Raw genomic sequence first — 57,671 nt, 5'->3', positions numbered from 1 at the left:
TAATACTGCAAATGCTCCTGCCATAATTAATGGTGTTATTGTTGCAAACCCATCACGTATTGCTACTAAATGCCTTTGAGCACCTATTTTAGCTGCGATAGGTACAAAATGCTCTTCCATCCAATCAAAAAATTTTTTCATAGACCTTTTCCTCCTTACTTAGGTATATTTTTTTATTCTTATAACTTTTAACCTTTTACTTCTCTAAAACAAAAACTTGTCCAAGGTTCTATATAATTTAATAAAAATACTTCTTCATCAACTACCTTTCCAACCACATTTGTTTTTCCACTATTTTTCATATCCTTTAATGCAACTTGAAGTTCACCTGCATATCTAGTGTATAAATCCGAATCTATTAATAAATCTCCTCTTTTTATATTTGGAGTATTAACTGCTGGAAAGCGCTTATCTTTATATTTAACTCTACTTTGCGTAGACCTTATCATGTATTCTGATACATCACCTCTATTGTAATGAAATTCTTCAAGAACTATCTTTTTATCAAGTTCTGTTGCAGTTTCATCAAATTCAATATTAAGCATTAATTTTTCTTTATTTATTTCACTTAATATCTTTAATTCCTGTTCTGATGCAAAAGAATTTGCTATTATTACATCATCTATAAGTCCTGTTGCTAAAAAATGTTTAGCTTGTACATCTATTGGTAAGTTTCTATGCATTTCTAAAGTACATAACCCTTCTGATACAGGCCAAGGTCCATACTTGGCTTCTTTAGAATTTACAAAGGCGGCTGTTCTTAATCCAAGTTCCTTAAATTGTTTTGAACACTTAATAAAATGTTCAAGTGAAAGACCTGTATATTTATGAGGATAGAAATTATGACATCCATATAGATTATCAATATTGGATTTGTAAGATAAAATATTATCTATATACTTAGTCCCATTGCTCATATTAAGTTCTATTTTTAATCCATACTCATTAAAACTCATGATAGATTCCTCTAATCCACTAAAGCCTAAATCTAGCCTTATTCCATCTAATCCAATATCTTTAAACACTTTTAGGTCATATATAGATGCCCCTAAACTTTTAAATACACTTGGATCTAAATCTGCAATCACCTCCATTTTTTCTTCTTTAGCTGCACATAACATAGTTTTGAAATCACTAATTACATCTTCAGTGTTTTTATCAGCTACAGAAATTAAGCATGTAAAGATTCTTTTAAATCCATATTTGCCAGCTAAATGTATATACTTCACAATTTCATTTATATCTGCATGATTAGGATAAACTGAAATCCCGAGTCCTATCATTCTTTCATCCCCCATTCCATATAATAAGCTCCTATTGTTGGAGATACTTCTTCATCTAATTAACTTTATTACTTATTTAGCTTATCATCAAATTTCTCATACATATCTATGAATTCAATAGCAAGAGATTTTACTGTCATGCTTGTCATCAAATGATCTTGAGCATGTACCATAAGCAATGACACCTCTATTTTTTCTCCACCAGCTTCTTTTTGTATTAAAGATGATTGAACATTATGAGCTTTTGACATTTCTTCATCAGCTTTTTCTATCAATTCCCTAGCTTTATTTAAATCTCCCTTTTTAGCACATTGAATTGCTTCCATTGAATAACTTCTAACTTCCCCACTATGAACTATAAGATTCATTATTATTTCTTCCATATAGTTTCTCCCCTTTTTTTGATTATTTATTATCTATAAGTTCTAAAGCCCTTGCTAGTACTTTCTTTCCATTCATTGTTCCATAATCAATAGTGTTTATAACTTCTACTGGCACATTCTTATCAGCTAGGCTTTTTTGAAATTGTTTTAATAAAAATCTAACTTGTGGCCCTAATAATAAAATATCAATATTATCTATATGATCTTTAACTTGTGCTTCTCCTGTTGCTTCTATACTACATTCAATTCCCTTCTCTTTTGCTGCTGCTTGCATTTTTGAAACTAATAAACTAGTAGACATTCCTGCACAACAAACTAACAATATCTTTTTCACTTAAAATCCTCCTTTAAATTTACAGTTTTATGTTACAGTTTTATATTACAGTTTTAAAACATATTCATTCTTGTTTATTATTTTTACCTTACACCTATATACTAAGCAATAACCATGCCAAAATTTATATTAAAGAAATTTTTCTTTAAAATCATGTTTTTCCTATGTTTATAGTCTATTCTCATATTGTAAAAATCTCAAAAAAAGTGTGTAAAATCAATTACACACTTTCTTATTTTTACACTCTATATAAAGTTAACTCCTTATATCACAATCTACAGTTAAGTTATAACTAATATTTACACTATATTTTCTACAACCATTCTAACTATATAAGCTAATTCATCATCACCAATTTCAATATTATAATTATTTTCTAAAATGCCTAAACTTTTTCTAATAATCAAAAACTCCTTTAAATACTTGTATCTATATTCTTCTAATTCATTAAACTTAGTCTGATTCATTCCATGTTTTAGTTTGTCTATAAGAAAGCTTATATGAATTAGAATTCCAATTTGTATATCATGTTGAATTTTAACATTCAAACTTTCTTCTATATCTCTTATAATATTTCTAATGTCACTAATTAAAGCCATACAATTAATTTCTGTTATTTCATTTTCTAATGCTTTTCTTACTTTTAAGAAATTACTCTCTATTTCAATTAAATCATCTAATTGCTTTACTCCATATTCCATAAAAACATCCTGTGCAGATACAAATGGTACTCCTTCAATAAATATATTTACAGTTCCAACCACAGCTAATATTATATATTTTTCTTTCAATGTACTTACCTTTTTTAAGAAATCTTCTTTATCTAATATATCAATAGAAATAATGCTAACCTTTTCTATATTTTTCAAACTACAACTTATTCTTGTTTTTATTCTTTCCGCTGCACCTTCTCCTGTAAAACAAGTTGTAATTATTATAAATTCTTTATGGCTACTATAATATTCCTTAGACATTTGTATTGAAGTTCTTCCTATTTCTTGACATGAACTATAAATAGCATCTAAGCTTCTTCCATTTATTGCTTTCCTTCCTGCCTCTATAACAGTTAATGTTGTTACCATGTCCACTGTCTTAACTTTAATACCTAATTCATCACTAATGATACTTCCAAAATTAATCAATGATCCCATATCCACCAATATTAATAATCCTTTTTTAGTATTCATTTCTTTAATTTTTTCTTTAGCCTTTTTAAACATAACCTCTGCCTTCATTGTTAACGGCATATCTAATGATTGTATATATTCTTCTCCTATAAGTGTATTAGCTACTTCAGTAATGCTGCTGGCCGTACTTCTTCCATGCATCATAACAAGGACACTAACTTTTTCTTCTACGTATTCACGAGCTTCGTCATCACATGCAGATAAAAACATAGTTACATATCCAATCTCATCTAAAGGAACATCTACATTAAATTCTTTTTCAATAATTTTAACTATCTCCATGGCTACATTGAATTCTTCTCTATATTGAACTCTAATAATATTAAGTTTAGGATGATATATCTTTTTTCCACAAGTAATTCTCTCAATACTCCCTTGTAAATGTAGTGAAAGTCCAAAATAAACTCTTTGATTAAATTCTCTGTTTAATCTTTTAGAAGCTATAGATAACATATTTTCAACAACTCTTATTATTTTTAATCCAACAATCTTAGAAATTTCTTCTTTTTTTAAATTTGTATTTATTGTATTTATATACTTTTTAAAATACTCTTCAAAATCAATATTTAAAATATTGTTAATACTTTCTTCATTAATTCCTTGATTCTTTAATAATTCTACCTTATTTTCTATAATTGAATAAAAGCTCTTATTTTTAACATTATTAGATTCACCAATTTCTAATTCAAAATTTCTTTGAAAATTATCTTTACTTGAAAATCTTAAAATATCAGTAATATTTTTAACTATAACCTCTATTTCTTCCCTATGTTCTTGAATTTTCATTATTCCTTTTTGAACTCTAGGCTGTAATTCTTTTTGATCTACTAAAATATAATTGCTCTTATTTATTTTATAATTTAAAAATGCCTTAGCACACGAAAGTTGAACATCACTTTTTAATTGTCCTATATTGTTAGGACAATCATATAGCAAAAAGGATATTATTGAATTTTTACTTACATATATGCTTTTACCAAGTCTTAATGATTCCGCTATTATAAATTCACTTAGCAGTTTATATCTTTCTTCTAGCATTCTCTCTCTAAGTGGTGGTAATACTATTGTCATTGGAATTCTTCTTGTAAATGTCTTTAATAAAAATGATTCAGGTGATTCTGTGGTTGCTGCTATAATTTGTACTTCTGCTCTTATTTTCTTTTCTGTATCACCTAAAGCTCTAAAATATCCTTTATCAATAAAAGTAAATAACATTTCTTGTCCTTGTGGAGATAATCTATGTATCTCATCCAAAAAAAATATTCCACCATCTGCTTTTTTTAATAAGCCTTCTTTATCACTATCAGCACCAGTAAATGCTCCTTTTTTTATTCCAAAGATTTGCCCAATAACTAATTGAGGGTTATCAGCATAATCTGCACAATTAAACCTGACAAATGGTGCATCATTCAATATCATATTAGACTCTTTTGCAAAGTAATACATAACTTCAGCAAATAATGATTTTCCAACACCAGTTTCACCTAATATTAAAGTGTGAAGTCCTCTAGGTGGATATAATATAGCTGCTTTTGCTTGTTGTATTGGCAATTTTAGTGAATGTTTTGAACCAACAAGCATCTCTAAACTATCTTTTTTATTAACTGTTCGCTCTTTACTATTTTCGCTTAAATTATTATTTTGTTTTATTTTTATACTACTATATACAACTGGTCTTCCATCCTTTTTATTTAATCTTTTATCTTTATACAGTTCATTTAGATATCTACTTACATTAGTACGATCTAATTTCATATATAAACTTAATTGAGTAGCTGTTACTCCTTTTTCACTTTTACTTTCAAGCTCTAGTAGTTTTTTCATAACCTCTTCTTTTCTAGTTATGTTAACCATTATAATCCCCCCTTCCTATATAAAAGTTAGTTTCTTAATATTAGACTTTATTTTAATATAATCCCTATATTAATACACAAAATTGAACAAAATACTTGACTTCATACATAAAAAACTATTCAAAATGTTTTTTATTCTGAATAGTTTTTCATTGTCAATTAAACAAAACATGTTATCTATAAGCTTTTATACAATCTAACTATGCTCTGTACTATACATAATCCTTACAGACTCATTGATAACAAATTTATAACCATTAGTTTTTATAAGCTCTATCTAAATATAATAATTATGCTTGTACTAAAATACCACTAGTTCTTAAAGTATAGCGTCTCCTTTAAATTGAGGTAAATACTTTTTATGTGCTAAAAGTAATTCATCTAATACTGTCTTTGCAACATTACCACTTGGAACTAATGGATTTATTATAAAAGCTTGTAATGCTTTATTATAATCACCACTAATTGCTGCTAAAATGGTTTCTTGTTCCATAGATTTCATTAATTGAAGCATTCCCCTTGATGATGCATCTAATTGTCCAAAACATATTGGTTCTGGACCATGTGATGTTATTATACTTGAAACTTCTGCAACAGAATCATATGGAAGATCTATAATTGCTCCTTTGTTTAAAGTGCTCACCACCATAATATTTCTTTTATCGTTAAATATTGAACTTATAACTTCACATGCTGAATCGCTATAATAAGCTCCACCTCTTTTAGTTAATTGTTCTGGTTTATAATCTAAATTAACATCTTTGTATAATTCAAACAATTCCTCTTCTGTTTTTTTAACAACCTCAGCTCTTGTTTCTCCCTTTGAAAAACCTTCCAGTTCTTCATTTAGCATATCATCTGTAGCATAATAGTAATTATGGTATGGACACGGTAATAATCCTAAATCTTTTATTTGTTCATATATAAATTTTGATTCTTTAATATTTGCTACTACCGCTTCATTATTTGAATTTTCATTAATTGGATTATATAATAATTCTATTAATTCTTTTGTTCTTTCATTTCCACAACTATCCCATACCCTATGATAGTGAAAATGATTTATTCCTCCAAACTTAAAAAATAAATCTTCTTCTTCAAGTTCTAATGCTTTACTATCTTGTTTTATACAATTGATTGGAACATTACATAATCCTATAGTTTTATTCCATTCTCCATATTTAATAGCTGCTTCAGTTATCATACCTGCTGGATTTGTAAAATTTATAAGCCATGCATTTGGACATAATTCTTTTATATCTTCAATTATTTCTAAAATAACTGGAATTGTCCTAAAGGCTTTAAACATACCACCTGCACCATTTGTTTCTTGTCCTATTAGTCCATGACTTAAAGGAATTCTTTCATCCTTTATTCTCGCATCCAAAAGGCCTACTCTAAATTGAGTTGTTACAAAGTCAGCATCCTTTAATGCCTCTCTTCTATTTAAAGTTAAATTAATTTTCCAATTTAATTTAGCTGCCTTAACCATTCTTTTAGCCATAGCACCAACAATTTCTAATTTTTCTTTTCCATCTTCAATATCTACAAGCCAAATTTCTTTAATCGGAAGTTCATTACTACGCTTTATAAAACCCTCAATTAATTCAGGAGTATAACTTGAACCCCCTCCAATAGTAACTATTTTTATTTCTTTTTTATCCATATTTTTAACCTCCATAAAAATTATTTGTTAAACAATATGAATATGTTTACACAATTGCTGAATTAGCATTTTAAAACATAAAATACTACTATTTATTTAAAATATTTTGTAAGGTATATTTTTAATCATTCATTAAATTCAGCAATCTTTTAGTAAAACTGTATGTATTATTAAAATTAATGTTTTTTTAATTTTATTTCTAACTTCATCAGGCAATTCACACTTTAATGTTCTTTCTAATAATCCCTTATTTTTTATTCCATTTGATATTAGATAGTCCTCTATGAAATTCACTTTTTTCTCTCTATTTGGAATTAACTGATATATAACATACCAATCCTCTAAAGAAGTTAATGGTATATTTACCCCATTTATATTCTTAAATTCTGAAATTGACTTATTATCAAAAGTATATTTAAATACTCCACCATTATAGTTAATGTTTAATCCAGCCATGACATCAATATCAATTCCATTCACAACATATTCATAAAAGTATTTTGTAGAATATGTCTTGGACTCTTTTTTTTCTTTCTTTTCACCAATACTTTTAAAAATTTTATCGACTCTTTCAATATCATTTGTGTCTACTAAAATATCAATATCATTAGGATGATCTGCAAGTCCATAACTATTTAATAAAATAGATGCTCCTACAGCCCACACTACTCCACTATCATTTAATTTTTCTCCTATGTAACTTAAAGTCTTAAAAATCATTGTCCACCTCATAAGTTGATTTTTTTATTGTTAATCTCTTATTATTATATTAATAATATCTTTTTATATATACAAAGCAAAGGAGTTATTGAAATAATAATACATAGCCATAATGCATATAAGTTTCTCCCCCTATGTATCTTAAATTCTTCTATATTATAATATCTTTTGTTAAATTATAACATATTTATCTGTTTGTGTTATAATTTAGCAAAAGATTAAATTTATATTTAGGAGTAATAATTATGAAATTTAATGCTACTTATATTAAACTTTCACGTGGTAATTTAATATAATAAAAAAAGAACTCCTTGCTTATAATGATTAAGCAAAGAATTTTTTTATCTGTATTAACTTAATTAAACTAATATTTATTTTTAGAATTTTAAATTAAATTTCCTATTTTATAAACTTCATATTAAAATACAAACATAATCTAAAATAGCAATCCTCTACTTATTAAAACTATAATAATTAGATGAATGGGATAAATTACATAAAACATCCATTTACTAAATTTATTACGCAAACCTAATTTTCCATTATACATAAGTATTAATATTATTGAAAATACCATCATCCATTGATAATCCCAAATAAATATTGATTCCATAAAATATTCTCCAAGACTTAATGATGATAAAATAGGTGATATACTAAATAGTATATATGCTATGGACATTAATATCTTCTTTTCTTTTAAGAAATAAAATATTAATGTCATTCCCAAACCATATACAGATGCTTCTGTAAAAATCATCAATATTCCAATTACCACACTACACAATATTCCAATCCAATAATCCTTACCTTCTTGTTTACACTTTTTAGTGTACTCTATCATATTCATAAGCGCTACTGCCAATCCTAATGATAAAAATATATTGTTATGGATATTAAATGTAATATCAACAAAAATCATTATAATTCCAAATACAAATAGTCTTTTCATATAACTAATTCTACTCTTAGTCTTAAAAAATCCTTCTACTATTAAATAAAAGAATACTGGTGCTGCAAGTTTTCCTAAATATCCAAACCATATAGGAATATTTACTCCACTTACTGGTCCCATATAAGTATAAATGTGATCTAATATCATAAATATTAAAGCTATTACTTTTAATTGAAATGAGTTAAACATAAATCATCTTCTCCTTTGTTATATTCTACATAAATTATTCTATACTAACTTAATAGAATCACATATTTAAATATCTTTCATTTACATTACATTTTTGTAAGATAAATTTCTATTAAATCTGCATATATTTCTATTAATTGCTCATATTCTAAAATATATCTTATTATCTTTGGATTTTAGTCATTGAATACCTGAAAGATGAATATATATTTAATAAATTATAATTAGAGAGGATTTATTATATTATGAGTAAACATTGTTTTAATTTTGATAATTTAACCGATAAGTTAGTTCACATTTTATATGTAGCAAAAGTAGAAAATGCTTTAGGATTAGTTATTGTTGAGTTAATAAACTATTATGGAGAAAATACTGTTAAAGACTGTATCAATATATGTAAAAGCCGATATCCTTATATATTTAATTAAATCTCTTCCTTATAATAAAATTAAATCCTCTCATATAATATATAAAAATTTGGGCTACATCTTAAAAATATGAAATATTCTTAAGATGTAGCCCGCATTCGTAATTTTAATTAATAACCTGCCATTTCATTATACACTTTTTAACTAACCACGTACAATAGTATATTTATAAAATATTTGCTTATTATAGTTATACAACAAAATTTTAAGTTGTATGGTAAATTTATGATTCAAGTTCTAATAATTTAAATGCTTTTTCTTCCTCTACTGGTTTAGAAAATAAAAATCCTTGAACATAATCTACATTCATTTTATTTAATTTTTCTAATTGTTCTTCAGTTTCTACCCCTTCAGCTACTATTGGTAAATTTAATGAATGAGCTGATGCAATAATTAATCTTAAAAGCTTTATATATTCTTTTTTTACATTCATTCCGCTAATAAAACTCTTATCTATCTTTATTAATGATAAAGGCATATTTACAATATAATTAAGAGATGAATAGCCTGTACCAAAATCATCTAAACTAATTATAATTCCCATATCCTTTAATTCTTTAATCTTCATTATATTTTCTTCTATATTTTTAACTAATATTGTTTCTGTTATTTCTATTCCAATACAATTAATAGATACACCAGTCTTATTAATTATTGATTTTACCTTTTTTATAAAATCTTTTTCCATTATTTGAATAGCAGATATATTTATTGAAACTACTATCTTCGCTTTTCTATTTACATTTATTTTTTTTGCAAATTTACAAGCTTCACGCATTATATAATAGCCCATATCTATTATTAAGTTTGTGCTTTCCATAACTTCTATTATTTTTATAACAGGAACACTAGCATATTTTTTACTTTGCCATCTAAATAACGCTTCAAATCCTTTTAGTTTTCTATCTATTGTATACTGTGGTTGATAAAATACCTTTACTTCATTTTTGGCTATTGCATACTTTAAATCTTTTTCTATATTTAAAGTTAAGTTTTTTTCTGCTTCTAATTCTTTAGTATATGTCATAAATCTATTTTTACCTAATTCTTTAGATTTGTACATTGCAAGGTCTACCTTTACAAGCAACCTATTTATATCTGATATATTATCTCCCATTGCAATACCTATACTAACAGAAAAATCATGCTCTTTATACAAACGTATTTTTTCTAATATTTTTTCAGCTTGATTACTTATAACATCTTCATTTTCTACATCTTTAAAAACAATCAAAAATTCATCTCCGCCAAATCTACATATAAAAGCATCGTTACAGATTTCCTTAAGTTCATTTGCTACATGTACAATTACTTTATCACCAAAGTTGTGACCATAATAATCATTAATATCTTTAAAGTTATCAATATCTATAAGCATCATACCTATTTTACTATAATCATTTTCATCTTTCATATAATCATATAATGCAGTTCTATTTGATATTTGAGTTAAAGCATCTGTAAAAGCTTGTTTCTTTATTTTTCTTTGTGCTTCTTTAATCTCTGTAATATCTATAAGAGCACTAGTGATACCAATAACCTTATTTCCTATATCAAAAACTGGAGTTTTATATATTTCTACATTTCTAATTTCACCTTTAATTTTAATATCAGACTCAAATTTTCTAGTCTCTTTGGATTCCATTACTTCATTATTTTCATCATGAATATTTTCTACAACATCTTCTCCAAAAAATTCATGTGGGACTTTTCCTATTAATTCATCTATGTTTACATTAAAATAATCTGAAAATTTATTGTTTCCATTAACGTATCTTGCTTTCGTATCAGTTAACCATACTGGAAATGGTAAATTATTCATGAGTATTTGTAATTTTGCATCTTTATTTTTTAAATCAGTAATATCTCTTGCAATACCTATAGTACCTATTACTTCATCAAATTCATTTAATACTGGTGCCTTATACATGTTAAATTGCTTAAATCCCTTCGCTCCAGGAATTATCTCATCAAAAACTACTTGTGTTCTTTTATTCATTACTTCTAAATCAAACTGTCTACACCTATCTCCTACCATTCCACTCCATACATAATGATCACCTTTGCCTTTTATTTGCTTCATGGTTTTTCCACTATGTTCCATGAATTCATTGTTTACCTTAATATAATTACTGTCTTTGTCCTTAAACCAAGCCATAAAAGGAGTGTTATTTAATAATGCATCAAACTGAATATCTTTTATCTTAGAATTTGTTTCTGCTTTCATTAACTTAATTTGATTACTAATTCTTAAATCTATTTCTTCAAAGCTAAATGGTTTTAATATATAATCATCTGCTCCAATTTTTATGTACTCTTTTAAACTCTCAATATTCTCTTTATCTATACATATTATAATTCCTAATTTAACTTTTAAAAATTCATTCTTTAGTTTTTTTATAGTTCTAATAACTTCTTCATTACCTACATTAGTGTCTATTATTATTAAATTTTCATCTAACTTAATAACTTCATCTATGCTTTCATGTATTGAAAATTCAAATTTATTATTTTTAGCTTTATTAGATACTTCTAAAAATTTTTTTGCATTACTAGAGATTATAACTAGTTGCCTTTTATCCATCCGTGAATTGCCTCCTAATATATCCTATAATCAGTAGTATAGCATAATGAAATAAAATATTCCTTAATATCTTGTTTTTTCTTACTCTATAATAAAAATATTGGCTATGTTTTATAGTAGAGTGTTGATATATACATAAGTAAAATGGACTGAGTAATTGAACTTCTCCTAACCAGTTATTTTTTGCTAATTACTTTGAAATTTTCTTTAATCTATTATATTGTTAATCTTTTCTGCTTCATATTCAGCATTATCATTTATTTCATTTGATATTGTAGATATTGAATTAGATATCTCACTAGTCTTATTTAATAAGATTGCATCCAATTTATCTGCTAACTCCCTACTTTCTAAAAACTTTTTATCTACTACTTCAATTAATTTTCTATTCCAGATAGTAATACAGTAAATTAAAATTGTGATTCCATTTAAAATAACAAAAAAATTTAACATATTTGAGTATGAAAAATTTTCCCCTAAAAGACTTCTAGGATTAAACAAAAATAAGATTGCAATGCATATATCTAAAACAAATGCATCTATAATTAATACTTTTTTACTAAAATATAATGCACCACATACAATACCTGCTTCAAAAACTAATGCATCCGATGCAGTAGTTTGTTCATTAAAGTTTGCAAATAAAAGATATCCAAAATTTGAGAGTATTATACTTAAGCTAAAAGATATAGCTTTTATGAAATCATTTATATTTGAAAAAAATATTATAATTGAAACTATTATTGTTATTATGAATGGTAATAAATCATTAATACGTAGTTTAAAATTAAGCATTGACATAGTAGTTAAACTCATAAGTAAACTTATAACAATTATAGTTATATAATTTACTTTATGTATAATTTTAATATCAAAACTCCAATCGTTTTCCATTTTAATACATCTCCTAATCAAATTAATTTCCAATTCCATTATATATTATCGATATTAATACATTTAACTTTAGTAATCGTTGTCATTTTTGTTTATATTTTGAATATATTAATACATTAATTTATTGAAATTAACAAAAATGCATACTAATTTACAGTATGCATTTTAACTTGTATTTAAAATATTAAATTTCTTTTTCACTAAATAAATGTTAACGTACTGCTTTCTCTCTATGTTTTTTAATTACTATCTATCTAGAAGAAAGTTTCTTTAAATTTTTACTTAATTCGCTAATTTCTTCTATAGATAAAGTCATTGAGTTAATTTTCTTGCTTTGCTCATTGATTGTTCTATCAATTTCTTCTGTAGATGCTGAATGTTCTTCAGTAATACTTCCTATCCCTTCAATCTCTATTTTTATAGGTATAAAATTATCCACTACATTTTTAATAAGAGTATGTTCTTCTCCTATATACTCATTCATTGTTTTAAAGTATTCTTCAATGTTATTGAAAGAACTACACACATCATTAACAACTTTAATTCCATCATCTGCTGAAGTGTTTCCTTCAGAAACCTTAACAACTGCATCATTAGTAATTAAATTTATTTCAGTAATTATTTCATAAATATTTTTTACTATCTTAGTACTTTGATCAGCAAGTTCTTTAACTTCTTCTGCAACTATAGCAAATCCCTTTCCATGTTCTCCAGCTCTAGCTGCTTCAATGCTTGCATTTAATGATAATAAATTAGTTTGAGATGAAATCTCATAAATACTATTAATTTCAGAATTTATTTTATCAATGCTATTTTTTAGAGTGTTAACTGTATCCAAAGATATTTCTACAGCTGATTTAATTGTCTCCATAGTACTATTCATAGAATTGATTTTTTCTGATCCATCTTTAACATTATCATTCATCTCATTTGCTATCATAGATATTGAATTAGATATGTCACTAGTTTTATTCAATGAATCAGTTGAGTTATTTATTCTTAAGTTTATATCTGACATACTCCTTACTATTTCTTGAACTCCAATATTTATTTGTTCCATAGACTCATTTATATCTTTACTAGTACCATTAACAAGTTTAATATCTTCAGAAAAATTTTCGATGTTACCATCTAAGTCATTAGTAACACTTTTAATATTTAATAACAGTTCATCTAATTTATCTATTAAATTTTTACTTTCTGAAGATTTTTTATTTGCTGCTTCAATAAGCTGTCCCCCCCAAATAGTAAGACAATAGATTAAAATTATAATTCCATTTAAAATTACAAAAAAATTTAGCATATTAGAATATGAAAAACTTTTTCCTAAAATACTTCCTGGATTAACCCAAAATAATATTGCAATACATATATCCAAAATAAGTGCATTAGTAACCAATAATTTTTTGCTAAAATATAATGCTGCACATACTATTCCTGCTACAAAAACTAATGTATCAGAAGCTATGGTTTGTTCATTAAAATTCGCAGATAAAAAATACCCAAAATTTGAAAGTATTATAGCTAAACTAAATGCTATAGCTTTTATCATATCCCTTATATTCGCAAAGTATATGATAGTTGAACCTATTAATATTATTATGAATGGTAATAAGTCTTCCATACTTACTTTAAAGTTAAGCATTGACATAGTAGTTACACTCATAAGTAAACATATAACAATTATAGTTATATAATTTACCTTATGTATCTTTTTTACATCGAACCCCCAGTTATTTCCCACCTTATACATCTCCTTCTTATATCTAGTGTACTAAAATTTTATAGTATCTTGTAAATTAGATTCTTTATTAAATTAAATTGCAATTTCATTATATATTATCGATATTAATCTATTTTGCTTTAATAAGATTTCAACATGTTGTTTAAAACTTCATATATATTAATGTATTAATTTATTCATATCAATAAAAAAAGATCTAGATTAAATCTAAATCTTAATTTTAAACACTATTTAACAATGCTTTATTCTATATTTATTGTTTATAATCTTAGTTCATATTTTCAATTTCATTCATTAATTTATCACAGTATACTTTAACAAAAACTACCTTAAGATAATCGCCTTCAGGATATTTATCTGAAACCGCAAAATCCTCTGGTAATGTATGTTCCTCAAGAATAAAATACTTCTTATTACTTTCTACAAATGCTTTATCAATAAACTTCTTAAATTTATCCATATTAAATGTAGAACAATTAGTAGAACAAACTATTACTCCCTCATCTTCAGTAACATCAATAGCACTCTTAACTAAATCTTTGTAATTACTTGCTGCACTAAATGTATTATCTTTAGAAGTAGCGTAACTTGGAGGATCTAATATAACTAAATCAAATTTCTTATTATCTTTTTTAGCTTCCTTAAAGTAATGGAATATGTCTTCTACAATAATTTCATGATTATTTAGATCAATCTTATTTAATTCAAAATTTTCAATAGTCTTTTTTAAACTTCTACCTGCCAAATCCACACTAGTAGTTATAGCACCACCCATTGCTGCTGCCATTGAGAATGCTCCTGTATATGAAAAAGTGTTTAATACTCTCTTACCATTAGAATAAGTATTCTTTATAGATTTTCTAACATCCTTTTGATCTAAGAATACCCCAACCATAGCACCATCATTTAAATAAATGGCAAAATTCACGTTGTTTTCTTTAACAACTAAAGGTTCTGGTGCTTTTTGACCACAGTAATAGCTATCTTCATCTACAACCATTCCATTGTCTTCAAATCTCTTCTTTTCATATATTCCTTCAAATGAAACTAAAGATTTTATAGATTTTATTATATACTCCTTGAATGCATAAATACCTTTGCTATACCAGGTTATAAGATAATATTCATCAAAATAATCTATAGTTAATCCACCAATTCCATCACCGCTGCCATTAAATACTCTAAAAGCATTTGTATCTTTAGAATGGTATAATTTCATTCTTTTTGAAAAAGCATTTCTTAACTTATCATAGAAAAACTTATTATCAAAATTACACTTTTTACTATTACTTAAAACCCAACCACAACCCTTGTTTTGCTTTCCATAATAGCCTTTACCTAAAAATTGTTGCTTCTTATCTACTAATGTAATAATATCTCCTTCATTTTTTAACACCTGTGGATTTTCTAATGTTTCCGCTGATATTAATGCATATTTATTGCTATATTTTTTTACATATTCATTTTTCACTATAACTTTTAATTCTTTCATTTGTTATCCCTACCTTAAATTAATACTTATATTATATATTTATCTCAATTATATAGCAAAGATTTTTAATTTATGTAATTAATAAAATGGTTAAATTAACATATCCTAATACTATTGACTCTAAGGCAACACTATGTTTTAGTATAAATAGTATGAATTTTAAAATTATATTAAGATATAAATAAGAATACTCTTATTTTGATTAATAAAAGGGGTTAATAAAATGGTAGAAACGCATAGGAATTATTTAATTGATAATAGTAAAGGTATATTAATTTTTCTAGTAGTCTTAGGACATAGCTTAGAATTCTTACGAAAGGATTATGATATTGTTAGAATTATGTATACCTTTGTTTATCTTTTTCATATGCCAGTATTCATCTTTATATCAGGTTATCTTTCTAAAAATATAGAAAAAGGACGTAAAAATGCAGTAAAAAATTTATTTATACCATTTCTATTTTTCAACATAATATGGAATATAATTGAGATGTATTCTAGATATTTTCTAGGAAATAATGCTGTTGAAATTACAAGTATAACTGTATTTTCATTTTTTACTCCTGGGTGGGCATTATGGTATATATTTTCAATGTTCCTTTGGAAAATATTTTTACCAGATCTTTTAAAAATTAGAAATATATTTATGATCAGTATCATTGTAGGAATAGCTGCTAGACTTTTTAGTGAATTAGGTACATTCATGTCGCTTTCACGTACTCTTGCATTTACTCCATTCTTTCTAGCTGGATATTATACAAGTGAAAAAAAATTACATGAATTAAGAAAATTTGGACAAGTCCCTTCTATATTAATTACTGGTATAGGTATTACACTTGCAATTCTATTTGTTAAGCTTTTTAATATTCCAGGAGAATTTTTATGGGCTGATCGTTCTTATAATCATTTTGAAATAGGTATGATAAAAAGTATTATTCTTGCTACACTAAACTACGGAATTGGTTTTCTATTTATATATGTATTTGCAAATTTGGTAACTAAAAAGGAAACTTTTTTATGCAAATTGGGTAGAAATACTTTATCAGTATATTTACTACATACTTATTTTATTGGTGTTGTGTTGGGCATATGTTCTCTTATACCAAGTGATATTGTTAAATTTATAATCATTATAATAGGTACTTTTATTATTACATTTTTACTTTCACGAGATGTTGTAGCTATTAAATTTAATTGTTTCTTAAATGGTCTTAATAAAAAAATATTTGCTAAGGAAAAGTAAATCTTAAAAAGGTTGTTACAAAATAAAATGAACTGCTCCCTGTCTGCTTAACAGGGAGCAGTTCAAAATGTAACAACCTTTTATATTTAGTTACTTAAAAAACTCTATAATCAGCTCTAACATTAAATGCTAAAGAAGTCATACATAAACTCTCCATTTTACTCCCATTATTTAAAGCTTTATTAATTGCATTAAATAATGAACTTTTAAAAACAATATTCATTATCTCACTATTTTCATAGTATCCACTTTTAATAGTTCTTTCAATAATATCATATATTAAATTATAAGACATAATTTGTTCTTTAAATAATTGAATCTTTTCATTTCCTTTTAGTAATATAATTTCATCTGAATACTTTACCTCTGGGAATATAAACTCACAAAAAATTTCTGGTATAAAGCAAAATAATTCAGTAGTTAAAGTGTTATCAGCACAGAAATTAAAAATTTGAGTATATAAATTATTGTATTTTTCTGCTGAATCACATTGTTTGTATAAATCCAATGCTTTCATAGTAATATTACTAATATGTATTGGGGTAAAATTATATGGTACATATGTATTTTTTCCTTGAATTAAAACAAAAATTTGTTTTTCGGAATACAATGCTTCTTCTATTTTCCACACTTTAATATGTTCATTAATAATCTTACTTATGCTAATATTAACTGTTCCATTTATTCTACATTCGCAGTTTGTTGAATTACCAGTTTTAGATGCATATATCTTTATATAATAAACCCTTTTATTTCCTAAGCGCTTTTTTATTTCTTCCCCCAATAGTTCCCAATAATCTATTTTTTTACCTTCCAACTTTTTTCCTTGAGCTGTTAAACAGCTTTTATAGAGCGTAAACTCATTTATTTTATCATAATATTTTATTTTTAATTTATAACCTTCTTCATTTCTTAATGCATGTGTTATTCCACATAATGATGATAAAGAAAAACTAGATACTGCATGTTCAATAGCTGAATTAATATTACTTCCAACTCCTGCTACACATTCAAGTAAATCTTCATCAAAAATCTCATGCTTAAGTACAAATATAACTTGAATAAATCCTTTATTTATTTGTGATACATGTGCTTCTATTCTTAATTCTATGTCTTTAATATATAAATTTTCATTTTTTATTTCACTTCCTTTTATTACATTGTTTAGTACTCTAATAACTTTTTGATCATTAGTTAAATTTACATTACTTTTCATATATTCCTTATTGGTTTCTATATCTTTTATATTTTTACTTTTTCTATTAAATATCTTGTTAAATATTCTCATTTGATTATTTTTCCTTTTAATTTGATTTTTAGTAATTTACTTAACCTCTTTAACATATAAAAACCTATTAGTTAAGTTACACTTTAATATCGGATTATTTTTCCATTACTTTATATTTATCCCTATTTTTATACTTAAAGTTTTTAATAGAATATATATTTATTTTATAAAAAACAAAAAAAATCCTAAAGATTAGCAATATTATCTATAAGAATTTTACATATTTATAATATTTCTTTTAATTATATATTAATATTTCTTTTATTAATTCTCTATCATAAACAATATTTAGCAGTATTTAATCAATGAATTCTCCTCAAAACTCGTATTAATTATACATATTATGGTATGAGCCTTGACATTTTATAAAAATTTATTATAAGCATACTTATACACTCATAATAAATTAATTTCTAGAAGCCAGTAAGTTAAGCCTTCAATAAATTTTGCCTACTGGTTCTTATTTTTATTAATAAATCTTTATAACAAAAAAGACTGTAGTTTAAACTACAGTCTTATTTATAACAATATAAAATTATCTTCTATTTTGTTCTTTTTTAGCTCTTCTACAAGCTGCACATCTTGTTGGTTCATTATCGAATCCTTTTTCTTTGTAGAATTCTTGTTCTCCTACTGAAAATATGAATTCGCTACCGCAATCTCTGCATACTATTGTCTTATCTGTCATAATAATTCCTCCCTAATTTAAAGATCTTAATTCATTAATAATCTCCATTTACGAGAAACTATTTATCAAATACAAGTCTTTATTTTAGTAACATTTCTGCTACTCATTTATAATAACACATAACTTTATTTATTACAAGGTAATTTTATTATTTTATATATTTAATCTATACTTTCATATATACAATACAATTAACTTATATTTTAATTTGTTAAACATTTTTATTGATAATATCTAAAAATATGTTCTCTGAAGTTATATCCTTTCTTAAAATTTTCTATGCTACCATATAATTGATATTTAACAAGCTTATCCTTCAATTATTTCTACAAATTTAGTTGAAGCTAATGAAAGTGGAACTCTTTTTAAATAACACACCCCTATATTTCTTTTAGGAATTTCTTCTACTGTTTTTACTTCATATATTAAACCTTTATTTAAATATTCCTTTGCAAATTCCTTAACTACACATGCTATTCCTAAATTTATTTTTGCAAATTCTAAGAGCAAATCATATGAACCGAGTTCAAACTCTGGTGATATTTTTATACCTTTTGAAATCATAAAATTTTCCACATATTTTCTTGAATTTGATGTTTGTTCTAAAAATATTAACGGCAAATTAGCCACATCGTCAAGTGACATATTATCATTTAATAAATACTTGTACTTCTCTCCACAAACGAAAATATCTTGTACTTCTACACATGGTCTTAATTCTAAAGATGGGTCATCTATTGGAAAATTACATATTGCTATGTCTATCTCACCACCTTTTATAAGTGTGCACAGCTCTAATGTTGTACTATTAATGATTTTAAACTTAATATTAGGATACATATTATGAAACTTCTCCAAATAAGGCATTAAATAATATTTTGAAATTGTATCACACACACCAATTTTAAGTTCTCCTACAGATAAATTGTGAAATTCTAAAATCTTTTCTTCTCCAGCTTCTATTAAACCTATAGCTGAATCTACATATTCAAAGAGATGTTTTCCTTCATTAGTTAGTGATACTCCCTTAGGTGTTCTATTAAAAAGACGAGTGTCTAATTCTCTTTCAAGCTGCATTATAGATTGACTTATAGCTGGTTGTGTCATATAAAGTTCCTCTGCCGCCTTTGAAAAGCTCTTACTTTTTCCTACTTGACGAAAAATTTTATATAGATCTAATTTACTTATCATATAAGCTCTCCTTATATTAGATATATTTACTATTTATTTTACTTATATCATTAATTGGAGTATATTACAAGTATAAACCATATTATTTTGAATTTATTTTAAGGGAGAGATTATTGTGGAAAGAGTTATCGGAACAGTTGTTAGAGGACTTCGTTGTCCAATTATAAAAGAAGGAGACAAAATTGAAGAAATCGTAGTTGATAGCGTATTAAGAGCTTCAGCATCTGAAGGAATTTCTATTAATGATAAAGATATAGTTACTGTAACTGAATCAGTTGTTGCACGTGCTCAAGGAAACTATGCTTCAATAGATAACATAGCTACAGATGTTAAATCTAAGTTTGGTGATGATACAATTGGTGTTATATTCCCTATCTTAAGCCGTAACCGTTTTGCTATTTGTTTACGTGGTATTGCTAAAGGAGCTACTAAGAAAATAGTTTTAATGTTAAGCTATCCATCAGATGAAGTTGGAAATCACTTAGTAGATTTAGATCTTTTAGATGAAAAAGGTGTTAATCCTTGGACAGATGTTTTAACTGAAGCAAAATTCCGTGAATTATTTGGATATAACAAGCATCCTTTCACAGGAGTTGATTATATCGACTACTATAAATCTTTAATAGAAGAATACGGTATAGAATGTGAAGTTATCTTCTCAAATGATTGTAAGACTATTTTAAATTACACTAAGAGCGTTCTTACTTGTGATATACATACAAGATTTAGAACTAAGAGAATATTAAAAGCTAACGGTGGAGAAAAAGTATATAGCTTAGATAATATATTATCAGAATCAATTGATGGAAGCGGATGCAATGAAGCTTATGGATTATTAGGTTCTAATAAATCAACTGAACAAACAGTGAAGTTATTCCCTCGTGATTGTCAACCAATCGTAGATAATATACAAGCTTTACTTAAAGAAAAGACAGGTAAAAATGTTGAAGTTATGATTTACGGAGATGGCGCTTTCAAAGATCCAGTAGGTAAGATTTGGGAACTTGCTGACCCAGTTGTTTCTCCAGCTTATACTCAAGGATTAGACGGAACTCCAAATGAAATTAAATTAAAATATCTTGCAGATAATGATTTTGCAGATTTAAAAGGTGAAGAATTAAAAACTGCAATTTCAAATTACATTAAGAATAAAGAGGCTGATTTAGTAGGTTCTATGGCTGCACAAGGTACAACACCAAGAAGACTTACTGACCTTATTGGATCATTATCTGACTTAACTTCAGGTAGTGGAGATAAAGGAACACCAATAATCTTCATTCAAGGATATTTCGATAACTACACAAAATAATACTTAATTAAATATAATAGCCACTTAGATAAATTAACTTCTAAGTGGCTATTTTTCATATCAATATACTCTGGTTATCCAACCCTATGTTATAAATCAAATTTCATTGACTACAATACTTTTAAGTGATATTATTTTACTAAAACAGTTATTATTTAAATATTGATTATTTGTAGAGCTTGGTTGTTTTTAACAGATACCAAGCTTTTATTTATTTAATGGATATTCTAAGAAATAATAGTCTCATCTGCTAGTCTATTTTAGGCTATTATTTTCTTACATTTGCATAATATTAAAATATACTAATTGAAAGGATAATAATTATGAACTTTAAAACTTTAGGCATAAATGAAAATATAGTTAATGTACTAAACAAAAATGGAATTAAAACTCCAACTCCAATTCAGGAAGAAAGTATACCACAAATTTTATCAGGTAAAGATGTTATCGGAGAAGCAAAAACTGGAACTGGAAAAACTCTTGCTTTTCTTCTTCCCATTTTTCAAAACATATCACCTAATACTAATGGAACACAGGTGTTAATTCTGTCTCCTACTAGAGAATTAGCAATTCAAATAACAGAGGAAACAAAAAAACTTAATGTAAATAATGATATTAATATATTAGCTGCATATGGTGGTAAGGATATTGGAAGTCAATTAAAAAAACTTAAACATAATATACATTTGGTTATTGCCACTCCTGGTAGACTGCTTGATCATATTGATAGAAAAACTATCGACTTATCAAAGCTAAAAACTATAGTTATAGATGAAGCTGACCAAATGTTATTAATGGGATTTAAAAATGATATTGAAAAAATTATGAAAGCAGCTTCAAAAAAGCACCAAACACTTTGTTTTTCCGCTACTATGGATTCACAAGTAAAAAAACTTGCCTATAGATATATGATTGATCCATTATTTATAGACATAAAATCACCAACTATAGCTGTTGATAAAATCAAACAGCAAGTTGTAGAAACCACTGATAGATGGAAACAAGATGCCCTTTGTACTACTTTGCAAGAAGATAATCCATTTATGGCAATGATATTTTGTAGAACTAAACGCAGAGCTGATGTCCTTGAGATTGCACTTCATCAAAAAGGTCTTAATTGTCAAAAAATACATAGCGATGTTCCTCAGTCTAAGCGTGAAAGAATAATGAAATCTTTTAGAAATGCTGATATTCAATATTTAATAGCAACAGATGTAGCTGCAAGAGGAATAGATATTTCTGGTGTTTCACATATTTATAATTATGATGCTCCAGAAACTCCAGAAAGCTATATTCATCGTATAGGAAGAACAGGACGTGCAGGTGAAAATGGTTATACCTGTATGTTCATTGCACCAAAAGATTCTTATCATCTAAATGCAATAGAAAAAAAATTAGGATTTACAATACCTAGACGTGAAATTTAAAAGATTTCTTTTTATTTAGGCTATGTTTTAGCAGAGTGTTGATATATGCATAAGCAAAGTGGGTGGAGTAAATGAACTTAAGAACACTAAAATGATTATAGTCCCATTTTAGCTTGTTCCCAATATAAAATTGTGACACGCAGTAAATGTGACAATACTCATTAAGGGTTCTAAAAGTCCATTTACAATGCCACTTTACCTATTGCATATATCAACACACATTTAAAACATAGCCTTTATTTAAAATATAATTTAGTATTTTTTTACTTCTTTACAGTGTTGTGCTATTGAATTAGCAACATTCATCCCACTATTTAAAGCCCCTTGCATCCACCCATGTTTATTTGAAGCATGTTCACCTGCAAAATACACTTTATCTTTATATTCTGATTTTGTCATTGAATATAAAAAGTTAGTATGTTGATTAGGTGTAAAATAACAGAACGCGCCTAAAATTCCAGGTTCATTATTCCAATTTATTGTTTTAAAATCCATTACTATTTTATCAAGATATTTACTTGGGAGACCATTCACCTTCTCAACTTGTCTTTTTATCGTTTCAAAACGCACATCATTATTTAAGTTTCCTAAACGTATAGCATCTTGTCCAAGATTATATGAAGCTAAAAGTACTCCATAATTATTATATTTACTATGTTTTTTTATATTATAATTATAATATGGATACCATATACTTTGAATTGGCAAATCGGTGTAAGATCCACCCCCTAATATTTTTTCATTATCATTACCTTTTTCCCAAAAACGTTCATTACACATAAAAAGTGTTTTTTGAGATGATGAATAATTTACTTCTTTTATTGCTTGCATTTTTTCAGTACTAAACATTGGAAATATATTCATATTTCTAAGACTGGAGAGAGGAATTGCACAAATAACATAATCAAAACTTCTACTGAAATTTTTTGAAAAATTTTTATATTTATACTCAAGTATAACTTTATTATTCTTATTATCATTAAATATACTAGTTACTGTTTTTCCATTTTCTAAAGTCACTTTTCCTAAATTCTTTTTTTCTATGTTAGTATATTCTTTAGGATTTTTAGAAATTAATGAATTATAAAAAGCAAGAGGTAAATTAACTGAACCACCAACTATTTCATATCTATAAGCATAATCTACACTATAGTCTTCTTGCAAATTTTCTAAATAGCTATTATCATAAAAAGCACCAAGAAAAGGAGCAACACATGATATGAGTTCTATAGCACCTTCACTTAAGTTCATTTTTTTTAATTCATCTCTTATACTTAAATTGTCTAAAGATTGAATTAGAACTGAATATTGCTTTTTTATATGTAATAGTTCATTTCTTATAGATGGATTTATCTTTAAAAGATTATCTGCTAGAGCATAATCTATAAGTTTTTGCCAAGAGGTATTTTTTTCTTCAGGAGTTAGATTAAATTCAGGATAAATTTTTTCCATTACATTTTTACCTTCAGAATCATTTCTTACACGTTTATTTCTTATGTACATAAATGCATTTTCATTTGTTTGGATAAATGGTCTTGTTTGTAAATTAAAAGTATTTATATAATGCCATGTACTTTCATGACTTATTGGTATACGCATAGCTCCAAGTTCACCATAAAAATTTTTATTTTTATCAAAATAATGTGTATAGACTCTACCACCAATACGGTTGCTTTGCATTTCAAAGATTGTAACATCAAAACCTAACTTTCTAAGTTCAAAAGCAGAAGATACGCCCGCAAGACCACCACCTATTATACCAACTTTAATTTCTTTACAATCTTTTGGAGAGGCAATTGTTGTAATATCATTTGGTGGAGCAAGTGCTGATATTATATCATCAAAATCTTCAATACGATTGGATTTTTCTAAAGCAGTTTTTAACATTTTATATCTTTCTTCATTGGATGGATTGAGTGATTGTATATATCTAAATTCTGCATTCATCTAAATTCAACTCCATTTTATAATGATATATTTAAGTTATATATTAAATATATTACTTTTTAAAAATAACATACCAATTATTTTTTAGATTAAAATTCATTAAATAAAGTATCTACATAAAAAATAAATAGAATTTATTACTCTAAACATAAAAATCCTTAACAGTACATTCCGGTATTGTCAAGGATTTTTCCTTTGATGAAAATTAATTCAACATATCATTTAATCGGGCATTAATATGAATCTAATTGTAAATAATATCGCAAATATGTATGAAAGTTCATGTACTTCTTTTCCTCTTCCAGTTGATACTTTCATGATAGGGTAAAATATTGTTTAGTTATAAAAGAATGTGTCCCTTATGGGAAATAACAAAAGATATTAATATAGATTTAGAATAGATATATTGTGAATTTTATAAAGGAAGATATGAAATCCTTATGCTTATAAATGCTCGAATTGCTATTTAGTTGTTTGAAAAATTTGTATAGTGATAATTCATCTGATATAATTGAGTTCATAAACATTTATACATATCTCCAAGTTGTATTTTGTGTAGGAACTTAATTATAATAAGGATTTTGTATAAATGTTTTTTATTCAATTGTAAAAATTATTGAAATGTTTTTTGCACTATCATAATTATATACATATCTTAATTTTGCATAAAAGTATAATTATTTTCCTATAAGTTTATCATTTGAATAGATATGTCCTGTTAACCAATCATTTAGAAGTTGCAATATACTGACTATATATTCATCTTGATCCTCATCAATCTTTGAAAAATCTACATCTTTAATTCTTTTTATAAACGCATCATGCTCAACTTTCTGAGTAAACATTCTTTTATAATTAATACTTTTCATGTATTCTTCTTCAGCATTAAAATGAAAAACAGTGTAGTCTTGAAGTTCTTTTATTAAATCTACTACTTTATCATATTTATCAATTGTAAGATCATTTTTTAATAAAGCATAAGTTCTATCAGCTATTTCAAAAAGAACTTTATGCTGTTCATCAATAAAATCTATTCCAGTCTTATATTCTTCTTTAAATTCATACATTAAACACTACCTTCTTTCAATCTTTATATTTTGTAATTATTATACACCCAATAATATATTTTATCAATTAATAATTATTACACATTAAAGCAAACTCCTAATTTAATAAAAGTAAAATAATGTGCAACAAAGTTTTATTGTACGCTATTTTACTTTTTAATATCATTTCTATTGTTACTTTTTAAATACTGATTTTTTCTGACCACATATTGGACAAATATAATCATCTGGTAATTCTTCAAATGGAATGTCTCCTGAATACTCATATCCACATACACTGCATACATATTTTTCACTCTTGTTTTCTACTTTTGTATCTTCTGCAATATAAGTTGGAGCATTTTTAGGGCTTTTTCCTTTTACAACTTTATGATAATAGGAATATGTCATAGCATCATCCTTTGAAAGAACATCTCCATCTATTACTTTACCTAAGAAAACAGTATGTGTATCTGTTTCCATCTTATTAACTACCTCACAGGTAATATAAGCACATCCTTCCGTTACAATTGGCATATTCCCTTTGATTTCATACTTTACTGAATCAAATTTATTTACATTTTTTCCAGACTGAAATCCAAAAGTACCAATGATTGATGGATCTGAATTCTCTCCTAAAATTGAAATTGCAAATTTTCCTGTTTCTTTAATACACTGATTTGTATAGTTATCATGATTTATACTAATTGCAATTGTCGCAGGTTCTGATGTAATCTGCATAGCACTATTAGCTGTACAACCAGTTGGTCTTCCTTCATCCCATACAGAAATTATATAAACTCCATATGATAGGTTTCTAAATGCGTTGTTATTCATAATTGTTGCCTTCTTTCATATATAAAATTTATAATTCTCTAATTTTAAAATTAATAATTCTCTGCTTTTATTTCAAAATAGCTTTGTGGATGTGAACATACAGGACAAACTTCTGGAGCCTTCTTCCCAATACATATGTGTCCACAATTAGAACATTTCCAAATTACATCTCCATCCTTTGAAAATACTAAATCATCTTCAATATTAGCAAGTAATTTTTTATATCTTTCCTCATGCTCCTTTTCAATCTTAGCAACCTCTTCAAATAAATATGCAATCTTATCAAATCCTTCTTCTTTTGCTTCTTTTGCAAAGTTTACATACATATCTGTCCACTCGTAATTTTCGCCTTCAGCAGCTGACTTTAAATTATCAGAGGTATTGCCAATTCCATTTAAAAGTTTAAACCACATTTTAGCATGTTCTTTTTCATTATTAGCTGTTTCCTCGAAAATAGATGCTATTTGTACAAATCCATCTTTTTTAGCTTTTGATGCAAAATAAGTATACTTATTTCTTGCTTGAGACTCTCCTGCAAATGCAGCCCATAAATTAGCTTCTGTCTTTGTTCCTTTTAAATTACTCATAAATCATCTCTCCTTATAATATACATTAGTTAACTATTTTTATTTGTTAATTATTTTTATTTGTATATGTAATATTATATCATTATGCATATTAAATTCCAATTTTTTTAACAAATTTTGATGTTATATATAATAAAAATTTAAAGTCTGATCAATAACTATCCTTTTATTTACGCCTCTTTATTTGCATATTTTAAGTTCGATATTAAATATTTTACTAAATACTATTTTTGTATTTAATTCTTTTACTAATAAGTGAGATGACTCTGACTCTATACTGTCCTGTAAAATCTATATTCATTTTTTCTTAATTATGGTATATAATAAAAAAAAGAAAGAGGAGGTTATTTAGATGAGTTTTAAAATAAATGATACTGTAACTTGGGTTGGAAAAATCGATTGGGAATTAAAACAATTCCATGGAAATGAATTGTCTACAGATAAAGGTTCCTCATACAATTCATATTTAATCAAAGATGAAAAGACAGTATTAATAGATACTGTTTGGACACCATTTACTACAGAATTTATTACTAATTTAAAAAAAGAAGTAGATATACAAAAAATTGATTATATAGTTATGAACCATTCTGAAGTTGATCATAGTGGTGCCTTAGTAGAACTTATGAAAGAAATACCTAACACTCCAATTTATTGTGCTAAAAATGGGGTTAGAATATTAAAAGGACTTTATCATCAAGATTGGAACTTTGTGGAAGTGAAAACTGGAGATACATTAGATATCGGTAAGCATAAACTTACTTTTATAGAAGCTCCAATGCTTCATTGGCCAGACACTATGTTTACATATTTATCAGGTGAAAATATATTATTTAGTAATGATGGTTTTGGTCAACATTATGCTTCAGAGCTTATGTATAATGATAAAGTTGATCAATCAGAACTATATCATGAAGCACTAAAATATTATGCAAATATTTTAGCTCCATTTAACAGACAAGTTGCAAAGAAAATTGAAGAAATATTAAACCTTAACTTACCAATTGATATGATTTGTCCAAGTCACGGTATAATATGGAGAGATAATCCAATGCAAATAATAAATAAGTATGCAGAATGGGCAAATGAATATGCAGAAAACCAAATAACAATAATATATGATAGTATGTGGAATGCAACAAGAAGAATGGCAGAATGCATAACAGAAGGAATAACAAGTAATAATAAAGATGTTGTAGTAAAAATTATTAATTCAGGTAAGACTGATAAGAATGATGTAATTGTTGAAGCATTCAAGTCAAAGATAATTCTTTTAGGTTCCTCAACTATAAATAATGGTATTTTGGCTTCAACAGCTTCAATTCTAGAAATGATAAAAGGTTTTAAATTTAAAGGCAAAAAAGGAGCAGCTTTTGGTAGTTATGGTTGGAGTGGTGAATCTATAAAATTAATTACAGAAGAATTAGAAAAAGCTGGAATTAAGACAATTAATTCAGGAATAAGAGAATTATGGACTCCTGATGAAGAAGCATTAGAGAGATGTAGAGAGTTTGGAAAAAATATTGCAGAAGAGCTTTAATTATATACATATTTACAATTAATAATTTGCTTTATATACAAGGAAATTATTATTCTTATAATATGTATATTTAATTAATATTACTAATTCAAAGGAGGATTTATATTATGGAAAAATACGTTTGTACAGTATGTGGTTATATTTATGATGAAGCAGCAGGTGATCCAGATAATGGTGTTGCATCTGGAACAAAATTTCAAGATATTCCAGAAGATTGGGTTTGCCCATTATGTGGAGTTCCAAAATCAGATTTTGAAAAAGAAAACTAGTATAAATTTTAATTAATATAATAAATAACATATAATGCACAATGTTTTTGTCTATGTGCATTATATGTACCTCTTCTATATAACATATATAGTAATGTATGTATCATCATTACATCTTTTACAGCAGCATTGCAGGTTTTCTTTTACGTCTTTTCCTAATCCTGATTTATATTAATTATACAATGAATGTGGGTTCTTCAGAATTCACATTTTTTTATTCTTTAGGAATTTATATTATTAAAAAATTTGTGGATAACTTTTAAAATAATGTGTTTTAAAGGTATTATGAGTACCCCTAAAGAATAAAAAATAATCATATGCCGCACCATTATTCCTGCACTGCGTTTGGAAAGGGCGCATGGCTAAAAAAATCGACGGCTCCAAAGTCGCCTTAGCGATTTTGTTCTTTTTACAACAAAATGAGCCGTTGCAAAACTAAATTTTAAGTAAGTTTTGCAACAGCCACAATTTTTATTATTTTATCTAATTTATGTTCTCTTATTATTTTGCAGTTTCTTTAGTTGATGGAAGTATAACTTCTACTTCTGAGTGTGGACGTGGGATAACGTGAACTGACACTAATTCTCCAACACGTTGTGCAGCAGCAGCTCCTGCATCAGTAGCAGCTTTTACAGCTCCTACGTCGCCTCTTACCATAACTGTTACAAGACCGCCACCAATATATTCTTTACCTATTAAATAAACATTTGCAGCTTTCACCATAGCGTCTGCAGCCTCAATTGAACCAACTAATCCTTTTGTTTCTATCATTCCTAATGCATCAAATTTCATTTTAAATTCCTCCTAATTTCTTCATTATTATTTTGTTATTTTTATATTTTAATTTTTTATTTCACAATTTTAATTTTTGACTTTGAATTAACAATCATTGCATTTGCTTCATCTATATCAATATGGCATTCAAGTGCGCAATCATCATTTGCTCTAATTGCTACATTATTGTAAATGCCACCTCTCAAACCATCAAATTGTATTGAAACTATCTGTCCATCTTCAACATCAAAATGCTTAGCATCTTGTGGTGTCATGTGAATATGCCTTTGTGCAACAATCAAACCTTCTTGAAGCTGTACTGAACCTTTTGGACCAATTAAAGTAATTCCAGGTGTTCCACATAAATTTCCAGATAACCTTGTATGTGGTGCAACACCAAGACTAAAACAATCTCCAGCTAATACTTCAACTTGTGTTTTACTTCTAATAGGTCCAAGTATTCTAACTTTTTCAATAGCACCTTTAGGACCACAAATGGTTAAAGTCTCCTTGCAGGCATACTGACCTGGCTGTGATAAATCTTTAATCTTTGTCATTTTATAACCTTCACCAAACAAAATATCTAAATCTTTTTTTGAAAGATGTATATGTCTATTTGAAATACCTACTGGAATTTCCCATGAATCTTTTTTCGCTTCTCCATTAGCTAAATTAGCTTGTAAAGTTTCCAGCAGAAGTTTCAACATAGCTTCACATTCATCCATCTATGCTTCCCCCTTCATCACCTTAACTAACTTATTAATCATATCCAAAAGTTCTTCATTGTTAGCATTTTTAATATCATCAGTATTGATACACTTTGATGCAGCTGCATACTGATCAGGGCTCAAGCTTCCACATTGATTTTGTGTATGGTGACAATTATTTTCTGTTTTAATGTGATTAAAAGTTGGATCGTTAGAAGCTAATGTTGCACAATCCTTTAAACCATATGCAACTCTCTTGATGTTAATCAAGTGCATTGGGGTAACATTTTCAGAAACTGAACTACCGCCCCAAGTACCACAACCTAGTGTAAATGATGGTATAAGTCCTGTACTTGCACCTGTTCCACCTTGGCTACCACCAGTATTAACTAAAATACGTGATGCTGGCTTTCTAGCAAATTTCATTACTATATCTCTATCTTCAGTATGAATACTCATTGTATGACCTATTCCATTTTGAAGTAATTCAATACTTAATTCACATGCTTCATGCCAATCCTTTACTGTATAGAATGCAAGTACTGTTGTAAGTTTTTCAAAAGATAATGGATAACCTTCACCAACACCCTTTTGTTCTCCTATAAGTACCTTTGTATCTTGTGGAATAGAAATTCCTGCTGAACTCGCTATAACTTGTGGAGATCTACCTACAAATTTAGCATTCATGCTATGCCCATTCTTAAACAACAGATTACAAACTTTATCTGTTTCTTCTGCTGTCATGAAATATCCGCCTTGTTTCTTTAATTCTGCAACTACTTCATCATGATTACATTCTTCACATATAATAGATTGTTCTGATGCACAGATTGTACCATTATCAAATGTTTTACTTGCAATAATATTTCTTATAGCTTTTTCAACATTTGCACTTCTTTCTATATATGCTGGAGAGTTTCCTGCCCCTACTCCAAGTGCTGGTTTTCCTGAACTATAAGCAGCTTTTACCATTCCTGGACCACCTGTTGCTATTATTATAGCAACTTCTTTACTCTTCATTAATTCATTTGTAGCTCCAATTGTTGGAGTAGAAACACAACCAATAATATTTTCTGGAGCTCCAGCTTCTATAGCTGCCTCATTCATCAATTTAGCTGCTTTTATTGTACATTGTGCTGCTGATGGATGTGGTGAAAATACTATTGCGTTACGAGATTTTATAGCAATCATTGCTTTAAAAATAGCTGTAGATGTTGGATTTGTTGAAGGTACTATTCCCATTACTAATCCAACTGGTTCAGCAAGTTCTATTAACTTATTAGCCTCATCTTCTTTAATAACACCAATAGTTTTCATATCTTTAATTGAATCATATAATATAGTAGATGCCATATGATTCTTATAAGTTTTATCTTCAACCTTACCAAAACCAGTTTCTTCTACTGCCATTTGTGCTAAGCAAACAGCATTTTCTTCTGCAACCTTAACCATGTTGCATAAAATTTTATCAATTTGTTCTTCAGTATAATCAGCAATTTTTTCTGCCCCAACTTTTCCTAAGCGAGCAAGGTTTCTTGCTTCTTGTATTGAACACAAATCTCTATCAAAATTCTCCATATCAAATTACTCCTTTTTAACGTATTTGTGTATTAAAGTTACTCATAATATGCTCTAAATTTTGTTATTAATAGCTTTTTACTTGCTTTAGAAATTTTTCCTTCCGTAACTTTAAAATCTTTGTATTGACGAGCTAATTCTCTAAGTTTTGCTACTTTAAGATTAGATAGTATCTTAAGAGTTTTTTCTATTCCACTTTCATTTACTAAATTATCTACAGTAGCTTTTTGTAAATTGTTTAAATCAATTTTTGAATCATTAGAATGTTCCTCTTTTAACTTCTTAGGTAATGAATGATCTATTGTTAAATTTATTTTTTCAGACTTAGTATCTATACAGTCAATATTTTCATCTTTTTCTAAATTCGTTTCCTCAGAATCATTGATTATACAATCAATGGTTTCTATTGTTTCTTCTTTTTTAGAAATTTCATTCTTAATAACCTCAACTTCAACAACCTCATTTAGGTTTTCACAAATCTCATTTTCAGATTTAGACGAAACTTCTAACTTTTTTAAAGAACTTTTTATTCCAATTATATTATCTAATTCATCATGAGGACGAGGTATCACATGTTCTGAAATCAACAATTTACTATCTAGTTTTTTTACAGCTGCAACGCCAGCCTCTACAGCTGCTTTTACTGCGCCTACATCTCCAGTTACTGCGATTGAAACAAGGCCTCCACCTACATAAGTTTTCTCCAAAATGCTAACATCTGCTGACTTAAGCATTGTGTCTGCACCTTCAATAGCTGCCAGTAATCCTCTTGTTTCTATTAACCCAAGTGCTTGCATAGTTTATCCTCCCTAAAGTTTGCTATAAGAGATCTGCCCAATTGGCAGGATATGTTGAATAAAATACCCTTGCCTTATCAGGTGAACCCCAAACTACCTTAGAACCTGATGGTACAAATAATACATCTCCTGGATATGCAGTAAATGTCTTACCATTGATTTCAATTGTTAAGGTACCTTCAATAACATAATCAATTTCTTCATAAGTTAGCTCCCAATCAAATTTTGAATTTTCAATTACTAAAAATCCAGCACTCATTTTAGATTCATTTTTACTAACTAATTCTTGATAATAAGCTTTTGCATTTGGATTTCCTGTATCAAATACATCCATTTTAACTGTATTGCCTCTAACAACTTTCAATCCACCAGAATCACATTCTGAAACATATGGCATATTTTTATCTTTTTTTAAGCAATTAAGCATTTCCTGCAAGAGACCCTTTTCCATCATAGATTTAAAGAAGCTTAGAAGCATTTCACTGTCCATTCCATCGGCACAAACTTTTGGAATTTCAGAATGTTGTACTTCACACTTAGGCGCTTCTGTAGAAAATACTATACCATTAGCTTTTGCTAAATCCTTAGCTGACGGTGTTATAATCACATTATCATCAACATAGAATTTAGTTTCACCTTGTTTTATCAAGGCTTCAATATCTTTTATACAAATCAATTTTTTCATATCCTCACATCCTTTCATTAATATACTTTTAGATAGTTATTAAATCTAAAACTTATTTAAAGTAAAGACTGTAATAATCTATCAGATGGAGATGGTATAACCTCAGCATTAACTAATAAACCTTTTTCTTCTGCAATAGACTTTCCTGCATCAATACCAGCTTCAACTGCAGCTACATCACCGGTAAAAGTAAAGAATGATTTTCCTCCTAATCCAGTTCCAAGTCTTAGATCTAATGGTTCTAAATTAGCAGCCTTTAAAATAGCATCAGCAGCTATAACCATGGTTGCTAAAGAGAAAGACTCCATAATTCCTAATGCCTGTATACTATCAGGCATTGTTGCACCAGTAATTGCTGGAAAAACTAAAGGATTAACATTAGGTATAATAATTGAATCTACCCAAAATTCTCCTGCTATTTTTTCCCCTACACTTACTGATTCTTTAACAGCTGCAACATCACCATTAACTATAGCTATATATTTTCCAGGACAAACAGAATTAGCTGTAACTATTTCAACATCAGAAGTCTTTAACATTTGATCTGTTGCATAAATACCACGTGAAATACTTGTAAATTCAACCATTCCTATTGCATTGGCCATATTAATCCCTCCTTATGGCTACAAAACCATCTTCATTTTTAATTACAGTTCCTGAAATACTTGCATGAATTGTAGCACCTAAACTACCTTCTGGAATTTTACCAATTACTTCACCATTCTCAACATGTTGTCCTAGATGTACACAGGCAATTGAAGGTGCACCTACATGTTGTTGCATTGCAATATATACAATTTCAGAATCTACTAAACCATCTATCATAGGAGCTGGTTTATCAAAATCTCGTAACCCTAATCTTGCTATAAGTCTCTTACTTGGTACTAAGCGATACTCTCTAGCTTGTCTTGCTTCAAACTTATCTTGAACTGGCTTGTATCTAATATTTTGTTCTGCCAGCTTTTGTTTAAAATATAGATTTGATGATTTAGGATATAATCCTGCTGGACATGAAAATAGCTCACATAAATTACACTGACAACATAGTTGTGCAATTTTTTGTCCTTCAATATTATCCAAGTTGTAAGACATAGCTCTCATCATCTTGTGTGGTTGTGTATTATGTCCAAGTAGAAAACGTGGACACATATCTGTACACATACGACATTGCTCACAAGAAGATTTATTTATCTTTTTTGCTTGATCCATGGTAACAGATTTTTTACGAATCAGCGGATGATCATTTTTTAATATTACAAATCCTTTATTTTTCTTTGTAACATACCCGTCTAGATTTTTCATAACTGGGCCCATCATAGGTCCACCATCAATGACTGAATACTTATCAAAATTTTCAATTCCACTAAGTTTTAACACATCTATAATAGGAATTCCTACTGGAACTTTTACAGTTTTTCTATTTGGTATATCCCCTGCAATGGTAATGTATTTTTCAGTAACTGATTTTCCCATAGAAGCATTATAAATGTTTAATGCTGTTTCACTGTTTACTACTACACATCCAACTTGAATTGGTATACCAGCTTCTGGTACAACTCTTCCTGTTAATTCATAAACAAGAACTTGTTCATCTCCTGCAGGATAAATATCTGGAAGCTCTTTTACTTCTATTAAATCTCCTACATGTAATTCATTAATTCTATTTCTTAAAATAGATATTACTTCTTTATGCTTTCCTTTGATTCCTATAATACCTTTATTAGCGTTAACTATACTTCTTGCAGTTTCAAACCCTTTTATAACTTCATCCGGAAATAATTCCATTAACTGTTGATCAACTCTTAAAAGGGGTTCACATTCAGCTCCATTAAGAAGTATATATTCAGCTTTTGATGCAAGTTTCGCATGTGTGGGAAATCCTGCTCCACCAGCACCTATAACACCAGCATCTTTTACCATATCTAAAAGACTCATCTTAATACCTCCTGAATCTATACAAAATTGCAATCTTCATCTATTATTCCAACAACAACAGCATCTACCGGAATATCATCGCTTCCTAACATTCTTCGTGCTGAAGCTCCTGTACAAATAATGACTCTATCACCTATTCCTGCACTAATGATATCCACTACTACTAGCCTTCTACCTTGTCTGCTTCCGCCAATTTCTTCAGCTAACATAAACTTAAAACCATTAAGTAATTCTGTCTTTCTGGTTGCCCATACATTATCAATTAATTTTGCTATTATCATAAACTCTTGCCTTCTTCCATCTTAAGTTTAATTTCTTTAACTGCAGATTCAACTGATGCTGTATCTCCAAAAATTCCAATTAATATCATATGTTGAGGACAATTTCCTCTAATATCTTCAACTGTAACTCCAACAGCTTTTTCAGCGATATCAGCTGCAAAAATCATATCAATCATTCTACCTTGTACAAGGCCTACTGCATCAATATCATTTAAATCTGTTTTACAATTCGCTCCCATACGCCGTCTAAGAATATCTATTGTACTCTCAGAAGGTGATTTTATAATTCTAAAATCCACCTTTTAACACTCTCCTTATTCGATAATTTCTTTTGTACAGCTAAGAGCTATCCCTAATGGAGTAACGAACATAGGATTGTGGGGTTTATGAGTGTATATTCCTGTTTGTTTTTCTATAATTTTTTCTATACCTTCTAAGCAGCATGTACCACCTACTAAAGATATTTCCTTAACATCATGACCATCTATATGCTTATTTATGATTGCAGCAACTTTTTCAACTACAGGCTTTAATATAGGCAATAATTCTTTATGCTTTTCACTGTCTCTTTTGTATTTATCAGCGTCTCCAAAAGACATACCATATGCTCCTGAAATAACTAATGAAAAATGAGTTCCACCTGTAGGTTCATCAGCAACATATACAACTTTTCCATTTTTCAAAATAGAAATACCTGTTGTTCCACCACCAATATCTACAACTGCACCATTTTCTATTTTAAGTACTGCATTTGCAGCTGTAGGTTCATCTAATAGACTTGTTAATTCAAATCCAGCAGCTTGTACTACATTCTTAATTGCCCCTGAATCCAAAGCATCTGTTCCTGGTGGAATTGCTGCTGCTGCATAAAGTAATTCTGCACCTAATTTTTCCTCAAGTTCCTGCTTTAATTCTCTAACAATTCTTACTGCTCCAATATAATCAACAATCATACCGTCACGGACTACATCTGCATATCTGTATACACCTGCAACTGGTTTATAGTTTTCATCTAAAACTGCTAATACTATACAGGCAGTTCCAAGGTCAACACCTGTGTAATATGTAGATGTTTCACTTACAATGGTTTTATTTATAACTTCTTCAAAATCATGAACAAGATTATCGCAGTATTCAAAATTTATGCTTTTCTCTGACATTTTCCCCCTCCAATAGTTAGACAAATCATTTGAGATAATGAATTAATAATTGCGTTAATATTTTTTATAATTTGATTTCCTACGTTATGATTGTCTCCATATACTTCAAACACAATTGGTTCTATTTCACGAATAGCACAACGTAGTGCATTTAACTTTAAAATTTCGTTGCTTTTTTCAAGTTGCATATGAAATTCTGTTATTTCACAACAATCATCAATATCATCACAAAAATTCTCTGAATTTATTCCAGTACATTCTTTATGGCAAGGTTGTTCAATTGTACTTTTTCCTTCTATAAAATTTCTAATGTTTGAAATTCTTTTTTCTAAATTAATAATACTTTGTGCTAAAATAATATCTTCCTTTATAATTTCACTACTAGTAACAAGGAATAATGCCTCTATAGATTTTAGTTTGAAGCAAATCTTCTTATTAAAATTTTTATTTTCCTTTGGCAATGCTTCTGATTGCTTTACTATAGGAATTTTATTATTTTTGCAAGAAGCATCATCCCACATCTTTATACCTTTATCTGACAGATATTGTCTTGCTCCAGGCGTAAGACGCTCTCCTTGATCTAATTCGTAAACACTAAAAGGTTCTTTCTTATATAAGGATCGCAAATACTCTTCAGTAATAAATTTCATCATTGCCCCCCTTTACTTTTACCTTTTTTCAAATAAATATTTTTTTAAATCATCAATACCCGTTTCATTTGGAAAACTAACATGAAAATATGGTTCTAAGACTCCTATCATTTTTAGCTGCCTTAAACATAACTTTTCATTTTCAGGCATCAAGTCGCTTTTTGTTATTACACCAATTACAGGACATCTAAATGATTTCGCAAAGCCATGAGAATATACTTCTGTGCATCTAGATTGATCTACTAAAATCAAAATATGAGATGCATCCTGAGAAGTTGCAATTATGTGTTTATACATCCAAGCATTTTCTATATAGGAACCAGGGACATCTATAGTATTTTCACCATAAATAATTTCCTGTGTTCTTCTTACTTTTCCATCATAATTATTTAATGCATTAACCAATGTAGTTTTGCCACAATATGAAGGACCTATTACCATTATTCTCTTCTTTCTCATGTTCTTGTAATGGGAGCCTGAGTAAATCCAAGCAAGTTTTTCAATGTATCATTTACTGCATTTAGTGCTGTCTCAACACTTTCTACATCACCATTTATAACTACTGATCCTGTAAAACGATCTAAAAATCCGATTTCAACATCTGAAGCCTTTGCCGCAATATCAGCTGCAATAATAGCTGTTTCAAAAGGAGTCAAAGTTAAAATTCCTATAGCTCCCTTTTCATCAATTCCTAGACGTTCATATATATCAGGCATTGGTGATGCAATAACATGAGCTATTGTAATTTGCTTTCCAGGTACTGACTCTTGTATAACACGCTCAATATTTCTTTCAAGAAATTCTCCCATAACTCTTACCTTCCATTTTATTATCTATTTAAAAATTCTTTAGTGACGAATCACTTTAACTGTTAAATCATATTTCTTAATCCAGCTTTCAATTTTATCTAAATCTTCATTATTTAAGCTTGGATCTCCTTCAATAGGATATTCAATTCCTAGTTGATTATATTTATTTACCCCCATCTTATGATAAGGAAGCAAATCAATGCCTTTGAAGTTTTTATAATCCTTAAACTGAATTAAAAATTTCATAACATTTTCAATATCTTCATTACTATCATTTACTCCTTTTAATAAAGGCATTCGAATCTTAACATTATATTTACGACGAATAAGTTCTTTTAAATTCTCTAAAATTTGTTCATTTCTCACTCCAGTTAATTGGAAGTGCCTGTCAGAATCAATATGCTTTATATCAAATAGGAACAAATCTGTGAACTCAGCAACCTTTAGCACTGATTCTAGCTTTGCATAACCGCAAGTTTCAATTGCAGTGTTTATTCCCTCTTGTTTACATGCCATAAGCAGGTTGCAAGCAGCTTCTGGTTGCATTAAAACTTCACCACCACCTAATGTAACACCACCACCGGAAATATCATAAAATGCTCTATCTTCTTCTATAATCTCTAAAAGTTCAGAAATAGTTTTTACCTGTCCTACTATAGATAATGAAGATTCAAGACAAGCATCAACACATTTCCCACATCCAAGGCAATCAATATTACGATTCACTTCGTGTTTTAGACTTTCCTTTGAAATAGTATGTATTCCTACTGGACAAGCATCAACACAAGCACCACAATTAACACATGAATTATTTTTAAACATTACCCTATATTTTTTTATCATTCCTTCAGGATTAGCACACCATTTACAACGTAAAGGGCATCCTTGGAAAAATATAAGAGTTCTTATTCCTGGTCCATCATACATATTGTATTTTTGTATATTAAAAATTGTTGCTTTTCGTTCAATCATTCCTAAATTCATATTCCCCATAGTATTCAATCTCCAGTTTTATTTATCTTGATTTTAAATAATGTTTTAAATGTTCCTTGCACACTAACATGATTTAACTCATGTTAGTGACAAGTTTTATAAAAATTAATTTAATGTCAAAATATACTTCTTTACTATCTGCAATTTGTAAAACAATTTACAGCATTTTAAAAGTGTGTAAGCATAGTTCTACTAATAATTTCATCTTGAACATCTTTGCATAATTCAACGAAGAATGCACTATATCCAGCAACACGTACAATTAAATCACGATATTGTTCTGGATGTTTTTGCGCTTCAATTAACGTATCATTATCTAGGTAGTTAAACTGAACTTCACCAAGACCAAGAACACATGCACTACGCAATAAAGTAATAATGCCATCTTCTCCTTCTTTGGTATCTAATAATCCAGATATAAGCTTAAAGTTATGAACCATACCTATATTCATACTGTCACAAGACATTTTAGAAACTGATTTTATAATTGCAGTAGGGCCCTTATAGTCAGATCCTTGTGATGGACTTATACCATCAGATAACGGCATCCATGCTCTACGTCCGTTTGCTGTTGCTCCAGTTAACTGACCAAATGGAGTGTTATTAGATATTGATAAAGTACCATGACTAAGTACTGAATATAATGTCTTAAATTTACGATGTTCTAGTTCTGTAAAATTGATTAAATCAGCAGCAATATAATCTGCATAATCATCATCATTACCATACTTAGGTGCCTCTAAACAATCTTTTCTAAGTTTTTCATATCCAACAAAATCAGCTTTTAATGCTTCATTTAATTCTTGCAATGTATATTTCTTTTCTTCAAATACTAACTTTTTAATAGCTGCCATAGAATCTGTATAAGTTGCAAGTCCACTCCATATTACTCCCGGCCCAAAGTTATACATAGCTCCGCCAGCTTCAACACCTCTACCATTATCCATACAACCTTCATACATAATAGACATAAGAGGTTTTGGTGCAAGTTCTTTATGAACACGTTGTGAAATTACAGTAGCAACACTTGTCCACTTAGTAATGTATTTTATTTGTTCCTTAACAGCACTTTCAAATTCCTCATAATTTTTAAAACTATTTATATCTCCCATATTAGGGCAAACTTGTTTTTCATACCAAAGAGGAATACCATTGTTAAGTACAAGTTCTATACATATAGGCCATTGAGTATATGCTGTAGATGTCCATTGATATAATCTTCCTGATTTTTGAGGTTCAACACATCCCATTAAGCAGTAATCTCTTGCATCCTCTATAGAAACACCTTTAGCAAGCATCATTTTTATATGCACATCATCAAAGTGACAAGCTGGGAATCCCATACCTGCACGAATTACATCCACAATTTTCTTAAGGTACTTTTGTGGTGATTGGTTATGAATACGACAAGCTAATGATGGTTGATAAATTTTAACATGACGAACTGCATCCATAAGCAGATAAGTCAATTCATTTGTAGCATCTCGTCCTTGTCTATCAACACCACCAACACACATATTGACAAATGGTTGATAACCTGCGAAGAATTTAGAACCACCTTCACTTGTAATCCACATCATTTCAGACATTTTAATAAGCATACATCCTGATAATTCAAATGCCTCAAAATCATTCATACGACCACTTTCAATATCATTTTTATAATATTCATACATGTATTGGTCAACACGTCCTATAGACATACCTGTTTGATTTTCTTCAACTACTAGTAAAGATTCAATAGTCCAAACAGCTTGAATCGCTTCCCAGAATGTACTTGGTTTATGTGCTGGTACTCTTGCATTAATTTCAGATATTTTTTGTAATTCTGCTTTACGCTTAGGATTTGTTTCTTTTTCGGCTAATTCAGCAGCATATTTAGATAAACGCTTAGCATAAATCATAACACCTTCAGTAGTATCAATAATTGCTTTATAGAAATAGATTTTTTCTATATGTTCTGGATTTTCATAATCAAGTTTTTCAAGATGTTCTTTTGCTTCTAATTGAATATCTAGCATACCCTTTTTCATTAGAATTACATCATATCCTGGATTTGAATCTCCTCCACCATTAATAGCATGATATGAACAATCTGAAACAAATGACTCTCCTGAAAGCTCCCATACTCCTGCTTCACGATATTGATTTTCACAATATTCATCAACAGATTTACCTGCCCAATATGGGAACAATTCTTCACGCATAATCTTCTTATCTTCTTCAGAAATATAGAATGGATCTTGCGCTCTTGTACCTATAGTATCTATTTCATCAACCATCCATCTCCATGCAATATCTGGAGAAAAAGCGCCAGCACGAGGTGCACCACAAGGAGCTCCTACAATCAATTCATTATCTTGAATTACTAATGGTGCAGTTTCACAGCAATATTTAAAACATTTAGCACGTAATAAAATCTTAGGCATGCCTGGATTTTCTTTAGCTATTTTAGTAATTGCCCTAGCACGATAAGTAGTTATTGATGGAACTTGTTTCAAATAATTTTCTTTTAATTTTAATAAACGTTGTGTTATTCCATCTGGAATTTTATCGCCTTCAGTACATACTACATGTTCTAAAACAGGTTCTTCTTTTGTGATTTCTTTTGAAACACCCTCAAATATCTTCATTAAACATTCACGTTCTTCAGCAGACATGTTTTGAGTGGCTTCTACAAATTTGTTTGAAAATTCACGAATATCCAATTTTTTACCTCTCATTCTTTAAATATATTTCAGACTTATAGCCTGATTGTTTAGTTTATTTTAAGTCTTTAATAACTTCTTTTAAGATATTTTGTAGAAATTCTACGTTATCTATGTCACATACTTCTGATTTTTTTTCAATGTTATCACATAAACCTTTATCTGATAACACTGAATCAATAATCTCATTTGTTTTACGTACTCCATATCCAACCTTACGAATATATATTAAGTTCATCGGAGAAACGTTATCGGATGTCATTCCATGACCTGCTGATCCACTTCCTAACGTCATTGAAGGAAACAAATTAGTTGTCGCTCCCATACTTCCAAAAGAACCTGGAGTATTTACAAGTACTCTACCAACTGGTTTTTTTAAAGCGAATTGACGAATCACTTCTTCATCTTTTGAATGAATTATTAGTGTATGTCCATGTCTTTCACTAAGTAACAATTCAATACACTTTTCACAAGCATGCATCCAATCATCCTCAATATAGTAAGATAAAACTGGACAAAGCTTTTCTCTAGAATAAGGATTGCCTTTTGACACATATTTTTGTTCTGAAATCAAAACCTTTACATCATTTGATACAATAAATCCTGCTCTTTTAGCTAAGTATTGAGGCGATTTGCCAACCACTTCAAAATCAACGCTTCCATCTGTATGATAAAAGATAGATCCAAGCTTTTCAGATTCATTTGCATCCATAAAGTAAGCTCCATTTTTTTGTAACTCTTTTTTCACTTCAGATGCAATTGGACTATCTACAACTATCGACTGTTCAGCTGCAGAAACCACACCATTGTCAAATATCTTACTATCAATAATATCTTTTACAGCTTGTCTTATATCAGCTGTACGTTCTATAAAAGCAGGTCCATTACCTGTACCACCATAAATTACTGGTTTGCCTGATTTATATGATTCCTTTAACAAACCTGGAACTCCTGTGTTCATTATTAAAGAAGTATCTCTATGATTCATTAATTCAGCAGTTCCACTAGGTGTTACATTATGGAGATATGCAAGTGCTCCTTCTGGTAAACCATATCCTTCAGCAGCTCTAATTAAAATATCAAGAGTTTTACTCATAGTATTTTTCGCTCTTGGATGAGGAGAAAATATAATAGCATTTCCTGATTTAATTGCAATTAATGCTTTATATATTGTAGTAGAGACAGGACTAGTTGATGGGCAAAATGCTATGATTACACCCATAGGTACACCTACATCCATAGTCTTATTCTCTTTATCTTCATTAATTATACCTACACATTTCATGCCCTTTAATCTATTAAACAAATACTTGCAAACAAAACGATTTTTTATACATTTATCTTCCCATTTACCATAATCTGTTTCATCACTAGACATCTTAGCAAGTTCTGAAATATGCTTTTTAATTTCCTCTATCATCCGTTCAACGATCTCATCAAGCTTTTCCTGTGAGAATGTTGCTAATTTTCTTTGTGCTTCTCGAGCATTTTCAACAAGAATTCGTGATTCTTGTATGGAGAGTAAATCATTATCAATAGTACTCATTTTCTTCTCTCCTTTTCATTAGAAATATTTTTTTAATTCCAACATATTCTACTTAATATGCATAAGTCTTCACCTTTATGGAAGTAAATTTTCAATCTTATAACGCGCAATAATCTTTTCAAGATCCTGATGTGGACTTGCAATAACAACTGAGCTATAAACATTACCATTTTCCATATCATTAACAGCTTTTACGCCAGCTTCTACTGCCGCTTTACAGGCTCCTACATCTCCACGAACCAATACAGAAATGTAACCTGATGCAACATTTTCATAGCCTATAAGTTCAACATCTGCTGCCTTACACATAGCATCGGCTGCTTCTAAAACAAAAACTAGACCAAAAGTTTCAATTAATCCTAAAGCTTGATATCTTGCCATCTCTATATCCTCTCTCTTCCTTGTTTTTATGAATCAACATCATGTACAGAAACAATATCTCCAACTTCTCTAATAGGACGTGGCATAACATTTTTTGCTGTTAATTTACCTATAGCAGCAGCAGCTTCAGCACCTGCTTCTACAGCTGATGTAACTGCTGCTACATCACCCTTAATCATTATTGTAACAAGGGTTGATCCTACATTTTCATATGAAATCAACTCCACATTTGCAGCCTTTAACATTTTGTCTGCCGCTTCAATTGCTGGAACCATTCCTAATGTTTCTACAAGACCTAAAGCTTCTTCACCATAATATCTCATTTAGAATACCTCCCTTCCTTGTTATTAACCTTTAATATATTTATTAATTGTTTCTGCTCCTTCTTTGTGTGCATGATAATAAACCCTTAATTCACCATCATTGTCCAAATCAAATCTTGTTTCTTCAAGAAGTCCATTAGCTTCAGCTGTCATTAATGCTGTTAATACATCTTTCTTGTTAAGAGCTTTAAAATTGCCATACTCATCTTTTAATGCATCTATAACATCATCAGTACACGCTTCTTTAACTTTAGTGAAATATTTTAGAATTGCATAATTAAGTGGTTTCATTACTTAGCTTCCCCCTTTTTTCTAAATAAATCTAATGGGTTCATAGCTATTGTTAATATTCCAAATACCATTAACACAGCTGCAATCCAAACTATAGGAGGTAATGCCCATCCATCTATTTTGCAAAATACTCCAAGTACAATCCAGCAACAGAATGGACCCCAGAATGAGAATGTACCATTACATGCCATGCCAAGTGCAGCACCACACATACTATTACCGTTATACCAACACATATAAGAAACGAATGCGAAAAGACCACTTAAAGCAAAGCAAATCATAGCAGGTCCGCTTGTAAATGCTTTACCAACTAAATTAGCTGAAAAACCAACACTTCCGCCAAAAATAATACCAAATATAGGTACTAAAATTATTAAGTTTGAAAGACCTGATGTTGCTTGACGTATAGTAATACCAATCTCTGAATCAATCATGGATGTACCATAACCAGCTACGCAGCCTTCAAATCCCCATCCTAGAGCAGCGATAAATGCTATACAAATACCTAAAAACATCCCTTCTGGAGCATCTCCCCCAATACTTGTACTACCAATCATAAAACTAGATAAAACACAAATACCTATACCAAGCATCATACGTTTATTTAATTCTTGTTTAAATAAAACCCTACCTAAAATAGCACCAATAGCTGGACAAAGAGCAGTAATCGGAATAACAATTGAACCTGCCATTTGAAGACCAACAACATAAGCTGTGCTTGCAATAGGACCACCTATAAGAGCTGCCAAAATCATTACTCCACCCGGAGTAGTTTTAATACATCTAAAGAAATCTCCAATTTTCCCTTTTACTATTGCATAAAGTATAGCCCAAACGGCACTACATGTATCATTTACCGCACTACCAAGTGCACCTAGTAAGTAAGTAATAACAAGCAATGATAAACCCGCTGTGTTTTCTCCATACCAATCTGCCCAAACTCCCTTAGTCATACCAAGTGTTAAAAATGCTGAATAAAATCCATACATTAATCCTGAAAATAAAGCAATTGAAATACCTTTTTTAAGAAAGTTAGATGATAACTTCTTTTTAGCAGCAATTGCAGACAAATTATCTACACCTGACATTTCACTCATAAACTAAAACCCCTTTCATTCATAAACATTAAATATATTGTTAAAAATATATTGTTAAATAAAAATTTATACTGACTATATTTGAAGCTAAGTAAACAATAAGATATCTAGTAAAGGTTTACAAGAGCCATTTAGAATTTTATTCAAATACAGTCTCATAGGATTCACAATTGTTATAATTTTATTAACATCTATTATCTGATTTTGAAATTACAGAATAACTTTTCATTTTTTATATCTTTGTAAGTATTTTTATCATTAATTAAATTATAGTCCTTACCCCCTAGGGGAAAGTCAATAGAATATTTTATATATGAATTTACAAATTATTTTTAATTTATAAATTTATACAAATTAGAATTATATAACATTATTTAGGAAGTTAAAAATTATCTATACGCTAGGTTTAATCAATGTTTTACTATAAGCAAATCTAAAAATATTATCACATTAGTTTAAATAAATATTATGTACTTAAACTAAAAACAAGAATTCTTTTATTCTAAAAAAAAGAATTCTTGTTTAAAATACACTTATCTATCTCTTATACATTCCCCCTTAGGGCAACGTTTTCATTTAGTGGTTATTTCTTTTTTCTATTAACTTTAACCATTATTTCTGTTACAAATTTATCACTATTTTTAGTTGTCCAATAATCTGTAACATATCTTTCATATGATTTTTCTTCACATTTATAACCATTCTTACCTGCCCACACTTTTATCTTTTTATATGTTTCATCAATAGTCTCATGTGTTCCTATATGATAACAAGAAGCAACCATAAATCCTCCAAATCTAGTAGTTTCATTCTCCTTGCATTTTAGAATTGTTTCCTGCATTATCTTCATTTTATTGCAATTGCCATTAATTTTTTCCTCGAATGAAGGAAATTCTATTATCACAGGACCTGTTATAGCATTATCTATACTTTCTATGTAATTAGTAAACTCTATGTTTATTATGGAATCCATATAGTCATAATCAAAATCTTGATTTAAATAAACCATTGTACGAGCTTCAACATATTTTATAGATATATCTTTGATATCATTTTCAATTACCATCTGTGCCTCAATTATAAGATCATACCAGTCTTTTATTGATTTAAGTTTTAAATTAATTTCATTTTCTATTTCTTTAAGTTCATCAATTTTTTGACCAAAGCTTTTTTCAAAAATCGAATAATTTGTTCCTTCAAGAAATTCCTTCATTTCTTCAAGTTTAAATCCACTCTGCTTATAATATTTTATCATTGGTACAGATAGTAACGTTTTTTTGCTATAATATCTATAACCATTTTCAGCAGATACTTTATCAGGGCTTAGTATTCCTTTTTTGTCATAATATCTAAGTGCTTTTTTAGATAAATTGCAGATTTTCTCAACTTGTCCTATACAATACAATTTATTTTCTCTCATAAAATACCCCCACTTATTTTCATACTAAAATTTAACTATAATACAACCGAATATAAGCTTTTCTTATATTATTTTATATAATTGTAAGATAATATTCAATAAGTAAATAATTCATTCACATTCTTAATATTATAAATAATTAAACCTAATATTACAAATTTATATCTAATTTCAAAAAAATGAACTAATGTAATAAAAAAACCACTCATTTTTGAGTGGTTTTCATTAAACTACTTGTTTCCTGTAACTTTATCTAAAATATTTAATAAATCTTCTTTTGTTGCTTCTCTAGGATTTGCAGTTGTACAAATATCCTTCATAGCGGCATTTAAAATATCTTCCTTAACTTGATCTAATAAACTTATGTCAGCTCCCTGTTCTTTTAATGTAGTAGGAATCATTAATTTTTTTTGTAACTCAACAATATGTCTAATTAGATTATTAACTCCAATATTTACAGTAGATGCATGTAAATTTAATATTTTAGCAATTCTTTGATATTTTTTAGCAGCTACTTCATACTCTTTATTATAAAAATTGTTATTAAGTTTAGCATTATATTCTATTATATGAGGCAGTAGTATTGCATTACTTCTTCCATGAGATATATGTAGTTTACCACCTAATGCATGTGCTAAACTATGAGTAATACCAAGTCCTGCTGAATTAAACGCCATACCTGCTAAGCAAGATGCATTATGGATTTTTTCCCTTGCTAAAAGATTACCACCATTAGAAAAAGCTTCTGGTAAAAATCTAAAAGCTAAAGAAATCGCTTTTTCCGCCAAAGCATCTGAAAAATCATTAGCATTTTTTGAAACATAAGCTTCAATAGCATGGGTAATTACATCCATTCCTGTATCTGCTGTAATAACTGGAGGTACAGAAGTTACAAGTTCAGGATCAAGTATTGCTACCATAGGAAGAAGTGCTTTATCTGCTAACGCATATTTTAATCCTTCTTGCTTGTTAGTTATTACTGCATATTCAGTTACTTCAGATCCTGTACCGCTTGTAGTTGGTATTGCAAAACATTCTTCTATTTCATTGACTGATCCTAAAATTTGTTTTGAATACTCTCTTATTGCCTTAGCCGCATCAATTGATGAGCCACCACCAAGGGCTATCATAATTTGTGCATTACAAACTTGTAATGTTTGAATTCCAGCAGCAATGATTTCTACTGGAGGATCAGGTATTATATCACTAAATATTGTTACCTGACAATCAACTAACTTTTCCTGTACTTTTGCAGCCATTCCTGAAGATTCTATGAATTTATCACATACAATCAATACTCTTTTATTTTTTATTTCACTTAATCTACTTAAAGAACCTTTTCCAAAATAAACATTTGTACTAATACTAAATTCTTTCATATATATTCTCTCCTAATTTTTAAGTTTATAAAATATGAATGATTTAGTTATTCTTTAATTTACAATACAAAGACTAGACTACAATGTTAAAATTATAACAATTTAAAGCAAATACCTATTACCACATTATATCACGATAAAATGATAATAGGCAACATATTTATAAATAAATAATTTTATTAACTTCAGTATCAGAGATAGCTATTAATTGCTCTTTTTATCTCCCCCATATGTTACTATCTTTATAATAATTTATACCTTGATTTTTCATTCTTTCCCCCTGTTTCTCCAATCTGCTCTTATACTGATTCCAATCTCTATTTTCTTTTTGTGTCCATCCTATCTCAGCATAACCTAGTAACCTTGGATATATCATATAATCCATAGCTTTTGTATTAGTAATTGTCTCTGTCCATAATGGTGCTTCTATACCTAAAACCAATTCCTTTGGTGCATAATCAGTAGGATCCCATTGATATGCGGTTTCTACTGGAATGTAACCTGCCCATGTTAATCCATATGGCGTACTATCATCATATTTCATATCCAAATAAGCTTTTTGTGCAATTGAAACAATCATTTTCATTTCTTTTTTCCTAGCTGCTTCATTTGAATCTTTCCAATTTTGTAATATTAAACTTGAATTTATTTCTGGAGATGTATCAATAGGATCCCAACCTATTGGAGTTTTCCCATACTTTTCAACTATTTTAGATACTCTACCTACAAAATAATCATAATCTTCTTTTTTAGTACTATTAGCCTCATCTCCACCTATATGAATATATTTTGAAGGTGATATTTCTGAAACTTCTTTAATTACATTATCTATAAATTCATATGTTTTTTCACTGTCTGTCATAAGAGAACTGAAACCCACCTCAGTTCCTGTATATAAAGGCTTCTTTTTACCATTTTTATTTAAAAATCCATAAGAAGCTAATGCAGCATTGCTATGGCCTGGCATATCAAATTCAGGAATTATTTCTACATATCTTTCTGCTGCATATTTAACTAAATCTTTAAACTCTTCTTGTTTATAATATCCACCTTTTCCTCCACCAACTTCTGTACTTCCACCGATTGTAGTTAAGTCAGGATATTTTTTTATTTCTAGACGCCATCCTTGATCATCACTAAGATGTAAATGAACTCTATTTATTTTGTATTGAGCTGCATAATCTATCTGACGTTTAACTTCATCTATAGTAAAAAAGTGCCTAGCCACATCAATCATTATTCCTCTATAATTGTATTCAGGTTTATCGTCTATTATTGAAGCTGGAACACTCCATTCTACATCAGTAGCTATAGTATTTTTTTCAATGTCTGGTGGCAATAATTGTCTTAATGTTTGAACTCCTCTTGAAATACCTTCTGCCTTATATGCTAAAATTTTAACATTTTTAGGTGTAGTTACCATTTCATAACCTTCATTACCTTGATTTTCTTCTGATCCTATAGTAGTTAAATAAATACTACCTGATTTACCTTCTTTTCCTTTAATAATATTTAATTCAAATCCAGTTGAAGCCTTTAATTTTCCTCTTATAAACTCTGCAATTTTACTAATCTCTTCTGTTTCTTCTTTAGTATTTCCTTTTACATAAATTGAAGTATCTTTTGTAAGTATAAAATTTCCGTCACCTTTTTTATAATTTAGAGGTCTTGGAATAATATCATTCTTACTATCTGCTGCTGAAAAAATCGCTTTTGATTCATTATTTCCCTTGAAAATTATTCCAATAGAAACAGTTACTAATATCAGCATTAGCATAATTATAGATATGAACGTCCAATGCTTATTAGATGTATTCTTCATTAACTCACCATCCTTAAATATTTTAAAATATATGATTTCTTTGTATATTATTATAGAAATCACTTTTAAACCTTCATTATTATTTTATAACCTAAGAGAGGCAAGTATATACTATGAAATCACTGACTTACTAATTTTTATTTCTTCCTAGTAGTATACATATAAAAAAATTAGTAACAAAACTGTCTAGTACAATATTTATACTTTATGTTTTTATTTATATAAAAGCTTATTATCTATTTAATTACCTTGCACAAAATATATTACAAATATTAACAAAAGTATCAATTTCCAATACTTTTAAGAAGTATTTTAAATTTAAATCAGTATTAAAGTTTAATTTTTTAACTTAAAAAAAGACCAGTATAATTTAGTATCCTGATCTCTTTTTATTTATAAGTTTTAATATCTTTTCTATATCTTTTTTTATATCTATTTATTATTCTTTAACCATTCAAATGCACTATGTGCATAAACAGCTGCACCTACGTGTAAACAATCTTCATTAAATATAACCTTCGGGTTATGTTGACCATACTTAAATCCTTCTTGTTCACTACCCCCTCCTAAAATAACCATAGTTCCAGGTACTTTATCTAATATTTGAGAGAAATCTTCAGAACCACCTAAATTTATATCTATTTTAGATATATTGTTGCCTAATTCTTTTTTTAAATATTCACCAAATTCCTCAGATATTTTAGGTTCACAATATAAAGCAGGTGTAGAATCAATAATCTCTAGTTTAGCTTCTGCCTTAAAAGTTTTAGCAGTAAAATCTACTACTTCATTCAATCTTTCAAGTAATTTTTTTCTATTTTTCTTTGAAAAACTTCTCATAGTACCAGTTAAAGTAGCTTCTTCTGGTATAATATTAGCACTATCTCCTGAATTAAATGTTCCAATAGTAATTACAGCCATATCATTTGGATCGCTTTCTCTACTTATTAATTCCTGTAATGCTAAATGTATATGTACACCTACATTTATAGGGTCTATTGTTTGATTTGGCATAGCCCCATGTCCACCTTGCCCTTTAATAAAAATCTTAAAAATATCTGAAGAAGCTGCACAATATCCTGTGCTATAAGCTAAATATCCTGTTGGCATAATTTTAGATAATATATGCATTCCAAATGCACTATCTACTTTAGGACTTTCTAATACTCCTGCATCTATCATTGCTTTTGCTCCTCCCAGACCTTCTTCGTCTGGTTGAAACATAAGTTTAACTGTTCCTTCTAGTTCATCTTCTTTTTCCTTTAATAACTTGGCAGCACCTAATAACATTGCTGTATGGGTGTCATGACCACAAGTATGAGCACATTGTGTCTTTGAAGAAAATTTTAATCCACTTTCTTCTTTCATTGGCAAAGCATCCATATCAGCTCTTAACAATATTACTTTTCCGTTTCTTTTTCCTCCTATTGTTGCCACTATTCCACTCTTGCATATTTCTTCTGGACTACATCCTATTTCTTTAAGTTTTTCTATTACATATTCTTTAGTTATAGGTAATTCATTTCCAAGTTCCGCATTTTCATGTAAAAACCTTCTATTTTTTATTATTTCTTCTTCAATTTCCTTTGATCTTTCAAAAAATCCACACATATTTATACACCTCTACTACTTTATTATTTAAAAATTTAATCTTATTATATGTATTTTTATAATAAACTATATTAGTTTCTAATACTTTCTATAAATAAACCTTATGATAACATTACGAAAGTATTATCATGTGATTTAAAGTTTCCACTTAACATACAATTTATCTAAATAAGCTTTATTAAAAATCTATTTATTATATACATTTAAATATATTCTATATTATTTTTTTCACACCAATCAATAGCTAATTTGTATTCAGTATTTTCTCTATAATCATACCATTCACTAAGATGTTCAATATTTTCAATATATTCTCTTAGTTTACGTAATGAATATTTTTCTTGTAATTCTTCTAATTTCTTATCTTTAAAGTTTTCATCATCTAAAGACTTACAAAAATCTATCATCATTCCATATTCATTTATCTCATCTTCATTTGGTAATTGAATATAGTCTTCAAAGTTTTCCTTTAAATCATGCAAACAGATTATTAATTCCCTTTCCCACTCCTCAAAATTTTCAAGATTGTTAATATCATCTGCTTTATAATTTGAAGTACTTTCATCTTCTAAATATATAATTACACCTGTTTTTTTATTGTAATAATGACTCAATAATTCTCCTTCAAATTCTATTGCCTCTATTACATCACTTAAATTTACTTGCATGTTTTTACCTCTTCAATTATATTTTAAGTTAATACTTTTATGTAAAGTATATTATACTCTAGCTTGATTACATAAAACATTTATTATTATAATCATTACACTTTTGTTTGTAATTCATACCATTCTTCTTATTTAAGTTAAATTATTAATATAAGAAGATCTGCATCAAATTCATTTTGATACAGACCCTAAATCAAATCTATTTAATCATATTATCCATTTCATTATTAAGAACATTGTGAATAGCTTTTGCAACACCAAAATTATCATTACTATCTGTTATGTATTTAGCTATATCCTTAACTTCTGGTATTGCATTTTTCATAGCAACACTTTCTTCAAATATTTCAAACATTGAGTAGTCATTAAAACTATCTCCAAGAATCATAACATTCTTTATGTCTATATCCATTTTTTTAGCTACTTGTTCTAAAATGATTCCTTTTTGAGCATTTAAATCAGTTATTTCTATATTGTCATCAAATGATGATGATATTGCGAGTCCTTCAAGCTTTCCAATAGTCTTTTTCATTTTATCTATTAGCTCTACATCTTTATGAAATGCTACAAATTTTCTTACTTCTATTCCATCTTTAAAAAATTTTTCTACATCTTCAATATATTTTAAACTTGTAAAAAATCCTTCTTTTTCTGCCATTTTTCTAGCTTCATCTTCTGTTAAGTTAGGATTAAAAGTCAAAGTTCTAAACACAACCTCTTGAAGTGCCTCTTCTCTTGTAGATGTAGTAAATACACCTTTATCCGTAAATATACGCGCTGGTAATTTATTTTCATCTAATATCTCTATTATTTGTTTTACATACTTTTCGTTTATATTTATTACCTTTAAAATATTACCATCTTCATCTCTATACTCTGCTCCATTAGAAAGAATACATTGACATTTTATATTATGCTTATCTAATATGCCTTTAACACTATCGTACTCTCTACCTGTAGATATTGTAAATATTATTCCAGCCTCTTCTGCTTTTCTAATTGCATCAACTGTTTCTTCATCTATATCATGGTTATTATTTAATAAAGTACCATCCATATCTGATGCTATAAGTTTTATCATTAGAATCACTCCATTCTCAATATAGTTTATTATCCTTAATATATAGTATCATGTATTCTGCATAAAATTATATAATAATTAAAATTTTTCTTACTATATTAAAATTGTCTTCTAAATTTAAGTCTATTTAAGAGTCTTCTGTATATCTGATATTATTATCTCTTCAGTTAGGTGATAACGTTCATATAGCTCTTCTAATGGTACACTGTCAGTAAATTCTTTTGAAGCACCAAAGTTTAGTACTTTCATTTCTTTATCTCCATAGAACCTTGAAATTTTTTCTCCAAATCCCCCATCAAGTATTCCATCTTCTAATGTTATTACTAGCTTATGATTATCTAATAATTCATTTAATAGATCTTTATCTATTCCACTTATGAATCTAGGATTAATTAATGTAGCATTTATTCCTGTTGATTCTTTTAATCTCTTTTGTACCTTTTCTCCAAGATCATAGAAACTTCCAAGAGCAATGATTGCTACTTCATTTCCATCTTTAACCTTCTTATAAGTGTTTAACTTATCAAAGTTAGGTTCAATTTTAACTCCGCTTGATACTACAGTCATATTTGGAACACGTATTGCTACTGGATATTTATCTTGTTCTATTCCCCATTCCATCATTGCAATATATTCTTCTTTGTTTGTTGGTGCAAGATATACTATATTAGGAATATTAGATATTAATGGTATATCAAATATTCCAAGATGTGTTACATCTCCACCACTTATGCCTCCACCATGAACCATAATAAGTGCCGAATTATTATTTATAGCAAGATCTTGAGATAATTGATCATAAGTTCTTTGGATAAATGAACTTACAAAAGATGCAACTGGCTTGCCTCCTTGTGATGCTATTCCTGATGCCAGTGCTATAGCATGTTCCTCTGCTATTCCAACATCTATAAATTGATCTTTAAATTCATGTCTAAATGAACTTAAACCTACTGAAGCTGGGGTAGCAGCTGTTATTGCTACAATACTGCTATCTTTTCTTGCTTTTTGTGATAAAATTTCTCCTGCAATATTTCCATATGTCTCACTAGCACTTTTCACTAAAGATTCTTTGGTTTTTAAGTCAAATGGCATTACCCAATGAAAAGCTTCTTTGTTTTGCATTGCATCTTCATATCCTTTTCCTTTAACTGTATGCATATGAACTACAACTGGATGATCTATATCTTTAACTTTTGAAAATGTTTCAATTAATGATTCAATATCATTTCCATCTTTAACATAATGATAATCAAATCCTAAAGATTTAAAAAAATTATTTTCTGCTTTTCCATTAGTTTTACGAAGTAAAGCTAAATTTTGATAAAGTCCACCATAATTTTCTGCTATAGACATATCATTATCATTTACAAGTATTATTATATTTTTTCCTGATGCAGATGCATTATTTAAGCCTTCATAAGCTTCTCCCCCACTTAAAGATCCATCACCTATAACAGCTATAATATTTTCCGTATTTCCCTTTACATCACGTGCTTTTGCCAATCCACACGCTAAACTAATTGAAGTTGATGTATGCCCCACTGTAAAGAAATCATATTCACTTTCATTTTGTGAAGTATATCCTGTAACACTTTTATATTCATCTGGATTTGTAAATGCATTTTTTCTTCCAGTTAAAATTTTATGTGTATATGATTGATGTGAAACATCATAAACAATCTTATCTATTGGTGAATTAAATACACAATGAAGTGCTATTGTTGCTTCAACCATACCTAAGTTTGATCCAAAGTGTCCACCAGTCTTACTTACTCTTGTTATTAAAATTTCTCTTATTTCATTAGATAATAATTTTAATTCCTCATTATTAAGTCCTTTTAAGTCTTTTGGCTCATTAATTCTATTTAAAATATTCAATGACATACTAATGCCTCCTAATTTTTTTAAGTTTTAAAGCAGTAATGCTTGCTATGTTGATTAGTATAAAACTTAGAGTTAACTCTAAGTCAATAGATAATTTCTAATAATTATTTTTTCTAACTTTTTCTTTACTTAGAGTTGACTCTAATTGGTATAATATAATATCACTTATTTTTATGAGGTAACATAATGCCATATACTATTAAAGAAGTAGCTGAAAAATATAACTTATCAGTTCATACTCTTCGCTATTATGAAAAAGAAGGTTTACTTCCATTTATTGAACGTAATAAACAGGGTAATAGAATTTTTAGTGATAAGGACTTGGAATGGCTTAATATAATATGTTGTTTAAAAAATACTAATATGCCAATAGCTAAAATCAAAGAATACGTTGATTTATGCATAGAAGGTCCTGAAACCATTTGTAAGCGTGAAGATATACTTTTAAGACATAAAAAATATATAGAAAGTGAAATAGAAAATTTTAATTCATATCTTAGAGTTGTAGATAATAAGATAAATCATTATATTAAAGAACAAAAGTCTATAATTTGTAAGTAAAAGTATAGATTTTTTTCTAAATATAATTTAAATGTTAAAATTGAGAAAATAGTTTAATTATTAGTTTAGCTATAAAAATCCACGATAATATAATCAAAACATTACCGCGGATTTTATAGTTTATTCTAAAAAATCATCTTTATTTTTCTTTTCATAGCTGCCATACATTAACCACGCAACTACTGAGAAGATTAAGGGGCCAGCTACACTCCAAATTGTTGTTTGCATATCCCCTTCTATAGCTGGCTGTATTATACAAAATAAATTAGCGAGTCCTACTGTTAAAACAACTATACAAGTCCAAAAATTTGCAATTCCTTGAGTTTTGAACACTACGAATGGTTTATTGATTTCTGTTTTCTTCTTAAAATACGGGAATGCAAGAGCTATGAACACATATGGCAGTGTCATAGCTACGTTAGTCATGGAAACAAGTATATTGAAGAATGCAGCCATTGAGCTTCCTCCAAAAGCTACCAATCCTATCATTACACAAACTATGGTAGCTTGAATCCACATAGCATTAATAGGCAATCCGTGTTTAGTTTCTCCAATTTTTCCAGGCCATAATTTAGTAGGTGTGCCTTCAATTATCTGCTTTAATGGTGAATACATAAGTGTAAAAAATGCGCCGGATAATGCTAGAAACATTGAAAGTCCAACATATCTTGCAACCCCCTTACCTAAAACTATAGCCATGTTCTCGCTTGCTCCAAAAGCTGTACCAAGTGAATATCCCAGATTAGACATAACTATATAACTTGCATTTCCCAGATTAACTTCCTTAATCCCCATTACACTTTCCCAATTAGTAAATACACCAATGAACAGTATTCCTAATGAATATCCTACTGAGATTATAGCTGCTGAAATAAGAATTCCTTTGGGAAAAATTTTTTCTGGCTTTTCAGTTTGATCAACTAATCCACCCACAGCCTCTATTCCTCCATAAGCGAATAGAGCATATACTACAAATGCTAACGAAGCAATTATATCTCCAATATATTTAGGATTTGGCGTTTGTGTAAATGATTTAACTCCTTCAATTGGCTCAGCTAAATTTCCATGGTTCCCTAAAAATACTGCTATAGCACCAGTCCAAAGGAATATATTCAATAATAAAACTGCTGTTCCACCTAATGATGTTACTTTCTTTATCTTATCCATCCCTTTGGTTGATGTATAAGTTACTACTAGTATCCATATAATTCCTAAAACTCCCAAAACTTGTGGTCCTTGAATACCAAATAAAGCCCAGCTTTGTGTTGTATCTTTTCCGAATATAGCATTTGATACTGGAATCCACATACCAGATGCAACGTTAACCATCCAAGTTACATAAGAAAAATACCACATAAATGTTCCTATGAATGCGAATCTTGGTCCAATGGATTTCTTCATCCATGAATAGATTCCACCTTTTTCATCCTTAAAAGCAGAACCAAA

General features: G+C 28.5%; 54 protein-coding genes (2 of these 54 cut by a window edge). 7 read left to right on the top strand and 47 right to left on the bottom strand.

Going from position 1 to position 57,671, the window contains the following annotated elements; translation table 11 throughout:
* The 8 genes from NG918_RS12735 to NG918_RS12700 form a co-directional block, all read right to left on the bottom strand.
* Positions 1-141 carry the 5' end (the start) of a PTS sugar transporter subunit IIC gene (locus NG918_RS12735; protein ID WP_252226483.1) on the bottom strand. 1,128 nt of this gene lie to the left of the window's left edge, so only the first 141 of its 1,269 coding nucleotides appear in the window; it begins with the start codon at positions 139-141; its stop codon lies off the left edge, out of view.
* Between the two features lie 47 nt (positions 142-188).
* Complete coding sequence (locus NG918_RS12730; RefSeq protein WP_252226481.1) at positions 189-1,283, bottom strand: DUF871 domain-containing protein; 1,095 nt, start codon at positions 1,281-1,283, stop codon at positions 189-191.
* Positions 1,284-1,351: 68 nt separating this feature from the next.
* Positions 1,352-1,666, bottom strand: coding sequence for a PTS sugar transporter subunit IIA (locus NG918_RS12725; protein ID WP_252214226.1), 315 nt, complete (start codon positions 1,664-1,666; stop codon positions 1,352-1,354).
* 22 nt (positions 1,667-1,688) lie between these two features.
* Positions 1,689-2,000: a PTS sugar transporter subunit IIB gene (locus NG918_RS12720; RefSeq protein ID WP_252214228.1), complete on the bottom strand. Its 312-nt coding sequence runs from the start codon at positions 1,998-2,000 to the stop codon at positions 1,689-1,691.
* 299 nt (positions 2,001-2,299) lie between these two features.
* Positions 2,300-5,041 (bottom strand): sigma-54-dependent transcriptional regulator, encoded by a 2,742-nt coding sequence (locus NG918_RS12715; protein ID WP_252226479.1) that lies wholly within the window; start codon positions 5,039-5,041, stop codon positions 2,300-2,302.
* Positions 5,042-5,359: 318 nt separating this feature from the next.
* Positions 5,360-6,706: a 6-phospho-beta-glucosidase gene (locus NG918_RS12710; protein WP_252226477.1), complete on the bottom strand. Its 1,347-nt coding sequence runs from the start codon at positions 6,704-6,706 to the stop codon at positions 5,360-5,362.
* Positions 6,707-6,844: 138 nt separating this feature from the next.
* A complete protein-coding gene (locus tag NG918_RS12705; protein ID WP_252226475.1) occupies positions 6,845-7,426 on the bottom strand; it encodes a nucleotidyltransferase in 582 nt (193 codons plus the stop codon).
* Positions 7,427-7,862: 436 nt separating this feature from the next.
* The gene (locus tag NG918_RS12700) at positions 7,863-8,570 is read right to left on the bottom strand and encodes a TraX family protein (RefSeq protein ID WP_252214236.1); all 708 of its coding nucleotides are present in this window, start codon (positions 8,568-8,570) and stop codon (positions 7,863-7,865) included.
* A gap of 245 nt (positions 8,571-8,815) precedes the next feature.
* Here NG918_RS12700 and NG918_RS12695 point away from each other — a divergent pair, with 245 nt between their 5' ends.
* The gene (locus tag NG918_RS12695; RefSeq protein WP_252214238.1) at positions 8,816-8,998 is read left to right on the top strand and encodes a hypothetical protein; all 183 of its coding nucleotides are present in this window, start codon (positions 8,816-8,818) and stop codon (positions 8,996-8,998) included.
* A 223-nt stretch (positions 8,999-9,221) separates the two neighbouring features.
* On the opposite strand, the gene NG918_RS12690 is transcribed toward NG918_RS12695, so the two are convergent.
* The 4 genes from NG918_RS12690 to NG918_RS12675 all read right to left on the bottom strand — a co-directional run bounded on the left by NG918_RS12690 (position 9,222) and on the right by NG918_RS12675 (position 15,712).
* On the bottom strand, positions 9,222-11,582 hold the full coding sequence (locus NG918_RS12690) for an EAL domain-containing protein (protein WP_252226473.1): 2,361 nt from the start codon (positions 11,580-11,582) through the stop codon (positions 9,222-9,224).
* 207 nt (positions 11,583-11,789) lie between these two features.
* A complete protein-coding gene (locus NG918_RS12685) occupies positions 11,790-12,476 on the bottom strand; it encodes a hypothetical protein (RefSeq protein ID WP_252214242.1) in 687 nt (228 codons plus the stop codon).
* A gap of 250 nt (positions 12,477-12,726) precedes the next feature.
* Positions 12,727-14,220 carry a methyl-accepting chemotaxis protein gene (locus NG918_RS17110; RefSeq protein ID WP_252226470.1) on the bottom strand — a complete coding sequence of 498 codons (1,494 nt, stop codon included), beginning with the start codon at positions 14,218-14,220 and terminating at the stop codon, positions 12,727-12,729.
* Positions 14,221-14,488: 268 nt separating this feature from the next.
* Positions 14,489-15,712: a class I SAM-dependent rRNA methyltransferase gene (locus NG918_RS12675; protein WP_252226468.1), complete on the bottom strand. Its 1,224-nt coding sequence runs from the start codon at positions 15,710-15,712 to the stop codon at positions 14,489-14,491.
* A 223-nt stretch (positions 15,713-15,935) separates the two neighbouring features.
* On the opposite strand from NG918_RS12675, the gene NG918_RS12670 reads away from it, so the two are divergent.
* Positions 15,936-16,955, top strand: a complete 1,020-nt coding sequence (locus NG918_RS12670) for an acyltransferase family protein (protein ID WP_252214248.1) — start codon at positions 15,936-15,938, stop codon at positions 16,953-16,955.
* A 94-nt stretch (positions 16,956-17,049) separates the two neighbouring features.
* Here the strand turns inward: NG918_RS12670 and NG918_RS12665 are convergent, their stop codons facing one another.
* The 3 genes from NG918_RS12665 to NG918_RS12655 all read right to left on the bottom strand — a co-directional run bounded on the left by NG918_RS12665 (position 17,050) and on the right by NG918_RS12655 (position 20,122).
* On the bottom strand, positions 17,050-18,243 hold the full coding sequence (locus NG918_RS12665; protein ID WP_252226466.1) for a DUF6348 family protein: 1,194 nt from the start codon (positions 18,241-18,243) through the stop codon (positions 17,050-17,052).
* A gap of 535 nt (positions 18,244-18,778) precedes the next feature.
* Positions 18,779-18,931, bottom strand: a complete 153-nt coding sequence (locus NG918_RS12660; RefSeq protein ID WP_003373161.1) for a zinc-ribbon domain-containing protein — start codon at positions 18,929-18,931, stop codon at positions 18,779-18,781.
* A 309-nt stretch (positions 18,932-19,240) separates the two neighbouring features.
* Positions 19,241-20,122, bottom strand: a complete 882-nt coding sequence (locus NG918_RS12655; RefSeq protein WP_252214252.1) for a LysR family transcriptional regulator — start codon at positions 20,120-20,122, stop codon at positions 19,241-19,243.
* Positions 20,123-20,237: 115 nt separating this feature from the next.
* Between NG918_RS12655 and NG918_RS12650 the strand changes: the two genes are divergently transcribed.
* Together NG918_RS12650 and NG918_RS12645 are read left to right on the top strand one after the other, a co-directional pair.
* Positions 20,238-21,431, top strand: a complete 1,194-nt coding sequence (locus NG918_RS12650; RefSeq protein ID WP_252214254.1) for a coenzyme F420-0:L-glutamate ligase — start codon at positions 20,238-20,240, stop codon at positions 21,429-21,431.
* A gap of 323 nt (positions 21,432-21,754) precedes the next feature.
* Positions 21,755-22,858: a DEAD/DEAH box helicase gene (locus tag NG918_RS12645; protein ID WP_252214256.1), complete on the top strand. Its 1,104-nt coding sequence runs from the start codon at positions 21,755-21,757 to the stop codon at positions 22,856-22,858.
* 252 nt (positions 22,859-23,110) lie between these two features.
* Here NG918_RS12645 and NG918_RS12640 read toward each other — a convergent pair whose 3' ends face one another.
* The 4 genes from NG918_RS12640 to rbr form a co-directional block, all read right to left on the bottom strand.
* Complete coding sequence (locus NG918_RS12640) at positions 23,111-24,805, bottom strand: flavin monoamine oxidase family protein (RefSeq protein ID WP_252214258.1); 1,695 nt, start codon at positions 24,803-24,805, stop codon at positions 23,111-23,113.
* Positions 24,806-25,482: 677 nt separating this feature from the next.
* Positions 25,483-25,872: a bacteriohemerythrin gene (locus NG918_RS12635; RefSeq protein ID WP_205449427.1), complete on the bottom strand. Its 390-nt coding sequence runs from the start codon at positions 25,870-25,872 to the stop codon at positions 25,483-25,485.
* Positions 25,873-26,046: 174 nt separating this feature from the next.
* Positions 26,047-26,688, bottom strand: coding sequence for a flavin reductase (locus tag NG918_RS12630; protein WP_252214260.1), 642 nt, complete (start codon positions 26,686-26,688; stop codon positions 26,047-26,049).
* Between the two features lie 50 nt (positions 26,689-26,738).
* Complete coding sequence (gene rbr, locus NG918_RS12625; protein WP_252214262.1) at positions 26,739-27,275, bottom strand: rubrerythrin; 537 nt, start codon at positions 27,273-27,275, stop codon at positions 26,739-26,741.
* Positions 27,276-27,627: 352 nt separating this feature from the next.
* Here rbr and NG918_RS12620 point away from each other — a divergent pair, with 352 nt between their 5' ends.
* Together NG918_RS12620 and rd are read left to right on the top strand one after the other, a co-directional pair.
* Positions 27,628-28,815 (top strand): anaerobic nitric oxide reductase flavorubredoxin, encoded by a 1,188-nt coding sequence (locus NG918_RS12620; RefSeq protein WP_252214264.1) that lies wholly within the window; start codon positions 27,628-27,630, stop codon positions 28,813-28,815.
* Positions 28,816-28,922: 107 nt separating this feature from the next.
* Entirely contained in the window at positions 28,923-29,084 is a 162-nt protein-coding gene (gene rd, locus NG918_RS12615) for a rubredoxin (protein ID WP_252214266.1), read from the top strand.
* Between the two features lie 501 nt (positions 29,085-29,585).
* On the opposite strand, the gene eutM is transcribed toward rd, so the two are convergent.
* The 27 genes from eutM to NG918_RS12480 form a co-directional block, all read right to left on the bottom strand.
* Positions 29,586-29,876, bottom strand: coding sequence for an ethanolamine utilization microcompartment protein EutM (gene eutM, locus NG918_RS12610; protein ID WP_012425061.1), 291 nt, complete (start codon positions 29,874-29,876; stop codon positions 29,586-29,588).
* 56 nt (positions 29,877-29,932) lie between these two features.
* On the bottom strand, positions 29,933-30,583 hold the full coding sequence (locus NG918_RS12605; protein WP_205449419.1) for a phosphate propanoyltransferase: 651 nt from the start codon (positions 30,581-30,583) through the stop codon (positions 29,933-29,935).
* Positions 30,584-32,143, bottom strand: a complete 1,560-nt coding sequence (locus NG918_RS12600; protein WP_252226462.1) for an acetaldehyde dehydrogenase (acetylating) — start codon at positions 32,141-32,143, stop codon at positions 30,584-30,586.
* A gap of 38 nt (positions 32,144-32,181) precedes the next feature.
* Positions 32,182-32,940: a BMC domain-containing protein gene (locus tag NG918_RS12595; protein WP_252226460.1), complete on the bottom strand. Its 759-nt coding sequence runs from the start codon at positions 32,938-32,940 to the stop codon at positions 32,182-32,184.
* 22 nt (positions 32,941-32,962) lie between these two features.
* Positions 32,963-33,625, bottom strand: coding sequence for a EutQ-related cupin domain-containing protein (locus NG918_RS12590; RefSeq protein ID WP_252214271.1), 663 nt, complete (start codon positions 33,623-33,625; stop codon positions 32,963-32,965).
* A 56-nt stretch (positions 33,626-33,681) separates the two neighbouring features.
* On the bottom strand, positions 33,682-34,230 hold the full coding sequence (locus NG918_RS12585; protein WP_252214273.1) for a BMC domain-containing protein: 549 nt from the start codon (positions 34,228-34,230) through the stop codon (positions 33,682-33,684).
* Between the two features lies 1 nt (position 34,231).
* A complete protein-coding gene (locus NG918_RS12580) occupies positions 34,232-35,560 on the bottom strand; it encodes a 4Fe-4S dicluster domain-containing protein (protein WP_252214274.1) in 1,329 nt (442 codons plus the stop codon).
* A gap of 17 nt (positions 35,561-35,577) precedes the next feature.
* Positions 35,578-35,841: a EutN/CcmL family microcompartment protein gene (locus tag NG918_RS12575; RefSeq protein ID WP_252214275.1), complete on the bottom strand. Its 264-nt coding sequence runs from the start codon at positions 35,839-35,841 to the stop codon at positions 35,578-35,580.
* Positions 35,838-36,140, bottom strand: coding sequence for a BMC domain-containing protein (locus tag NG918_RS12570; RefSeq protein ID WP_003374733.1), 303 nt, complete (start codon positions 36,138-36,140; stop codon positions 35,838-35,840). Before NG918_RS12570 ends, NG918_RS12575 begins: the two co-directional genes overlap by 4 nt.
* Positions 36,141-36,155: 15 nt before the next feature.
* Positions 36,156-37,001: an ethanolamine utilization protein EutJ gene (eutJ, locus tag NG918_RS12565; protein ID WP_252214276.1), complete on the bottom strand. Its 846-nt coding sequence runs from the start codon at positions 36,999-37,001 to the stop codon at positions 36,156-36,158.
* Positions 36,983-37,654 (bottom strand): cobalamin adenosyltransferase, encoded by a 672-nt coding sequence (locus NG918_RS12560; RefSeq protein ID WP_252214277.1) that lies wholly within the window; start codon positions 37,652-37,654, stop codon positions 36,983-36,985. Before NG918_RS12560 ends, eutJ begins: the two co-directional genes overlap by 19 nt.
* 15 nt (positions 37,655-37,669) lie before the next feature.
* On the bottom strand, positions 37,670-38,110 hold the full coding sequence (locus NG918_RS12555) for a EutP/PduV family microcompartment system protein (RefSeq protein WP_252214278.1): 441 nt from the start codon (positions 38,108-38,110) through the stop codon (positions 37,670-37,672).
* Positions 38,107-38,460 (bottom strand): BMC domain-containing protein, encoded by a 354-nt coding sequence (locus tag NG918_RS12550; RefSeq protein WP_003372783.1) that lies wholly within the window; start codon positions 38,458-38,460, stop codon positions 38,107-38,109. Before NG918_RS12550 ends, NG918_RS12555 begins: the two co-directional genes overlap by 4 nt.
* A gap of 39 nt (positions 38,461-38,499) precedes the next feature.
* Positions 38,500-39,453 carry a choline TMA-lyase-activating enzyme gene (gene cutD, locus NG918_RS12545; protein ID WP_012423521.1) on the bottom strand — a complete coding sequence of 318 codons (954 nt, stop codon included), beginning with the start codon at positions 39,451-39,453 and terminating at the stop codon, positions 38,500-38,502.
* A 167-nt stretch (positions 39,454-39,620) separates the two neighbouring features.
* Entirely contained in the window at positions 39,621-42,161 is a 2,541-nt protein-coding gene (gene cutC / locus NG918_RS12540) for a choline trimethylamine-lyase (protein ID WP_252214279.1), read from the bottom strand.
* 55 nt (positions 42,162-42,216) lie between these two features.
* The gene (locus NG918_RS12535; protein ID WP_252214280.1) at positions 42,217-43,707 is read right to left on the bottom strand and encodes an aldehyde dehydrogenase family protein; all 1,491 of its coding nucleotides are present in this window, start codon (positions 43,705-43,707) and stop codon (positions 42,217-42,219) included.
* A gap of 75 nt (positions 43,708-43,782) precedes the next feature.
* On the bottom strand, positions 43,783-44,088 hold the full coding sequence (locus NG918_RS12530; RefSeq protein WP_252214282.1) for a BMC domain-containing protein: 306 nt from the start codon (positions 44,086-44,088) through the stop codon (positions 43,783-43,785).
* A 26-nt stretch (positions 44,089-44,114) separates the two neighbouring features.
* The gene (locus NG918_RS12525; RefSeq protein ID WP_003373634.1) at positions 44,115-44,411 is read right to left on the bottom strand and encodes a BMC domain-containing protein; all 297 of its coding nucleotides are present in this window, start codon (positions 44,409-44,411) and stop codon (positions 44,115-44,117) included.
* Between the two features lie 24 nt (positions 44,412-44,435).
* A complete protein-coding gene (locus NG918_RS12520; RefSeq protein WP_252214284.1) occupies positions 44,436-44,702 on the bottom strand; it encodes a hypothetical protein in 267 nt (88 codons plus the stop codon).
* Positions 44,702-45,799 carry a DMT family transporter gene (locus NG918_RS12515; RefSeq protein ID WP_252214286.1) on the bottom strand — a complete coding sequence of 366 codons (1,098 nt, stop codon included), beginning with the start codon at positions 45,797-45,799 and terminating at the stop codon, positions 44,702-44,704. Before NG918_RS12515 ends, NG918_RS12520 begins: the two co-directional genes overlap by 1 nt.
* 583 nt (positions 45,800-46,382) lie before the next feature.
* A complete protein-coding gene (locus tag NG918_RS12510) occupies positions 46,383-47,219 on the bottom strand; it encodes a MerR family transcriptional regulator (protein WP_252214288.1) in 837 nt (278 codons plus the stop codon).
* A gap of 230 nt (positions 47,220-47,449) precedes the next feature.
* On the bottom strand, positions 47,450-48,598 hold the full coding sequence (locus tag NG918_RS12505) for a 1-propanol dehydrogenase PduQ (protein ID WP_252214290.1): 1,149 nt from the start codon (positions 48,596-48,598) through the stop codon (positions 47,450-47,452).
* A 217-nt stretch (positions 48,599-48,815) separates the two neighbouring features.
* On the bottom strand, positions 48,816-50,420 hold the full coding sequence (locus NG918_RS12500) for a beta-N-acetylhexosaminidase (RefSeq protein WP_252226455.1): 1,605 nt from the start codon (positions 50,418-50,420) through the stop codon (positions 48,816-48,818).
* Positions 50,421-50,852: 432 nt separating this feature from the next.
* On the bottom strand, positions 50,853-52,031 hold the full coding sequence (locus tag NG918_RS12495) for a M20 metallopeptidase family protein (protein WP_252214296.1): 1,179 nt from the start codon (positions 52,029-52,031) through the stop codon (positions 50,853-50,855).
* Positions 52,032-52,234: 203 nt separating this feature from the next.
* Positions 52,235-52,699: a UPF0158 family protein gene (locus NG918_RS12490; RefSeq protein WP_252214298.1), complete on the bottom strand. Its 465-nt coding sequence runs from the start codon at positions 52,697-52,699 to the stop codon at positions 52,235-52,237.
* Positions 52,700-52,898: 199 nt separating this feature from the next.
* Positions 52,899-53,780, bottom strand: coding sequence for a Cof-type HAD-IIB family hydrolase (locus tag NG918_RS12485; protein ID WP_252214300.1), 882 nt, complete (start codon positions 53,778-53,780; stop codon positions 52,899-52,901).
* Positions 53,781-53,903: 123 nt separating this feature from the next.
* Positions 53,904-55,664, bottom strand: a complete 1,761-nt coding sequence (locus NG918_RS12480; protein ID WP_252214302.1) for a 1-deoxy-D-xylulose-5-phosphate synthase — start codon at positions 55,662-55,664, stop codon at positions 53,904-53,906.
* Positions 55,665-55,850: 186 nt separating this feature from the next.
* Between NG918_RS12480 and NG918_RS12475 the strand changes: the two genes are divergently transcribed.
* Positions 55,851-56,225: a MerR family transcriptional regulator gene (locus NG918_RS12475; protein WP_252214304.1), complete on the top strand. Its 375-nt coding sequence runs from the start codon at positions 55,851-55,853 to the stop codon at positions 56,223-56,225.
* 120 nt (positions 56,226-56,345) lie between these two features.
* Here the strand turns inward: NG918_RS12475 and yjeM are convergent, their stop codons facing one another.
* Positions 56,346-57,671, bottom strand: partial view of a glutamate/gamma-aminobutyrate family transporter YjeM gene (gene yjeM, locus NG918_RS12470; RefSeq protein WP_252214306.1) — the 3' portion only. 186 nt of this gene lie beyond the right edge of the window; only the last 1,326 of its 1,512 coding nucleotides appear in the window; the start codon falls outside the window, past its right edge; it ends in the stop codon at positions 56,346-56,348.

Origin of the sequence: Clostridium sp. ZBS2 (genome assembly GCF_023845855.1) — a bacterium.
GTDB classification, from domain to species: Bacteria; Bacillota; Clostridia; order Clostridiales; family Clostridiaceae; genus Clostridium; species Clostridium aquiflavi.
This window is presented reverse-complemented; position numbering and strand designations above follow the sequence as displayed.

Excerpts from the sequence above, each read along its gene's own strand:
- NG918_RS12660 (WP_003373161.1), bottom strand. The coding sequence starts at position 18,931 with ATGACAGATAAGACAATAGTATGCAGAGATTGCGGTAGCGAATTCATA.
- NG918_RS12710 (WP_252226477.1), bottom strand. The coding sequence starts at position 6,706 with ATGGATAAAAAAGAAATAAAAATAGTTACTATTGGAGGGGGTTCAAGT.
- NG918_RS12725 (WP_252214226.1), bottom strand. The coding sequence starts at position 1,666 with ATGGAAGAAATAATAATGAATCTTATAGTTCATAGTGGGGAAGTTAGA.
- cutD (WP_012423521.1), bottom strand. The coding sequence starts at position 39,453 with ATGGGGAATATGAATTTAGGAATGATTGAACGAAAAGCAACAATTTTT.
- NG918_RS12485 (WP_252214300.1), bottom strand. The coding sequence starts at position 53,780 with ATGATAAAACTTATAGCATCAGATATGGATGGTACTTTATTAAATAAT.
- NG918_RS12675 (WP_252226468.1), bottom strand. The coding sequence starts at position 15,712 with ATGAAAGAATTAAAAGTTATAGTGAAAAATGAATATGTAAAAAAATAT.
- NG918_RS12560 (WP_252214277.1), bottom strand. The coding sequence starts at position 37,654 with ATGATGAAATTTATTACTGAAGAGTATTTGCGATCCTTATATAAGAAA.
- NG918_RS12490 (WP_252214298.1), bottom strand. The coding sequence starts at position 52,699 with ATGCAAGTAAATTTAAGTGATGTAATAGAGGCAATAGAATTTGAAGGA.
- NG918_RS12640 (WP_252214258.1), bottom strand. The coding sequence starts at position 24,805 with ATGAATGCAGAATTTAGATATATACAATCACTCAATCCATCCAATGAA.
- NG918_RS12685 (WP_252214242.1), bottom strand. The coding sequence starts at position 12,476 with ATGGAAAACGATTGGAGTTTTGATATTAAAATTATACATAAAGTAAAT.
- NG918_RS12695 (WP_252214238.1), top strand. The coding sequence starts at position 8,816 with ATGAGTAAACATTGTTTTAATTTTGATAATTTAACCGATAAGTTAGTT.
- rd (WP_252214266.1), top strand. The coding sequence starts at position 28,923 with ATGGAAAAATACGTTTGTACAGTATGTGGTTATATTTATGATGAAGCA.
- NG918_RS12520 (WP_252214284.1), bottom strand. The coding sequence starts at position 44,702 with ATGAAACCACTTAATTATGCAATTCTAAAATATTTCACTAAAGTTAAA.
- NG918_RS12635 (WP_205449427.1), bottom strand. The coding sequence starts at position 25,872 with ATGTATGAATTTAAAGAAGAATATAAGACTGGAATAGATTTTATTGAT.
- NG918_RS12590 (WP_252214271.1), bottom strand. The coding sequence starts at position 33,625 with ATGAAAAAATTGATTTGTATAAAAGATATTGAAGCCTTGATAAAACAA.
- NG918_RS12655 (WP_252214252.1), bottom strand. The coding sequence starts at position 20,122 with ATGATAAGTAAATTAGATCTATATAAAATTTTTCGTCAAGTAGGAAAA.
- NG918_RS12535 (WP_252214280.1), bottom strand. The coding sequence starts at position 43,707 with ATGAGTACTATTGATAATGATTTACTCTCCATACAAGAATCACGAATT.
- NG918_RS12665 (WP_252226466.1), bottom strand. The coding sequence starts at position 18,243 with ATGAGAATATTTAACAAGATATTTAATAGAAAAAGTAAAAATATAAAA.
- NG918_RS12575 (WP_252214275.1), bottom strand. The coding sequence starts at position 35,841 with ATGATAATAGCAAAATTAATTGATAATGTATGGGCAACCAGAAAGACA.
- rbr (WP_252214262.1), bottom strand. The coding sequence starts at position 27,275 with ATGAGTAATTTAAAAGGAACAAAGACAGAAGCTAATTTATGGGCTGCA.
- NG918_RS12525 (WP_003373634.1), bottom strand. The coding sequence starts at position 44,411 with ATGAGATATTATGGTGAAGAAGCTTTAGGTCTTGTAGAAACATTAGGA.
- NG918_RS12670 (WP_252214248.1), top strand. The coding sequence starts at position 15,936 with ATGGTAGAAACGCATAGGAATTATTTAATTGATAATAGTAAAGGTATA.
- NG918_RS12530 (WP_252214282.1), bottom strand. The coding sequence starts at position 44,088 with ATGGCAAGATATCAAGCTTTAGGATTAATTGAAACTTTTGGTCTAGTT.
- NG918_RS12510 (WP_252214288.1), bottom strand. The coding sequence starts at position 47,219 with ATGAGAGAAAATAAATTGTATTGTATAGGACAAGTTGAGAAAATCTGC.
- NG918_RS12585 (WP_252214273.1), bottom strand. The coding sequence starts at position 34,230 with ATGGCCAATGCAATAGGAATGGTTGAATTTACAAGTATTTCACGTGGT.
- NG918_RS12550 (WP_003372783.1), bottom strand. The coding sequence starts at position 38,460 with ATGGGAGAATTTCTTGAAAGAAATATTGAGCGTGTTATACAAGAGTCA.
- NG918_RS12515 (WP_252214286.1), bottom strand. The coding sequence starts at position 45,799 with ATGAGTGAAATGTCAGGTGTAGATAATTTGTCTGCAATTGCTGCTAAA.
- NG918_RS12630 (WP_252214260.1), bottom strand. The coding sequence starts at position 26,688 with ATGAATAACAACGCATTTAGAAACCTATCATATGGAGTTTATATAATT.
- NG918_RS12500 (WP_252226455.1), bottom strand. The coding sequence starts at position 50,420 with ATGAAGAATACATCTAATAAGCATTGGACGTTCATATCTATAATTATG.
- NG918_RS12555 (WP_252214278.1), bottom strand. The coding sequence starts at position 38,110 with ATGAGAAAGAAGAGAATAATGGTAATAGGTCCTTCATATTGTGGCAAA.
- NG918_RS12715 (WP_252226479.1), bottom strand. The coding sequence starts at position 5,041 with ATGGTTAACATAACTAGAAAAGAAGAGGTTATGAAAAAACTACTAGAG.
- NG918_RS12475 (WP_252214304.1), top strand. The coding sequence starts at position 55,851 with ATGCCATATACTATTAAAGAAGTAGCTGAAAAATATAACTTATCAGTT.
- NG918_RS12605 (WP_205449419.1), bottom strand. The coding sequence starts at position 30,583 with ATGGATGAATGTGAAGCTATGTTGAAACTTCTGCTGGAAACTTTACAA.
- NG918_RS12480 (WP_252214302.1), bottom strand. The coding sequence starts at position 55,664 with ATGTCATTGAATATTTTAAATAGAATTAATGAGCCAAAAGACTTAAAA.
- NG918_RS12600 (WP_252226462.1), bottom strand. The coding sequence starts at position 32,143 with ATGGAGAATTTTGATAGAGATTTGTGTTCAATACAAGAAGCAAGAAAC.
- NG918_RS12730 (WP_252226481.1), bottom strand. The coding sequence starts at position 1,283 with ATGATAGGACTCGGGATTTCAGTTTATCCTAATCATGCAGATATAAAT.
- NG918_RS12580 (WP_252214274.1), bottom strand. The coding sequence starts at position 35,560 with ATGAGTCTTTTAGATATGGTAAAAGATGCTGGTGTTATAGGTGCTGGT.
- NG918_RS12505 (WP_252214290.1), bottom strand. The coding sequence starts at position 48,598 with ATGAAAGAATTTAGTATTAGTACAAATGTTTATTTTGGAAAAGGTTCT.
- NG918_RS12645 (WP_252214256.1), top strand. The coding sequence starts at position 21,755 with ATGAACTTTAAAACTTTAGGCATAAATGAAAATATAGTTAATGTACTA.
- NG918_RS12705 (WP_252226475.1), bottom strand. The coding sequence starts at position 7,426 with ATGATTTTTAAGACTTTAAGTTACATAGGAGAAAAATTAAATGATAGT.
- NG918_RS12620 (WP_252214264.1), top strand. The coding sequence starts at position 27,628 with ATGAGTTTTAAAATAAATGATACTGTAACTTGGGTTGGAAAAATCGAT.
- NG918_RS12690 (WP_252226473.1), bottom strand. The coding sequence starts at position 11,582 with ATGGATAAAAGGCAACTAGTTATAATCTCTAGTAATGCAAAAAAATTT.
- NG918_RS12700 (WP_252214236.1), bottom strand. The coding sequence starts at position 8,570 with ATGTTTAACTCATTTCAATTAAAAGTAATAGCTTTAATATTTATGATA.
- NG918_RS12495 (WP_252214296.1), bottom strand. The coding sequence starts at position 52,031 with ATGTGTGGATTTTTTGAAAGATCAAAGGAAATTGAAGAAGAAATAATA.
- eutM (WP_012425061.1), bottom strand. The coding sequence starts at position 29,876 with ATGAAATTTGATGCATTAGGAATGATAGAAACAAAAGGATTAGTTGGT.
- NG918_RS12595 (WP_252226460.1), bottom strand. The coding sequence starts at position 32,940 with ATGCAAGCACTTGGGTTAATAGAAACAAGAGGATTACTGGCAGCTATT.
- eutJ (WP_252214276.1), bottom strand. The coding sequence starts at position 37,001 with ATGTCAGAGAAAAGCATAAATTTTGAATACTGCGATAATCTTGTTCAT.